We start from the raw sequence: 57,671 nt of genomic DNA, 5'->3' as shown, positions 1-57,671 counted from the left end.
CCCCGAAGGCACTACGCAAGCGTTCCCGAGCATGTTCGAAGGAAAGACGCTCGCCTCGGTCCGTTGGTTGCCGGGCCCGGACGTGACCGATCTCAAGTGATCGACGGTGCACTACTGGTCAGGCACTTTTAGGGGCAGAGGTGACCAATCAAGATCACTTGGTCCCGGGACACGGGCGCGTTGTCAGTGGCAGGTGCGAGGATGCCTGCAGTACTGGCCGACGTGCTCGTGTGGGGTGGGGTAAGTCCGCGCCCGCGCAGAAGGGACCGCTGACGGCGATGCAGATCCGGCTGACCGTCGTAGACCCGCTGGGCCCGCCCCCGCAGCGAGGCCGCGCCGCGAGCCGCGACGTGCTGGTCACGGCCCCCGCGGGCACTGCCCTGGCCGCGGTGACGTCGGCACTCGCCTCGGCGGTCCTGGGCGACGGGGGCCGGGAGGCCGGGAACAGCCCGGTCGTGCTGTACGCGGGCGTGGAGCGGCTGGACGCCGGCCGCGCCACCCTGGGCGAGCCCCCGCTGGTCGACGGCGCCGTGCTGTCCCTGGGTGCCCCCGCCGAGGCCGAACCGCACCCGGAGCTCGACGACGCCCCGACCCAGCTGCACGTGGTCGCGGGCCCGGACGCGGGCGGCGTCCACCTGCTGCACGGCGGCCAGGTGACCATAGGCCGCTCCGCCGACGCCGACGTGCCGCTCGACGACCCGGACGTCTCCCGGCTGCACTGCGCGGTGACGGTCGCCGCCGACGGCCGCGTCTCGGTCGCCGACCTGGGCTCCACCAACGGCACGGCGCTGGACGGCGCGCGCGTGGGCGACCGGCCGGTGCGGTTCTCCGCGGGGGCGCTGCTGCGGATCGGCGAATCGGCCCTGCGGCTTACTCCGTCCGGGGGGCCCGGGGCGCGGGTGGAGACGATGCCCGACGGGGAGGGGTGCGTACGGGTCGCCCCCGGCGGCGCGGCGGACCCCGTGCCCGCCGGCCACACCGGCACCCCCTCGGGGGCCACGCACCACGCCTATGGCGCGGCGGAGCGGGGCGCCCCGGAACAGGGGCCGGAGCCGGTGGTGCCCGGGCAGGGCGGAGCGCCCCGGATCGAGAGCCGTGACGCCGAGGCCACGCACGCCGGTCCCTTCGGCGTCGGCGGAGTGGGCGGAGCCTTCGCGGCGCAGGGCACGGCACCGGACGGCGGCGCCGAGGGCCGACGCGCGCGTGAGGACGCGGGCGCCGGGCCCGGGGCCCGTAAGCACACCCCTCTGCGTGGCACCGACGTCCCGCAGGGCGTGCGCAGGCGCGGCGGGATCGGCGCCTGGGCGCGGCGGCTGGCCGGCGGACGCGGCGAACCGCCGGAGGCCGGAGCACCGGTGTACGACGAGGAGGAGGCCGGGGTGACCGCCCCGCCCCCGGCCGGTGTCCCGCAGCAGCCGGAGACCTGGCCGGACCCGGCGGCGCTGCTGCTCACCGCGCTGGGCCCCGGTCCTCGGCTGTGGGAGCGCGGACCGGGCCACCCGGAGACGCTCACGGTCCGGCTCGGCACGGCCGACCGGGCGGCGCCGGACGGCTCGGGCCTGCTGCCCGTCGTACCGGTGACCGCCGATCTGCGGGAGGCCGGGGCGCTGGGCCTGGCCGGTCCGCGCGCGCGGCTGTCCGGGCTGGCGCGCGCGGTGCTGGCCCAGCTGGCCGCGCTGCACTCCCCCGACGTGCTGGAGATCGTCCTGATCAGCCCGGACCGCGCCCGCTCCCTGGAGGAGCGCACGGCCGAGTGGTCCTGGCTCGGCTGGCTGCCGCACGTACGTCCCGATCACGGCCAGGACTGCCGTCTGCTGCTGGCCTACGACCGCGAGCAGGCGGCGGCCCGCACCGAGGAACTGCTGCGCCGCCTGGACGACCCGGCGGCCCGGCAGGGGTACGGACGCCCGCGGCCCGCGCGGGCGACGGCGCCGGAGGGCCATCCGGACCGGCGGCCCTCCTGGGCCCGGGACGACGCCGGGGATGACGAGGAGGGCGGCGGCCCGCCGGGGCCGTACACCGTGGTCGTGGTGGACGGCGATCCCGGGGGTGCCGCGCTGCGCGAGGCGGTGGCCCGGCTGGCCCTGGAGGGCCCGCGCGCCGGGATCCATGTGGTGTGCCTCGCCGAGACGGCACCGGCCTCGCCCGCCTCGCCGGTGACGGAGACGTACGAGACCGCGTGCGCGGCGGCGCCGACGTTCCGCGCGTGCGGGGCCGTCGCGCTGCTCAGCGGTGATGTCGCCACCGCCCTGCGGCTGATGCGCGTCGCGCGCACCGACACCCCCACCGCCCCCGCGGGGCCGGTGGGCCCCGGTACGGTCGCCGCCGTCGACGCCGTCTCCCTCGCCTGGGCCGAGCGGTTCGCACGGGCGCTGGCGCCGCTGCGGACGGACGGCACCGTCGCTGAGGGGCACGCGCGCGTGGCGGCACCGCTGCCCCAGTCGGCGCGGCTCCTGGACGAGTTGGGGCTGGCCCGGGCGACCCCGGCCTCCCTGATGGCGCGTTGGGCGGACGCGGCCGACGACACCGAGTCGCTCGGCGGACGGGCCTGGGCCGTGCTCGGCGCCGGACCGCGCGGCCCGCTCTGCGCCGACCTCGTCGCCGACGGACCGCATCTGCTGATCGAGGGACCCTCCGGCAGCGGCCGTACGGAACTGCTGCGGGCCGCCGTCGCCTCGCTCGCCGCGGCCGAGCGCCCCGACCGGCTGGGCATCGTCCTGATCGACGGCCGGGACGGCGTCGGCACCGGCGGCGCGCACGGCGAGGGCCTGCGGGTCTGCACGGACATACCGCATGTCACCACCCATCTCACCGTCAACGACCCCGTCCGTATGCGGGAGTTCGCCCAGTCCCTGAGCGCCGAGCTGAAGCGGCGGGCCGAACTGCTCGGCCGCGCCGACTTCGCCGAGTGGCACACCCGCCGCGAGGTGTCGGGCCGCATCGTCGCGCAGCGCACGCCCACCGGACGGCCCGCCGCGTCCGGTGCCGGGGACCTGGAGACTGCGCCCAGTTCGACGCTGCGGCTGCGACCGGGGGCGGCCTCCCGTCAGCGGACCGAGGCGGCACCGCCGCTGCCCCGGCTGGTGGTGGTCGTGGACGACCTCGACGCGCTGGTCTCCCCCGCGCTCGGCTCACCGGGGCGGCCCGCCGCCGGGTCGGTGATACGCGCGCTGGAGGCGGTGGCGAAGGACGGTGAGCGGCTCGGCGTCCACCTGGCGGCGGCGACCGGACCGGGCGGGCGTACGGCGGAGACGGAACCGGCCCGCCGGGCCACCCTCCGCGTCACCCTGGACGCGCCGGCCTCCGGCCCGGACGAACCGGCGCCGGGGCGCGGGCGCCTGGCGTGGGCCGACGGGCGGATATCCCCGTTCCAGGGCGGACGGGTCACCGGCCGCATACCCCGGACCGCCACGCAGCGGCCCACGGTCGTCCCCCTGGAGTGGCACCGCATGGGCGACCCGCCGACCCGGCGTCCCGTGCGCGAACTGGGCAACGGGCCGACGGATCTGGCGCTGCTGGCCAGTGCGGTGGAGCGGGCGGCACGGGAAGTGTCCGCCGCCGAGGTCCCGTCGCTGCTCTAGCTCCAGAGCCGTACGCATACGGGCCTAATCACGAGCCGGTCACGATCCCCCGGTTGACAGCGGTGGCGCTCTTGCCGCCGTCAAGTCACCCGGCGTAGACCGGACCGCACGGGACAGTGCTCATACGTTCAACGGAGAACGAAGAACGGGGCAGTGATGCGTAGCAACAGCAACACCATCCGGACAAACAGGGCCGTCACCCCACTGGCCGCCCTTCTCGCGGGAGCCCTGGCGCTCACCGCCTGCAGTGGCAGCGACGACAAGAAGAGCGACGGCGGCAGCAGCGGCGGGGCCACCGAGAGCGGCTCCACCGTCTCCCTCCCGAAGCTGAACGGCGCGAGCCTGGAGGTCGCCGCCGTCTGGACCGGCACCGAGCAGGCCAACTTCAAGAAGGTGCTCGCGGAGTTCGAGAAGCGCACGGGCGCCAAGGTCACGTTCGTACCCGCCCAGGACCCGATCATCAACTTCCTCGGTTCGAAGATCGCCGGAGGCCAGCCGCCGGACATCGCCCTGCTGCCGCAGCCCGGCGCCATCAAGCAGGCCGTGGACAAGAAGTGGGCCAAGCCGCTCGGCGCCGACGCACTCAAGGAGCTGCAGAAGAACTACTCCCAGGGCTGGCAGGACATCGGCAAGGTCGACGGCAAGCAGTACGGCGTCTACTACAAGGCCGCCAACAAGTCGCTGATCTGGTACAACGCCAAGGCGTTCGAGAACGCGGGCGCCAAGGAGCCCAAGACCTGGCAGGAGCTGCTGACCGCCGCGCAGGCGGTGTACGACTCCGGTGTCACCCCGTTCTCGGTCGGCGGCGCCGACGGCTGGACCCTCACCGACTGGTTCGAGAACGTCTATCTCTCCCAGGCGGGCCCGGAGAAGTACGACCAGCTCGCCCAGCACAAGATCAAGTGGACCGATGCCTCGGTGAAGCAGGCGCTCACCACGCTCGCCCAGATCTGGGGCAAGAAGGACTACGTCGCGGGCGGCGCGGACGGCGCCCTGCAGACCGAGTTCCCGGCCTCCGTCACCCAGACCTTCACCGGCGGCGACCAGCCGAAGGCGGCCATGGTCTACGAGGGCGACTTCGCGCAGGTCAACATCGGTGACACCAAGGCGAAGGTGGGCACGGACGCCAAGGTGTTCCCGTTCCCGGCGGTGGGCTCGGCCGCGCCGGTGGTCTCCGGCGGTGACGCGGCCGTCATCCTGAAGGACTCCAAGGCGGCCCAGGCCCTGGCCACCTTCCTGGCCTCACCGGACGCGGCGACGATCCAGGCGAAGCTCGGCGGCTATCTGTCCCCGAACAAGAACGTGCCGGACTCGGCGTACCCGAACGCGGTGCAGCAGAAGATCGCCAAGGCGCTGATCGCGTCCGGCGACGACTTCCGCTTCGACATGTCCGACCAGGCCCCGCAGGCCTTCGGCGGCACCCCCGGCAAGGGCGAGTGGAAGGACCTTCAGGACTTCCTGAAGAACCCGAAGGACGTGGCGGGAGCCCAGGCGAAGCTGGAGAAGGACGCGGCGGCCGCGTACGGGAACGGGAGCTGATCCGGCCATGGCGTCGGCAGCGGCGGCGGGGGCCCCACGGGGCCCCGCCGCACCGAAGAGTCGCAAGAGCGTGACCGGCACCCGCAAAACCGTGGCAGCGCTCTTCCTGCTGCCCGCCCTGGTGCTGCTCGGCGCGCTCGTGGTCTACCCGATCGGGTACTCGCTCGTCCGCAGCTTCTACAACGCCGACGGCGACGGCTTCGCCGGAGTCGACAACTACAAGGCCCTGTTCACCGACGACGGCATCCGCACCGCCCTGAAGAACAACATCATCTGGGTGGTGTTCGCGCCCACGGTCTCCACCGCGCTCGGTCTGATCTTCGCGGTGCTGACCGAACGGGTGCGCTGGGGCACGGCGTTCAAGCTGGTCGTCTTCATGCCGATGGCGATCTCGATGCTGGCGGCCGGCATCATCTTCCGGCTGGTGTACGACCAGGACCCGGACAAGGGCGTCGCCAACGCGGTCTGGGTCGGCGTCCACGACACCTTCGCCCAGTCCTCGGCGTTCCCCAAGGCGCACCCGGGCCGCGAGTCGCCGCTCGAGCCCGACGCGGGCGGCTTCATCACGTCGGCGCCCGTGCGCACCGGCCAGGTCGTCACCCTGCCGCTGGTCGGCGTCGCCCCCGACCAGATGCCGGACAGCGCGAAGAAGGCGGCGGCGGCGAAGCCGGAGCCGGGGAAGATCACCGGCACGACCTGGCAGGACTTCACCCGCGGCAAGGGCGTCGGCAAGCTGGGCGCCCCCGACCCGTCCGAGCTGGGCTACCCGGGCATGCGGATCGAGGCGGTCAAGGACGGCAAGGTGGTGGCCTCCACCAAGGCCGCCGGCGACGGCACCTTCACCCTTCCCGCCAAGGCGGACGGGGCCCGGCTGCGGCTGCCCGCGAGCAACTTCAAGGAGCCGTACAACGGCGTCGACTGGCTCGGCCCGTCGCTGGTCACCCCGGCCATCATCGGGTCGTACGTCTGGATGTGGGCGGGCTTCGCGATGGTGCTGATCGCGGCCGGGCTCGCGGGCGTGCCCCGGGAGCTGCTGGAGGCGGCGCGCGTCGACGGGGCCAGCGAGTGGCAGGTGTTCCGCAAGGTCACGGTGCCGCTGCTCGCACCGGTCCTCGCGGTCGTCACCGTCACCTTGATGATCAATGTGCTGAAGGTCTTCGACCTGGTCTTCATCATCGCGCCGGGCTCCTCCCAGGACGACGCGAACGTGCTGGCGCTGGAGCTGTACCGCAAGGGCTTCGCGGAGAGCCAGCCGGGCATCGCGAGCGCGATCGCGGTGTTTCTGCTGCTGCTGGTGATCCCGGTGATGCTGTTCAACATCCGCAGGCTCAGGCGGGAGGTGCGGCGATGACGACCCACGCCGGAAGCATCGGCAAGGTGGCGCCGGTGGAGACCGTGCAGGCCAGGCAGTCGCTGGGCTCCAGGCTCGTGGAGAAGCTCGGCGGCGGACTGGTCCGCGTCTTCCTCCTCGTCGTCGGCCTGTTCTGGCTGGTGCCGACCATCGGCCTGCTCATCTCCTCCCTGCGCACACCGGAGGACATGAGCGCGACCGGCTGGTGGAAGGTGTTCACCAAGCCCTCCCAACTGACCTTCGACAGCTACCAGAAGCTGCTGGAGAACAGCGACATCACCAACTCGCTGTGGAACACCGTCCTGATCACGGTCCCGGCGACCGTCCTGGTCGTGGTCATCGGCTCCCTGGCGGGCTATGCCTTCGCGTGGATGGAGTTCCCGGGCCGCGACTGGTGGTTTTTGGGCGTGGTCGGCCTGCTGGTCGTGCCGGTGCAGGTGGCGCTGATCCCGATCGCCGAACTGTTCGGCAAGATCGGCCTGTTCGGGACGATCCTCGGGGTGATCCTGTTCCATGTGGGCTTCGGCCTGCCCTTCGCGGTGTTCCTGCTGCGGAACTTCTTCGCGGAGATCCCCCGGGAGCTGCTGGAGGCGGCCCGGCTGGACGGCGCCGGTGAACTGCGCCTGTTCGCCCGGGTGGTGATGCCGCTGGGCGGACCGGCCATCGCGAGCCTGGGCATCTTCCAGTTCCTGTGGGTGTGGAACGACATGCTGGTCGCGCTGGTGTTCACCAAGTCCGGCAGCCAGCCGATCACGGTCGCCCTGCAGACGCAGGTACGCCAGTTCGGCAACAACATCGACGTCCTGGCACCCGGCGCGTTCATCTCCATGGTGATCCCGCTGGCCGTGTTCTTCGCGTTCCAGCGGCAGTTCGTGTCGGGCGTGATGGCGGGCGCGGTCAAGTAGTCGCTTTCACTGCCCTGTTGAAGGGGCGGGCCGGACACCGGCCCGCCCCTTCGCGTTCACCGCGTGTCCCCCACATGCCGTACGAACCGTAACCAATTCACTCCATCGGCCGTTCCCGGGCAGAACGCCCGCGCCGACCGACCCATGGATGTCCCTTGCCCAGGTTCAGTGTCATTGTCCCCGCGTACAAGGTCCAGGCGTACCTGCCCGAGTGCCTGGACTCGGTGCTCTCGCAGTCGTACCCCGATCTCGAACTGATCGCCGTGGACGACCGCTCCCCGGACGCCTGCGGGGCGATCATCGACGAGTACGCGGCCCGCGACCCGCGCGTGCGGGCGGTGCACCTGCCGGAGAACCAGGGCCTGGGCCCCGCCCGCAACGCGGGTCTGGAGCAGGCCACGGGCGACTACCTGGTCTTCCTGGACAGTGACGACACCCTCACCCCGGACGCGCTGCGCGCCATCGCCGACCGGATCAAGGAGACCGGCGAACCGGACGTCCTGGTCTACGACTACGCGCGCACCCACTGGACCGGCGAGGCCGTCCGCAACAAGGTCGCGTCCCAGCTGGCCGAGCGGGGTCCGGCCCCCTTCCGGCTGGAGGACCGCCCGGGCCTGCTGAAGGTGCTGATGGTGGCCTGGAACAAGGCCTACCGGCGGGAGTTCGTCGAAGGCGAGGGCTTCCGGTTCCCGCCGGGCTACTACGAGGACACCCCGTGGACCTTCCCGGTCCTGATGACGGCGCAGTCCATCGCGACGCTCGACCGGGTGTGCGTGCACTACCGGCAGCGCCGGCAGGGCAACATCCTGCGCACCACCAGCCGCCGGCACTTCGACGTGTTCGAGCAGTACGACCGGGTGTTCGCGTTCGTCGCGCGGCGGCCCGAACTCGCCCGGTGGCGGCCGGTGCTGTACCGCCGCATGATCGACCACCTCGCGACGGTGTTCACCCGGCGCGACCGGCTGCCACGCGGCTCCCGCGCCGAGTTCCTGCGCATGGCCCGCGCCCACTGCCGCCGCCACCACGCCCCCGGCGCCCCCGCCCCCCTGCGCGTCCGCCTCCGCCACTGCCTGGTCCGCCTGGGCCTGCACCGCACCTACCGCGTCCTGCAGCTGACCTCGGCCACGGCCCGCCGCACGCTGAAACTGGCCGCCAAGCTCGCCCGGGCCGTCCGGTCCGCCGCGCTCCAGCTGCACTACCGCGTCCAGCTGCGCCTTCCGCTGCGCGCCGACCGCGCGGTGTTCGCCGCCTACTGGGGCCGCGGTCACGGCTGCAGTCCGGGCGCGCTGGAGGCCGCGTTCCGCACCCACGCCCCGCACGTCCGCACCGCCTGGATCGCCCGCCCCGAGCACCAGCACACCGTGCCGCCGGGCCCGCGCCGCCTGCGCCCCGGCACCGCCGCCTACTGGACGGCGCTGGCCCGCTCCAAGTACCTCGTCAACAACGTCAACTTCGACCGCCGCCTGGTCAAGCGCCCCGGCCAGGTGTTCGTGCAGACCCAGCACGGCACCCCGCTCAAGCACATGGGCCTCGACCTCCAGGAGCGTCCGGCGGCAGCCCGCGGTATGGACTTCGAGGAGCTGCTGGGGGGCGTCGACAAGTGGGACTACGTCCTGTCCGCCAACCGCCACACCACCCTGACCTGGGAACGCGTCTACCCCGGCCGCTACACGACGCTGGAGTACGGCCTCCCGCGCAACGACGTCTTCCAGCGGGCCACCGCCGCCGACGTGACCCGGCTGCGCGAGTCGCTCGGCATCCCCCGGGGCACGGTCGCGATCCTGTACGCCCCCACCCCCCGCGACTACCGCCGCACCCAGCGCCCCGTCCTCGACCTGGACCGGATCCTGCGCCGCCTGGGCCCGCGCTACATGATCCTGGCCCGCGCCCACCACGGACAGCAGGGCCTGTTCACCGAGGGCACCCGGATCGTCGACGTCAGCGACCACCCCAGCGTCGAACAGCTCTGCCTCGCCTCGGACGCGCTGCTCACCGACTACTCCTCGATCATGTTCGACTACGCCAACCTCGACCGGCCGATCGTCGTCCACACCGCTGACTGGGAGGCGTACGAGGCGGCCCGCGGCACCTACTTCGACCTGCGCTCCTGCCCGCCGGGCGCGGTGGCGCGCAGCGAGGACGAGCTGATCGACATCTTCGCCACCGGCCACTGGCGCGGCTCCCGCTCCACCCAGCTGCGCACCGCGTTCCGGGAGCGCTTCTGCCCGTACGACGACGGCCGCGCCGCCGAGCGGGTGGTACGGCACGTGGTGCTCGGCGAGACGGCGGGGCTGCCGAAGGTGGTGCCGCTGGAGAAGCGCAACCCGGTGCCGTCGGCGGCGGCGGCGCTCGCGCGCTCCCCGCTCGCCACCGTGCCGCAACCTTCCGGCCCCCGGCCCGTCACCGAGAGCCGCTGAACGCCGTTTGGCCTTACGGGAGTTCCCATGCCCCTGAGCACCTCGCGGCCCACCCCGTCCCGGCCGTCCACCTGGCGGCCGGCCGGGCGGCCCGGCCGCGCCCGTACGGCCTGAGCCCAGGACGACAAGGACTGGCGCCAGGACAGACAACAGGAAGAACAGAATGCCCCGCTTCAGCATCATCGTCCCGTCCCACGGGGTCGCTGGCAGGCTGTCCCAGGCGCTGGACTCGGTCCTCGCCCAGTCCTTCGGCGACCTGGAGCTGATCCCGGTCTGCGACGGTCCCGACGCCCCGGCCGCCGACGTCGCCGCCGGATACGCCGAGCGGGACCCCCGGGTGACCCCGGTCCACTCGCCGCCCTCGGCCGGTCCGGGCGGGGCGCGCAACACCGGGATGCGGGCGGCGACCGGCGCGTATCTGCTGTTCCTCGACGGCGACGACGTCCTCGTACCCGGCGCGCTGGCGACGCTGGACGCGCGGCTCGCCGAGACGGGGGACGTCGACGTGCTGTACTTCGAGCACCAGCGGACCCCGTGGTGGGAGGGCGAGCCCACCAACCCGGCGGCGCCGCTGCTGGCGCGGGCCCCGCAGGAGGCGTTCGCCCCGGGCCGGGCGCCGCGGATCACCGGCGTGCAGCTGCCCGCGTGGAGCGCCGCCTACCGCCGATCCTTCGTCGCCGAGCGCGAACTGGCCTTTCCCGACAGCTATTTCACGGATCTCGGCTGGGGCGGCCTCACCACCATCGCCGCCGAGCGGATCGCCGTACTGCGCTCGGTCCTGCTGCGGCACCGGCTGCGGCGGCAGGGCAGCCGGCTCAACCTGCCGGGGCCGCACCAGCACGAGCTGCTCGACCAGGTCGAGCTGGTGCTCGTCCGGGCCGCCGAGCGTGAGCTGCCGGCCGAGCGGGTGCGCCCGCTGTTCGAGCAGCTCTTCGCGGCCGTGCTGAAGACGGCCTCCCGGCCGGAGCGGCTGCCCTCGGGGCACCGGGCCTTCTTCCGCCGGGCGGGCCGCCTGCACCGGCGCCACCGCCCGGCCGGGTTCCGGGTGCCGGGCGGCAGCCTGGGCGTCCAGCACCGGCTGCTGGCGGCGGGGGCGTACACGGCGTTCCGCGCGCTGCGGGGCGCCAACCAGGCGACGGCGAGGGCCGTCGAGGGCGTCCCGCGTCCCCCGATGCTGCGCACCCGCCTCCGGTACGCCCGCGATCTGCGCCGCCCCCTCGACCCCCGGCTCGCCGTGTACTGCGCCTACTGGGGCCGCGGGTACGCCTGCAACCCGGCCGCGATCCACGCCAAGGCCCTCGAACTCGCCCCGCACATCCGCTCGGTGTTCCTGGTCGAGGCCGACCAGGCGCACGCCATGCCGCAGGGCGTCGACTACGCGGTGATCGGCAGCCGCCGCTACTGGGAGGTGCTGGCCCGCGCCAAGTACCTGGTCAACAACGCCAACTTCGCCGAGGGGGTCGTCAAACGGCCGGGCAGCGTGCATGTGCAGACCCAGCACGGCACCCCGCTGAAGACAATGGGCGTGGACCAGTCCACGTACCCCGTGGTGGCCGCCCAGACCGGCAGCTTCGCCAAGCTGCTCGGCCGGGTGGACCGCTGGGACTTCAACCTCTGCGCCAACCGCCACTCCACCCAGATGTGGGAGCGCGCCTTCCCCGGCTCGTACGAGGCGCTGGAGTACGGCTATCCGCGCAACGACGTCTACTACACGGCGACCGGCGAGGACGTGGCCCGCGTCCGGCGCGAGCTGGGCGTCCCCGAGGGCAAGACCGCCGTCCTGTACGCGCCGACCCACCGCGACCACCACACCGGCTTCGAGACCGGCCTCGACCTGGAGGCCTTCTGCGAGGCGGCCGGCGAGGACGTGGTGGTGCTGCTGCGCGCCCACTACTTCTACGACCGGGGGCTCGGCGGGAGCAGCGGCCGGATCATCGACGTCACCGCGCACCGCTCCTCGGAGGACGTGTGCCTGGCCGCCGACGCGCTGGTCACCGACTACTCCTCGATCATGTTCGACTACGCCAACCTGGACCGGCCGATCGTGGTGTACGCCGACGACTGGGACGTCTACCGGGAGACCCGGGGCGTCTACTTCGACCTGATGGCCGCGCCGCCCGGCCCGGTCGCCCGCACGCCGCAGGAGCTGGCCCGCGTCTTCCGCGACGGCTCGTACGCGGGGCCGGAGTCCAGGGAGCTGCGGGCCGCGTTCCGGGAGCGGTTCTGCGAGTTCGACGACGGCCGGGCCGCCGAGCGCGTCGTACGGCGGGTGCTGCTCGGCGAGCCGCCGGAGGCGATCCCGCCCGTGATCCCGCTCGCGGAGCGCATCCCCGCCCCCGCCGCCGCGACCCTCGTGAGGAGCTGACCCGCCGTGCCCCGCTTCAGTGTCATCGTCCCCTGTTTCAAGGTGCAGGGCTTCCTGCGCGAGTGCCTCGACTCGGTTCTGGACCAGTCCTTCCAGGACCTCGAACTGATCGCCGTCGACGACTGCTCACCGGACGGCTCGGGCGCCATCCTCGACGAGTACGCGGCCCGCGACCCGCGCGTGAAGGTGCTGCACCTGCCGGAGAACGTCGGTCTCGGCCGCGCCCGCAACGCCGGACTGCCCCAGGCGAGCGGCGACTTCCTCTTCTTCCTCGACAGCGACGACACCCTCACCCCCGGCGCCCTGAGCGCCATCGCCGACCGTCTGGAGGAGGCCGGCGACCCGGACGTGCTGGTCTTCGACTACGCGCGCACCTACTGGTGGGGCACGATGCGCCGCAACGTCCTCGCCCACCTGCTCGCCGAGGCCGGCGCGGGCACCTTCACGGCGGCCGAGTACCCGCAGATCCTCGACCTGCTGATGGTGGTGTGGAACAAGGTCTACCGGCGCGACTTCGTGGAGGAGAACGGCTTCGAGTTCCCGCCGGGCTACTACGAGGACACGCCCTGGACCTTCCCGGTCATGCTCAGCGCGGGGCGGATCGCCACGCTCGACCGGATCTGCCTGAACTACCGCCAGCGCCGCCAGGGCAACATCCTGTCCACCACCAGCCGCAAGCACTTCGACATCCACGACCAGTACGAGCGGGTCTTCGCGTTCGTCGACTCCCGACCCGGCCTCGGGACCTGGCGGCCCTATCTGCACCGCAAGATGGGCGAGCACTGCCTCGACATCCTGGCCAAACCGGACCGGTTGCCGCCCGCCGACAAGGCGGAGTTCTTCCGGCGCACGGCCCGGATGTTCCGCGCGCACCGGCCGGAGGGCGCCCGGGTCGACGGTGAGGTGCGGGTGCTGGCGGGCACCTACGCGATGTACCAGGTCAAGCGGCAGGCAGGGCGGGCCGGCCGAGAGCTCGGGCGGCGCGGGCTGCAGGTCCGCAAGGCGGCGGCCGGGCGGGCGAAGCGGGGTCTGGCCGGGCTGCACGCCCGCCGCCCGCTGGACGCCGGCCTCGCCGTGTACTCGGCGTTCTCGCACAAGGGGGTGCTCGGCGACCCGGCGGCCGTGTACCGCAAGGCACGCGAGATCGCCCCGCACATCCGGGGGGTGTGGGTGGTGCGGGACGCCGAGGAGGCGCGGCACCTGCCGCCGGATGTCGAGCACGTACTCCTCGACTCCCCGCGCTACCTGGACGTGACCGCGCGGGCGAAGTTCTTCGTCAACAACGTCAACTGGCCCGGCACCCTGGTCAAGCGGCCCGGCAGCGTGCACATCCACACGCATCAGGGCACGCCCCTCAAATACATGGGCGCCGACCTGCTGGGCAAGCCCGGCGCACGGCACGGCTTCGACGTGCCGCAGATGCTGCGCAGGGCCGACCGCTGGGACCACAGCCTGGTCGCCAACCGCCACTCCGAGCTGGTGTGGGAGCGCGCCTACCCCTGCCACTTCACCTCGGCGCGCACCGGCAGCCCGCGCAACGACGCCCTCGTCGAGGCGGCGCCCGACGGCGGGGCCGGGTTCCGGGCCCGGCACGGCATCCCCCAGGAGCACACGGTCGTGCTGTACGCGCCGACCCGCCGCGACTACCGCCGGGGCGGTCACGTCGACCGCGTGGACCTGGCCCGGTTCGCCGCCGGCCTGGGCGAGGACCACACCCTGGTCGTCCGGCTGCATCCGACCCTCGCGACCGGCCCCGCGCGCGGGCTGGGCCTCGCCGAACTGCACCGGCGGGGGGTGCTGGTGGACGCCACGGACGAACCGCACGTGGAGGAGGTCATGCTCGCCTCCGACGCGCTGGTCACCGACTACTCGTCCCTGATGTTCGACTACGCCTGCCTCGACCGGCCGATCGTCGTGCACGCCGACGACTGGGCGGCGTACGTGGCGAGCCGGGGCGCCTATCTGGACATCACGGCCGAGGCGCCGGGCCATGTGTCGCGCTCCCACCGGGAGCTGGCGTGGCTGTTCTCCTCCGGGGCGTGGCGGGACGAGGAGTCGGCCCGGCTGCGGGCGGGGTTCCGGGCCCGGTTCTGCGAGTTCGACGACGGGCGGGCCGCCGAACGGGTCGTACGGACGCTGATGCTGGGCGAGCCGATGCCGGAGCGGGAAGCCGCCCGGGTGCCCGGCCCGGCCGCCGGTCACGACCTCCTCGCCTCGACATGAGGCCGCGCACCTGGGTCCTGGTCCTGGGCGCGGTGTTCGCGCTGCTGCAGCTCGCCAACGTCACGGGCCGGGACACCCCCGACTCGAAGAACTACGTCTCGTACGCGCTGAGCCTGCGCGGTGAGAGCAAGCGGGCTGCGGCCACCGCCACCATCGACTGGACGTGTGCGGGCCGGGCGTCGCTCGCCCGTCGTGGCCAGAGCGTGGACGTGGTCGGCTTCCATTCGCCGAGCCCCACCCGGCGGGTGCTGGCCGAGTGCCGGGCCGAGGAGTGGCGGCGGGTGGACCGGCGGCTGCGGGCCGGGCGGACGGACGGCCGCATCGTGCCGTTCACGGGCTCGCGCCTCAGGCGGATCTTCGAGGTGCGGCCCGGCTACCCGGTGTTCCTGGTGCCGTTCGTGACGGTGTTCGGGGTGACCTGGGGGGTGTGGGCGGCGAGCGTCCTGGTCACGGTCGCGGGCGGGGTGCTGGTCTTCCTGGTCCTGCGCACCCTGTCCGTGCCGGTGCCGCTCGCGCTGACCGGGCAGGCGCTGTACTACGCCCTGCCGTGCGGCACGACCGCGATGCGCCCGATGGCCGAGGGCCTGATGCTGGCGCTGACCCTGACGGCGCTGTGGGGCTGCGCGCTGGCCCTGACCCGCCGGGCCCCGGCCGGGGTGGCGCTGGCCGCCGGTGCGCTGCTCGCCCTGTTCGCGGTGAAGCACTCGCAGTCGCTGTTCCTCGGGCTGTGCCTGGCCGTGGCGGGCACAGCCGTCGCGGTGCGGCGCCGGCGGCGCGGCGGAGCCCCGGGGCGCGGGGTGACGGCGGTCTCGGCGGCGGGCTGCTGCGCGGCCCTGGGCACGGTGCTGCTGGCCCGGCTGCTGCACTACCCGTCGGAGTCGGAGAGCCTCCAGGACCTGCTCACCGGCCACTTCTCCCACCCGGACCGCGGCCACCCGTGGCGGGAGCTGCTGCACCTGGAGGTGAACTTCTGGGTGGAGTGGGGCCGGCGCCAGTTGTGGGAGCCGCTGTTCGTCGCGGCGCTGGCGGCCGGGGCGTGGGGCGCGGTGCGGCGGCCCGCGTTCGGCTGCTTCCTGCTGGCGGCGGCGTTCACCGGGATCCTCACGCAGGCCGCGCACCCCGACATCAACATCTGGGGCGGCCGGCTGATCGTGCTGGCCTGGCTGCTGCCGGTGGTCGGGGTGCCGCTGCTGCTGGAGCCTCTGCCTGCCCGGCGTCCGCTGCCGGTGCCCGCGCAGGGGCACGCCGAGCCAGAGGTTCCCTCGATGAGGTGACGGGATCCGGGGTTACTCGATGACGAGGTCGACGTCGATGTTGCCCCGGGTGGCGTTGGAGTAGGGGCAGACCTGGTGGGCGGTCTCGACCAGCTTGCGGCCGGTCGCCTCGTCCAGGGTCTCGGGCAGCTCCACGCGCAGCGTGACCTTCAGGCCGAAGCCCTCGCCCTGCTTGCCGATGCCGACCTCGGCGGTCACCGCGGCGTCGCTGACGTCCACCTTCGCCTGGCGGCCGACCAGGCCGAGGGCGCTGCCGAAACAGGCGGCGTAACCGGCGGCGAAGAGCTGCTCCGGGTTGGTGCCCTCGCCGTTGCCGCCCAGTTCCGCCGGCGGGGCCAGCTTGAGGTCGATCCTGCCGTCGGAGGAGACGGCGCGACCGTCACGGCCGTGGGTGGCGGTGGCGACAGCGGTGTAGAGCGCGTCCATGGATGACCATCCCTCTCGAAGTCATGGTTGCGGCGGCCACTTCCGGCGGCCGCCTCACGACCACAAGTAGAGCACACAATTAAGTTGCACACAACTAAATGGCTCGCAAGAGCTATCCTGGAGCAATGACCGCCAACCCGTCCCCCGCCACCGAGCCCGACTGGCTCCGCCTGGACCGCCAGATCTGCTTCTCCCTGCACGCCGCGTCCCGCGCCTTCAACGGCGTCTACCGAGTGATCCTCAAGGACCTCGGCCTCACTTACCCGCAGTACCTGGTGATGCTGGTGCTGTGGGAGCAGGGCGACCTGCCGGTCAAGAAGCTGGGCGAACATCTGCGCCTGGACTCCGGCACGCTCTCCCCGCTGCTCAAGCGGCTGGAGGGGGCCGGCCTGGTCCGCCGGGAGCGCAGCGCGCGCGACGAACGCTCGGTGGAGGTGCGGCTGACCGAGGAGGGCGCCGCACTGCGCGAGCGGGCCCTTCAGGTGCCGCGCCGCATCCTGGAGGCGACCGGCTTCGACATCGGCGAGATCGGCGAACTGCGCACCCACCTCGACCGGCTCACCACCGCCCTGGACGCAGCCGCGCTGGAGGAGCCAGGCTGCCGGTAGCCAGCGTCCTGCGGACGTAGAGCCGCAGGATCACCCCGTCCCGCACGGATTCCTCGCGCAGGGCGAACCGGTCCCGTACGGCGGCCAGCTTGGCCCGGTCGGTGGGGTTGCGGGGGAACCAGGGCGCCTGGACGGTGTGCCGTTCGGCGATGACCCAGACCCGGTCGAGGCCGGCCAGTCTGCGGCGCAGCAGGCGCGGGTCCACCTCACGCCCGTACAGGGTGCCGGACGCGGGCGCGCCCGCCGCCAGCGCCACGTCCCGGGTGCCGCGGAACCCCGCCGGGTAGGCCAGCGCCGTGCTGCGCGCGTGGGACGGGAGGAACAGCACCGGGTCGCCGGGGCGCAGTTCGCGGGCGGCGTCCGTGGAGATGGCGGCGAGGTTGTCGGGGCGGTGGTCCGGCGAGCGGTCCTGGCGCAGTACGGGGAACTGGTGGACGAAGGCGAGGGTGACGGCCAGGACGCCGGTGAGGGTGAGGAGGGGGGAGCGGGTCCACGGGCGCTCCGCGGCCACCAGGCGGCCCAGCGCCTCGATCAGCCGGTCGGCCCCGGTCGCCACCAGCAGGGGCGCCCCCGCGAGCGCGTACAGCACATAGCGGTCGACGTACAGCGGCGTGATGTGCGAGGCCAGCATGAGGACCGCGGGCGGCACCACCGCCAACGGCAGGGCCACCGCCGGGCACGTCACCTCACCGCGCCGGCCCGGGAGCCGGGTCAGCCCCAGCACGGCGAGTGCGAGGCACACCCAGTACACGGTGGAGTCCGGTCCCACGAACTCCCGCAGCAGCGCCCACGCGGTGTCCGCGGTCGGTTCCCGCAGCCAGGCGACCTGCGCCGACTGCGCGTGCGAGACCACCACCATCGGCAGCAGCACGAGCAGTACGGCCCCGGCCGCGCGCCCCCACGCCCGCCACACCCCGGCCCGCACCCGGGCCAGCGCGAGCGTCGCGGCGTGGGCGAGCAGCAGCAGGACCGCGAATTCGTGCAGCCAGCAGGTGACGCCGAGGACCGCGCCGTACGCCCACCAGGACCGCCCGCCGGCCGGCACCGCCCGTACCAGCAGCAGGGTCGCCCCGGCCGCGCCGGCCGCGACCAGGGCGTAGGAGCGGCCCTCCTGCGCGTAGTGCCCGACCATCGGGGTGACCGCGTAGAGCAGCCCGGCCCACAGTCCGACCCGGGGCCGGACCAGCCGGGTGCCGAGCGCGGCGACCAGGCCGGCGGCCACCGCCGCCGCACCCACCGACGGGAGCCGCAGGAGCACCTCGCCGGGATGCGCGGCCAGGACGGCGTGCATGAGCAGGTAGTACAGGCCGTGCACCGCGTCGACATCGTGCAGCAGCCGCCAGATCTGCGGCACCGTGCGCCGCGCGACCTGGAAGGTGACCGCCTCGTCGCGCCACATGCCGCCGCGGTCCAGGCCCCACAGTCCGAGCACGAGCATCACGGCCATGGGGACGACCGTCGCCGCCGTACGGCGGACGGAGCTCGACTTCGGGTTGACCAGGGGACGGATGTTCACCACGGCCCGATCTTTTGCGATTAGCCAACGTTTGATGAGTATTGACGGCGTATCAGCATGGATATACCATCCACGCGGCTTACGCTCCCCTGTGATGAATAGCCGACTGCTCCCCCTCGCCGCCGTCTGGCTGACCACCCGCGCCGCGATGCTGTGGCTGCTCGCCCACTGCTCCGCGCCCCTGCTGGGCCGGGGCGCGGTGGCGCGTGAGGTGTGGCGGCTGTATTTCCACTGGTACGGAGTGCTGTCCGGGGGCGCGTTCCCGGCGCACGACACGCTGTGGCAGTACCCGCCGGGCGCGGGCGCGGTGCTGCTGGCGCCGGGGCTGCTGCCGGGGCTGACGTACTTCCGGGCGTTCGTGGCCCTCACGCTCGCCGCCGACGCGCTGATCGCGCTGGCGCTGGTCCGCGCGGGCACGCGGCCCGGCCGCAGTCTGCTCGGGGCCGCCCTGTGGGTCGGGTCCCTGCCGCTGCTGCTGCACCTTCCGCTGGCCCGGTACGACGTGCAGGTCACCGCGTTCGCCGTCATCTCCCTGTTGACGTTGTCGCGCTCCCCGCGCGCGTGCGGGGTGTTCGCGGCGCTGGGCGGGCTGGTGAAGGTGTGGCCGGCGCTGGTGCTGCTGGGGGTGGCGCGGGGGCGGGCGACGCGGGCGGCTTGGGTGTGGGCGGTGGGCGCGGAGGTCGTCACGCTCGGGGTATTCGCCGGGTTGTTCAACAATCCTCTCGCCTTCCTGCGCCAGCAGGGCAACCGGGGCGTGCAGATCGAGTCCCTCGGCGGAACGGCGCTGAGCCTCGCCAGGCACGCGGGGTGGACCGGCAGGGCCCGCTACCAGTACGGCGCGATCGAGCTCGTCGGCCCGTACGTCTCCGCCGTCGCCCACGCCTGCCTCGCGCTCACGGCGCTCGCCTTCGCGTTCCTGCTGCTGTGGCGTGTGCGGGCCCGGCACTGGAGCGAGGCGACGCCCTATGACGCCGCGCTGTGCGCCGTACTGCTGTTCACCGTCACCAGCCGGGTCATCAGCCCTCAGTACATGATCTGGCTGCTGGGCCTGGCCGCCGTCTGCCTGACCTCCCGGCACACCGTGCAGCGGCCGGTGGCGGCGCTGGTGGTGGCGGCGAGCGCGGTCAGCGCCGTCGCCTATCCCGCGCTGTACGGCGAGGTCGTGGGGTGCACCTGGACGGGCTGTCTGCTGATGCTCGTCCGCAACGGACTCCTCGCGACGGCCGCCGTCCTGGCCCTCGTCCGGCTGTGGCGCTCCAGCACGCCACCCCCGGCCGCGGAGACCGCCTCCGTGAAGGAACCCCGCTCCGGCTCCGGCCGTCTTCCGCATCGAGCGCTGAGCGCCCATTAGCGGGTGATTACGCACCATTCCTACGATTCCGTTACGTGGACGCCATGCAACCGGACCTCCCGCAGCCTCCGCCCGTCGGCGTCGTCGTCATCGGGTACAACGACGCGGCCCATGTGACGGACGCGGTGCGTTCGGCGCTCGCCCAGGGGGCGGCCGTCCGCGAGGTGGTGGCCGTCGACGACTGCTCGACGGACGGCAGCGCCGAGGCGCTCACCCGGCTGGCCGCCGCGGAGCCGCGGCTCAGGGTGCTGCGCCGCCGGGTCAACAGCGGCGGGTGCGGCAGCCCGCGCAACACCGGGCTGGACGCGGTGACGGCGCCGTACGTGATGTTCCTCGACAGCGACGACGTACTGCCGCCCGGCGCGGTGGACGCGCTGCTCACGGCGGCGACCGAGGCGCGCGCGGAGGTCGCGGGCGGGCTGTGCGTGCGCCGGGAGCTGCCCTCGGGGCGCGAACAGCCCTGGCAGGCGCCCCTGTACACGGCGCACACCGTTCTCGCGCGCCCTTCCCAGCGGCCCCGCCTGGTCCACGACACGCTCTGCGTCAACAAGCTCTACCGCACCGGCTTCCTGCGCGAGCACGGCATCCGCTTCCCCGAGGGCCGGTTCCTCTACGAGGACTTCGTCTTCACCGCGCGCGTGCTGGCCGCCGGGCCGCGCGTCGCCCTGGTGCCGGACCCGGTGTACGTGTGGCACGTGCGCCGCTCGGCCGACCGGCTGTCGCTCTCGCTGGACCGGGCCGACATCGACAACTGGCGGGCGCGGACGCAGGCGTGCGCACTGGCGTACGAGATCCTGCTGGGCGCCGGGCAGAAGGAGCTGGCCCGGGCGGCCCGCGCCAAGTTCCTCGACCACGAGCTGCGGATATACGTCCGCGAGCTGGAGATGCGGGACGCGCACTACCGGCGCGCGTGGTGGGAGCACACGCGGGCGCACCTCGCGGCGTACGACGCGGCCGACTGGGAGCTCAACCCGACCGCGCCGGGCCGTCTGATCGCACGGGTCGTCCTGGAGTCCCCCGAGCCCCGCGACCTGCCCCGCCTCAAGGAGCTCGCCGCCCGGCCCGCCCGTCTGCTCCCCCCTTACGCACAGGCTCCCGACGGCACTCCGATCTGGTCCGCCGACCTGCCCCGGCCGACCCTGGCCCCCTTCCTGACCCGCCCCGTCCGCCTCCTCCCGCTCGCCGTCGACGCGGAACTGCGGCCCCGCGCGCGGGAGACGCGTCTGCGTCTGCGCCTGCACGACCTGTACGGCCGGGTGGCGCAGGCCGGGCCCGAGGCGGTGGAGGCGGAGTGGCGGCGCCGCGACGACGGACGCCCGGCCCAGCGCCGTACGACCGCGCTCATCCCGGCCGCCGACGGCTCCTCCTGGACGGCGGTGACATCCGTCGACCCCGGCGCCCTCGGCACCGGCACCTGGGACCTGCGGCTGCGGCTGCGCTTCACCGACGGCACGCACCGCGACGTGACGGCGCACGCCGTACCGGGCGCCGGTCTGCTGCGCCCGCGCGCCCTGCCGAGCGTCCGGCACGGCGTACTGCTGGTCCGGCCGTACGCCACGCACTCCGGCGCCCTGGCCCTGCGCGTGGCGACAGGAATGAGGGGAATTGTCGCGGTTGTCCGCACACGGCTGCGCCGCCTGCTTGACTGAGAGGCGTCACCAAGAGGCGACCCGCACACCACCACGGGCCACGGAACGAGGGGACGGCCACATGACCTGGTTGATCACCGGCGGCGCCGGCTACATCGGGGCGCACGTCGTCCGGGCGATGACCGAGGCCGGGGAGCGGGCCGTGGTGTACGACGACCTGTCCACCGGCATCGCCGAGCGCGTGCCGGCGGGGGTCCCGCTGGTGGTGGGCTCCACGCTGGACGGTGGCCGGCTGGCGCGCACGCTGGCCGAGCACTCGGTCACCGGCGTCGTCCATCTGGCGGCCAGGAAGCAGGTGGCCGAGTCGGTGGACCGCCCGCTGCTCTACTACCGGGAGAACGTGGAGGGGCTGCGCGTCCTGCTGGAGGCGGTCACGGCGGCCGAGGTGCCGTCCTTCGTGTTCTCGTCCTCGGCGGCCGTGTACGGCATGCCGGACACCGCCCGCCACGGTGACCCGGTGACGGAGGAGACACCGTGCGCGCCCATGTCGCCGTACGGCGAGACCAAGCTGGCCGGTGAGTGGCTGGTGCGCGCGACGGGCCGGGCCACGGGGCTGTCCACGGCGTCGCTGCGCTATTTCAACGTGGCGGGCGCGGCCACCCCGGAGCTCGCGGACACCGGCGTCTCCAACCTCGTCCCCATGGTCTTCGAGAAGCTCACGGAGGACGCCCCGCCGCGCATCTTCGGCGACGACTACCCGACCCCGGACGGCACCTGCGTCCGCGACTACATCCACGTGGTGGACCTGGCCGAGGCGCACGTGGCCACCGCCCGCCACCTCCAGTCCTCCCCCGGCGCCCATCCGACCTTCAACATCGGCCGCGGGGAGGGCGTGTCGGTCCGCGAGATGATCGACCGCATCAACGCGATCACCGGCTACAACCGCCCCCCGACGGTCACCCCCCGCCGGCCCGGTGACCCGGCCCGTGTCGTGGCCTCCGCCGAGCGCGTCGCCGTCGAGCTCGGCTGGAAGGCCAAGCACGACGTCCAGGACATGATCACGTCCGCGTGGGAGGGCTGGGTGCGGCTGCACCCGGAGGCGGCCCGCTCCTGACCGGCGGACCCGTCGCCGGCGTCAGAGTGCCTTGAGGGCGGCCGTGGTCGCCTTCGCGAGGGCGGCCAGGTAGCCCTTGGGGAGCTTGGGGTTGCGGATCACGACCGAGCGCCAGTACAGGGGTCCGGAGATCAGGTCGAGGGCCAGTTCGTCGTCGACGCCCGTGCGGAGCTCGCCGCGCTGCTCGGCCGCCGCGATGATCTTGCTGGCGACGCCCTCCTGCCCGTCGCGCAGGGCCTTCTGCATGGCCTCGGCGATCTCGGGATTGCGGGCCGCCTCGGCCTGGAGGTCGGGGATGATCTGCGAGGCGACGGGGTGGCGCAGCGCGCGGGAGGTCACCTCGTACAGCAGCCGCAGGTCGCCCTCCAGGGAGCCGGTGTCCGGCACGGGCAGGCCCATCACCGCGAGCGCGGAGACGACGTCCAGGACGAGGTGCAGCTTGGAGCGCCAGCGGCGGTAGACGGCGGTCTTGCCGACGCCCGCGCGGCGCGCGATGCCCTCGATGGACATGCGCGCGTAGCCGCTGACCGCGAGTTCCTCGAAGACGGCCGCCCGGATGGCCTCGGTCACGTCCTCCCGGAGCACGGCCGCCCCGGCGGGGGTCCGCCGGCGCGGACGCGTCCTGGGCTCGTCGGCGTTCGTCGTCATGCGGTCCAGCATAGGGCGTTACGACGAAACGGTTGCGTTCCGACGTCCACTCGGCCTACGCTCACGTTGCGACGATACGGTCCCGTCCCGACGTAAGAAAACGTGAAGAGAAGCGTAAGGAAACGCCGGGCGACGCGGACCCGGCGCCGGCCGGACGCGCGCACCCCCACCCCCCGAGCGAAAGCAGCGGATGTGAGCCAGGTTCTCCACACACCGCCCCGGACCCCGGTCCCGGCGGACGACGACCTCTCGGCCCTGGCCGCCCGGCACGGCCTCTCGGTCAGCGGGGCCCGCCCCTCCCTGCCCGAGTACGTCCGCCGGCTGTGGGCGCGGCGCCACTTCATCAGCGCCTTCGCCACCGCCAAGCTCACCGCCCAGTACAGCCAGGCGAAGCTGGGCCAGGTCTGGCAGATCATGAACCCGCTGCTCAACGCGGCGGTCTACTACTTCATCTTCGGCGTGCTGCTGGGCACCAAGCACGGCGTCCCGGACTACATCCCGTTCCTGGTCACGGGCGTGTTCATCTGGACGTTCACACAGAGCTCGATCATGTCGGGCACCCGCGCGATCTCCGGCAACCTCGGCCTCGTCCGGGCGCTGCACTTCCCGCGGGCCGCGCTGCCGATCTCCTTCTGCCTGCAGCAGCTCCAGCAGCTGCTGTTCTCGATGGCCGCGCTGATCGTGATCCTGCTGTGCTTCGGGGTCCCGGTCGCCGCCTCCTGGCTGCTGGCGCTCCCGGCGCTGTGCCTGCAGTTCACGTTCAACGCGGGCATGTCGATGATCATGGCCCGGATGGGGGCGAAGACCCCGGACATCGCGCAGCTGATGCCGTTCGTGCTGCGCACCTGGATGTACGTCTCCGGCGTGATGTGGAGCATCGACAAGCTCACCGCGAAGGACCACCTGCCGCGCCTGGTGACGATCGCGCTGGAGACCAACCCGGCCGCGGTCTACATCGACCTGATGCGCTACGCGCTGATCGACAGCTTCCACGCCCACCAGCTGCCCCCGCACGTGTGGGCGGCGGCCACGGGCTGGGCGCTGGTCGCCGGCGTCGGCGGCTTCATCTACTTCTGGAAGGCTGAGGAGACGTACGGCCGTGGCTGACATCCTGAACGAGAGCACCGTCCCCACCGTCATCGCCGACGCCGTCGACATCGTCTACCGGGTCAACGGCACCGGCGCCGGGCGCGGCACCGCCACCGCCGCCCTCAACCGCATCCTGCGCCGCAAGCAGGCCGAGCAGGCGGCGGGCGTGCGCAAGGTGCACGCGGTCAAGAAGGTCTCGTTCGTCGCCTACAAGGGCGAGGCGATCGGACTGATCGGCACCAACGGCTCCGGCAAGTCCACGCTGCTGAAGGCGGTGGCCGGCCTGCTCCCGGTGGAGAGCGGCCACATCTACACCGACGGCCAGCCCTCCCTGCTCGGCGTCAACGCGGCTTTGATGAACGACCTCACCGGCGAGCGCAACGTCTACCTCGGCGGCCTCGCCATGGGCATGTCCCGCGAGCAGATCAAGGAGCGCTACGAGGAGATCGTCGAGTTCTCCGGCATCAACGAGAAGGGCGACTTCATCACCCTGCCGATGCGCACCTACTCCTCCGGCATGGCAGCCCGTCTGCGCTTCTCCATCGCCGCCGCCAAGGACCACGACGTCCTGCTGATCGACGAGGCGCTGGCCACCGGCGACCGCTCCTTCCAGAAGCGCTCCGAGCAGCGGATCCGCGAGCTGCGCAAGCACGCGGGCACGGTGTTCCTGGTCAGCCACAACAACAAGTCGATCCGGGACACCTGCGACCGGGTGCTGTGGCTGGAGCGCGGCGAACTGCGCATGGACGGGCCGACGGAGGACGTCCTGAAGGAGTACGAGGCGTTCACCGGCGACAAGGAGCCCAAGAAGGCCCCCCGGAAGGCGGCGAAGCCGGCGCCGAAACCGGCGGCGGCGAAAGCCCCTCTCCCCTCCTGAGCTCACCCGGCCGGCCCAAGCCCATTTATCCCTTTCATCGGATAAGTGACAGCATGTCGGGAAAGACGCGCCCGGTGACGACGAGGCGAAGGAGTCCCCACGATGCCCGAACTCAGCATCATCGTGTACGGGCCGAACACCCAGGGACACCTGACGGGACTCCTCGACTCCCTGGACGCCCACCCCCTCGCGGACGCCGAGGTGATCGTGGCCGCGGTCGGCGACTGGGCCCGGGAGGCCGCCGAGGCGCACGCCCCGGAGACGGTGGTACTGCCCCTGCCGGCCGGGACGGCCGACGCGGCGGCCCGGGCGGCGGGGGCCGCGCGGGCGTCCGGCCGCTGGCTGCACTTCGTCCACACCAAGGACGGCCTGCCCGCCGGCGCCCCCCGGATGGTCGCCGAGCGCGCCGCCGAACTGCCCGACGACGTCGACGTCCTCCTCTTCGACCACGTCACCGCCACCTGGCGGACCTCCGGCGCCCGCTCCGGCGACGGCCGCCTCCTGGCCCGCGCCGGCCGCGCCGACCTCACCCTGGACGACGCCCCCCACCTGCTGCGCCTGGCCTCGCTGCTGGGCAACCGCGCCCTGCGCGCCGACTTCTGGCGGGCACACGAGGAGCGGCTCACCACCGACGACGAGCCGTGCGCGGCGTACGCGACGCTGCTGCGCGCCGACCGGATCGCCTGCCTCAACCAGGTCGCCTACGAGGACCGCCGGCTGCGCCCCCAGAGCCTCCCGCCCCTCGCCCCCGAAGAGCGCTACGCCCTCGTCGACCGCTACGAGACGCTCCTCCCCCTGGTCAAGGAGCGCCCCGCCGCGCGCGCCGTCCTCTACGACATCATGGTCCGCGACCTGCTGCGCACCTTCGCCCGCGAGGACCTGCCCGAGCCGGTGGCCCGGGAGTTCTTCCGCCGGGCCTCCCTGGCGGCGGTCCGCTGGCGCCCGCCGGACCACCGCCGCCCGGCCGGCCTGGAGGGCGTCCGCCGCGGCCTCCTCGAAGAGGGCGCCTACACCCGCTACCGCGCCTTCCAGGCCGCCAACCGCACCCGCCGCACCGTCAGGTCGGACCTGCGTAAACGCAAGCGGAAGCTGAGCGCGAAGGTCCTCGGCCACCAGTACCGCCGCGCCCTGACCCGCCCGGTCGACCCCGGTCTGGCCGTCTTCTCGGCCTACTGGGACCGCGGGGTCTCCTGCAACCCGGCCGCGATCGCCGCCAAGCTCGCCGAACTCGCCCCGCACATCCACCCGGTGTGGGTGGTGACCAGGGAGAACGCGCCGCTCCTCCCGCCCGGCACCGACCACGTCGTCCCCGGCACCCGCCGCTACTGGGAGGTGCTGGCCACGGCCAAGTACCTCACCAGCAACGTCAACTTCCCCAACGCCGTGGTCAAACGCCCCGACGCGATCCACCTCCAGACCCATCACGGCACCCCGCTCAAGCGCATGGGCCTGGACCAGATGAACTACCCGGCCGCCGCCAAGGGCACGGACTTCGCCGCCCTGCTGGGCCGCGTCGACAAGTGGGACTACAGCGTCTCCGCCAACAGCCACTCCACCCGTATGTGGGAGCGCGCCTACCCCTCCCGCTATGTCTCCCTCGACTACGGCTATCCGCGCAACGACGTCTTCCACACCTGCGACGCCGAGGGGGTGCGGGCCATCCGCGACCGCCTGGGCATCGCCCCCGGCCGCAGGGCCCTCCTGTACGCCCCCACCCACCGCGACTACGAGGCCGGCTGGACCCCCCGCCTCGACCTCGCCACCCTGGCCGACCGCCTCGGCGAGGACACCGTCCTGCTGGTGCGCGGCCACTACTTCTACGGCGGCGCCGCCTCCCCGCTGGCCGGTCTGCGCCGCACGGGCAGGGTCGTCGACGTCTCGTCGTACGCGCCGGTCGAGGACCTGTGCCTCGCCGCGGACGCCCTGGTCACGGACTACTCGTCCATCATGTTCGACTACGCCGGCCTCGACCGCCCGATCGTGATCTTCGCCGACGACTGGGAGACGTACGCGACGACCCGCGGCGTCTACTTCGACCTGATGGCCGAACCACCGGGCCAGGTGGCCCGCACCCAGGAGGAACTGGCGGAGATCCTCACCTCGGGCGCGTGGCGGGACGAGGGCGCGGCGAAGGCGCGGGCCGCCTTCCGGCGCCGCTTCTGCGAGTACGACGACGGGCGCGCCGCCGAACGGGTCGTACGGCGGGTCTTCCTCGGCGAGTGCGAGGAGTCGCTGCCGCCCGTGATCCCCGTCGAGGAGCGCACACCGGCACCGACCCCGGAGGAGGCTGCCTCATGACCCCGGACGCCCTTGCCGTCCCCGACGCCCCTGACGTCACGGTGACGGTGATCGTCTACAACGACGCGGCACGCCTGCCCCGGGCGGTCGCCTCGCTCGGACGGCAGACCCACGCCAACATCGAGATCATCATCAGCGACGACCACTCCACGGACGACACCCCGGCCGTCGCCCGGCGGCTGGCGGCCCAGGACCCCCGCATCCGCTACCTCCGCCTGCCGGAGAACAGCGGCGGGTGCAGCGCCCCGCGCAACCGCGCCCTGGAGATCGCCCGGGCGCCGTACCTGATGTTCCTGGACAGCGACGACGAGCTGCCCCCGGGAGCGGTCGAGTCGCTGCTGTCCGCCCACCGCGAGCGCGAGATCGACTTCGCGATGGGCGTGGTCAGGCGGATACGGGTGGACAACGGCCGCCGCTCGACCTGGATGCCGCACCTGGTGGCCGAGCGCCGCACGGTCGACGGCATAGCCTCCGAGCCGCGCCTGCTGTTCGAACACCTGTCGACCAGCAAGATGTACTCCCGCGCCTTCCTGGACCGCCACGACCTGCGCTTCCCCGAGGGCATCCACTACGAGGACCAGCTGTTCTCGGCGAAGGCGTACTGCCTGGCGAAGTCGTTCACGGTCATCCCGGAGCCGGTCTACCACTGGTACATAGAGCCCTTCGCGGCCGCCGACTCCGCCTCCATCTCGAACCAGCGCCACCGGCTCGACAACGTCCGCGACCGCGTCCATGTGCAGCGTCTGATCGACGAGTTCCTGACCGAGAGCGGGCACGAGTCGCTGCGGGAGGAGAAGGACTACAAGTTCCTCAAGCACGACTTCCGCATGTACGCCGGTGACCTGCCCTACCGCGACGACGCGTGGCTGGCGTCCTTCGCGGAGATCGTCACCCCCTACCTCGGCACGCTGGCGCCCGGCGCGTACGCCCGCCTGCCCCGCCCGGAGCGTGTCGTCCTCCAACTCGTCCGCGACGGCCGCCTCGCCGAGGCCCGGCTGGCGGCACGCGGTCTGGGCCACGCGGTCGCACCGAGGCAGGTGACACCGGGCCCCGAGGGCGAGGGCACGTACTGGGGCGACCGCGTCCCGGAGACGCTCTGGGCCCGCCGCGAACTGGACGTGACCGACCTCGAACTGGACGCACGGCCCGTCCCCAGCGCCCTGTTCCGCCACGAGATCACGGACCTCACCCCCGGCCCAGGCGCCTCCCTCGACCTGACGATCCGCACCTACGACCCCGGCCTGCGCCTCCCCATCGGCCCGCAGCGCGCCGCCCTCCTGCTCAGCCCCGGCAAACGCCGTCTCACCCTCCCCTTCCGCCTGGCCCCCGTCCGCCCCGGCGTGTTCGAGGGCCACGTCCACCTCGACCTCGGCGCCGCACCGCTCCCCCTGCACGGCTTCGACGGCATCCGCCACCCGGTGCTCCGCATCGAACAGCAGGGCCTCGCCCACACGGGCATCCTCCTGGCCCCCCTAGCCTTCCCCGTCCTCAGCACCCGCCTCGCCCACCACCGGCTCATCGTGGAACCGGAGGGCCGCAACCCGGGCCGCCTGCAAATACGCTGGCGCCCCACCGGAGTGACAGCCCACCTGATCCGCCCGGCGGCCCGCCGGGTCGCCCGTTCGAGGGTGCGCCGGGCGGTGCGGCTGGTGGCGAGCGTGTTGCGCTAGCCAGGGGTGCGTGAACCGTCGCCCTGGCCGCGGGCAGCCGCCACTCCGGTCGCACTCAGCGCACCACCCGGTACAGCACCTGCCCACCCGGCCCCCGGGCCACCACCCGCAGCCCGGAATCCCGCAGCCCGCTCCCCCGGTCCACCACCCACCGCACCCCGTACGACCTCACGATCCCCGACCGCACACCCCCGGCCGTCCCCACAGCGAAGTACCGCCGGACGGCCGCGTCCCTGCGCCCCGCATCCGCGAGGAACACGTCGGGATACCCGGGCGCCACGGTGTACGCCCCGTACGCCGGGATCTGCCGCGCCGCCCCCGTCGGCGCCATGACCACATCCCCGTACTTCACCCAGGGAGTGATCCACCGATACCCCACCCAGGGCTCCCGGTACTTCGCCGCGACCGCCTCCGGCAACGCACCCCGCCCGACCACATAGCCCACCGTCCCCACCTGCGTCCACGCCCCCAGGGCCAGCGCGGCGCCCAGCACACACGCCCACCCCGCCCGCCGCCCGCCCGACACCACCTCCAGCCCGGCCGCGAGCTGCGCCGGGATCAACGCGGCCGGCAGCACCCGCCCCCACGCGTAGTGCCCGCTCACCCCGCCCGCGGCGAACACGACCGCCCCCAGCACGAAGAAGATCACCAGCGGGTCCCACCGGTCACGCCGGAACCGCAAGGCCAGAGCGGCCACCCCGAGCAGCACCAGCCCGAACCGCCCGAGCAGATGCCCGTACAACGGCCGGTGGATCGCCTCGAGATCCGCCCCGGCAGAGAACAGCGAGAAGAAGTCGTAGTACGGCCACCCCCACAGCACCGCCAGCCCCACCAGCACCCCCGCCCCCAGCCGTACGAGCACCGCCCGCCCCGGCCGCGCCGCGACCACCGTGGCCAGCGCGCCCAGCGAGGCCACGACCCCGGTGAACTGGTGGCACAGCAGGATCACCGCCCACAGCACCCCGAGCCCCGGCCACACGCCCCACGCCGTCCCGGCACCGCCGCGCAGCGCCCCCGTCAGCCAGGCCCAGAGGTGAAAGGCGAGACCGAGCGCGAAGACACTCGGATACGACACCGTCAGCGCCAGGGAGTTGAGCCCGAGGAACCCGCTCCACTCGAACAGGCTCGGCCCCCACAGCAACAGCAGGCACAGCAGTGCCACCGCGGGCGCGGCCCGGTGCGCGCTGAGCGTCCGGACGTACCGCCACACACCGCTGACGAGGAGCCCGAGCCCGACGAGCGCGGCGACCCGCAGCACGACGAACACCGACAGCCCGCTCACCCGGGCGAGGCAGCCGAGCAGCAGCATCCACGGCGAGTAGTACGGGCTCGGGGTGTCCGCGTCGACCAGCGGATTGCCGGGGTGCAGCAGGTTGTGCCGCAGCCGTTCGATCGTCGCCGCGTGCATACCGAGATCGCCCACCCACGGAAGGCGGACGATCACCAGGAGCATCAGGGCCAGGACGAGCGCGACGGCGGCCTGCGGAAGGGCTCCACCAGGCGATGCGGTACTCGTCCGACGGAAACTCACATGCCGGACTTTATCCGAAAAGCACCGAACTTCGAGGTTGCACAGGGGGCGAAAGAGCGGCGCCCCGAGCCGTCCTGCCCGGGGCGCCCTCAGTTGCCGTACGGCCTACGAATGCGTACGCAGCAGCGTGCGCATCGTCCGCATGGCCACCGAGAGGTTGGCGAGATCGAAGGTCTCCGAGCCCCGGATCTCCTCCAGCGTGGTGCGCGCCCGGCTCAGGATCGCCGAGTTCTTCTCCTCCCAGGCCTTGAAGCGCTGCTCGGGAGTCGAGGTGCCGTTGCCGACGGCGAGGACGTCCGCGGTGAGGGCCGCGTGCGCCGCGTACAGGTCCTCGCGGATGGAGGCGCGGGCCATGGACTGCCAGCGGTCGGCGCGGGGCAGCTCGATGATGCGGTCCATGAGCTGGGTGATGTGCAGCCGGTCGGCGAGGTCGTAGTAGACCTCGGCGACGTCCAGCGGCTCCTTGCCCGTGCGGTCGGCCACCGAGACGATGTCGAGCGTGGGGAAGGCGGAGGAGAATCCGGCCACCCGCGTCGCCAGCTCGTCCGGGACACCGGCCCCGACCAGCTCGTCGTACACGTGCTGGTACCACTCCAGGTCCTCGCCGCGCAGCAGCTTGGGCAGCTGCTGCCAGACCTGCTCGACCCGCTCGGCGAAGAAGTCGACGGTCTCGGCGAGCTGCAGCGGCTGCGGCCGGTTGTTGAGCAGCCAGCGCGTGCCGCGCTCCACCAGGCGGCGGGAGTGCAGGCGGATGCGGGTCTGGACGGCGGCGTCGACCCTGTTGTCGAGCGCCTCGACCGCGTCCCACACCGGCGCCGAGCAGAAGATCCTGCGGGCCGCGGTCTGCGCCCGGACGATCTCCTCCAGGGAGGCCCCGGTCTCCTCGCGCAGACGGTGCAGATACGTCGTACCGCCCGTGTTGACCGTGTCGTTGACCAACACCGTCGTGGTGATCTCGCGGCGCAGCGGGTGGCCCTCGATCTGGTCGGCGAACCGCTCGCGCAGCGGGGCCGGGAAGTACGCGTGCAGCAGGCTGCGCAGATACGGGTCGTCCGGCAGCGAGGTGTGCAGCAGCTCCTCGGCGACCGTGATCTTCGTGTACGCCAACAGGACGGCCGTCTCCGGGCCGGTCAGGCCCTGCCCCTGGGCGAGGCGCTCGCGGATCTGGCGGTCGGCGGGCAGGAACTCCAGCGCCCGGTCGAGGTGGCCTTCCCGGACCAGGTGGCGGATGAAGCGCTGCTGGGCGTGGAGCATGTCCTTGGACTGGGCCAGCGCGTTGGCGATCGCCGTATTCTGCGCGTAGTTGTTACGCAGGACGAGACGGCCGACCTCGTCGGTCATCTCGGCGAGCAGCTTGTTGCGCTGCTTGACGGTCATGTCGCCGTCCGCGACCAGTCCGTTGAGCAGGATCTTGATGTTCACCTCGTGGTCGGAGGTGTCCACGCCCGCGCTGTTGTCGATCGCGTCGGTGTTGATCCGGCCGCCGTGCAGCGCGAACTCGATGCGGCCCAGCTGCGTCAGACCCAGGTTGCCCCCCTCGCCGACGACCTTGACGCGCAGGTCGGCGCCGTCGACGCGGATGGCGTCGTTGGCCTTGTCGCCGACGTCCGTGTTGGACTCGGTGGACGCCTTGACGTACGTACCGATGCCGCCGTTCCACAGCAGGTCCACCGGGGCCTGGAGGATCGCCTTCATCAGGTCGGCCGGGGTCATCTTGGTGACCCGCTCCTCGATGCCGAGGGCCTCGCGGATGTGGGCGTTGACCGGGACGGCCTTCGCGGAACGGGGGAAGATGCCGCCGCCCGCCGACAGCAGGGCGGTGTCGTAGTCGGCCCAGGAGCTGCGCGGCAGCTCGAACAGGCGCCGGCGCTCGGCGTACGAGGTCGCCGCGTCCGGGTCGGGGTCGATGAAGATGTGCCGGTGGTCGAAGGCGGCGACCAGGCGGATGTGCTCGGACAGCAGCATGCCGTTGCCGAACACGTCACCGGACATGTCGCCGATGCCGACGACCGTGAAGTCCTGGCTCTGGGTGTCCACGCCCAGCTCCCGGAAGTGCCGCTTGACGGACTCCCAGGCGCCGCGGGCGGTGATGCCCATGCCCTTGTGGTCGTAGCCCGCGGAGCCGCCGGAGGCGAAGGCGTCGCCGAGCCAGAAGTTGTACTGCTCGGCGACCCCGTTGGCGATGTCCGAGAAGGTCGCGGTGCCCTTGTCGGCGGCGACCACCAGGTACGTGTCGTCCCCGTCGTGCCGGACGACGTCCTGCGGCGGCACGACCTCGCCGGCCACCATGTTGTCGGTGATGTCCAGCAGCGCCGAGATGAAGGTCTTGTAGCTGGCGATGCCCTCCGCCAGCCACGCGTCCCGGTCCACGCTCGGGTCCGGCAGCTGCTTGGCGACGAAGCCGCCCTTGGCGCCGACCGGCACGATGACGGTGTTCTTCACCATCTGCGCCTTGACCAGGCCGAGGATCTCGGTACGGAAGTCCTCGCGGCGGTCCGACCAGCGCAGGCCGCCTCGGGCGACCTTGCCGAACCTGAGGTGCACGCCCTCGACGCGCGGCGAGTACACCCAGATCTCGTACGCCGGACGGGGCGCCGGCAGGTCGGGGATGGCCTGCGGGTCGAACTTCATGGAGACGTACTCGTGCGGCTTGCCGCCCAGGGCCTCCTGGAAGAAGTTGGTGCGCAGCGTCGCCTTGATGACGGTGAGGAAGGAGCGCAGGATGCGGTCCTCGTCGAGGCTCGCCACCTGGTCGAGGGCGGCGTCGAGCTCCTCCAGCAGCGCGTCGACGATCTCCAGCCCGGCGCGCTGCCGCTCCGGCGACATCCGCGCCTCGAAGAGGGAGACGAGCAGCCGGGTGGTGTGGACGTTGTTGCGGAGGGTGTCCTCCATGTAGTCCTGGCTGAAGGTGGAGCCCGCCTGCCGCAGGTACTTGGCGTACGCGCGCAGCACCATCGCCTGCCGCCAGGTCAGCCCGGCGCTCAGCACGAGGGCGTTGAAGCCGTCGTTCTCGGCCTTGCCGGTCCAGGTGGCGGCGAAGGCGTCCTGGAAGCGCTCGCGGGCGTCGTCGGCGAGGTAGTCCCCGCTGCCGCTCACCTTGGGCATGCGCAGGCCGAAGTCGTAGATCCACGCGGTCGACCGGTCGGTGCAGCGCAGTTCGTACGGCCGCTCGTCCACCACCTCGACGCCGAGCCGGTTGAGGACCGGCAGGACGGCGGAGAGGGAGACGGAGGCGCCCTTGCGGTAGATCTTGAAGCGGCGCTCGTCGGGTGCGGCGCCCACCGGCTCGTAGAGGCTCAGCGAGAAGTCGTTGCCCGCCTCCGGGCTGAGGCGTTCGAGGTGGACCAGGTCGGCGACGGCCGCGCGCGGGCTGTGGTCCGCCTTGTAGCCCTCGGGGAAGGCGTTGTTGTAGCGGCGCAGCAGCTCGGCGGCGCGCTCCTCGCCGAGTTCGGCGTTGAGGGCCTCGGCGAAGGCGTCGGCCCAGGAACGGGCGGCCTCCACGAGGCGGGCCTCGATGCGCTCCTTGTCGGCGTCGGACAGCTGGGGCAGCTCGGTGCCCTGCGGGACGCGGACGACGAAGTGCAGCCGGGAGAGGATCGACTCGGTGTTCCAGGCCGTGAAGTCGACGCTGGTGCCGCCCAGCTCCTCCTTCAGGATGTCGATGATCCGCAGCCGGACGCCGGTGGTGTAGCGGTCTCGGGGGAGGTATACCAGGGCGGAGTAGTAGCGCCCGTACTCGTCCTGGCGCAGGTAGAGCCGCAGCCGCCGGCGCTCCTGCAGGTACAGCACGGACGTGACGATGGACTGGAGCTCGGCGACCGGGGTCTGGAAGAGCTCGTCGCGCGGGTAGGTCTCCAGGATCTGCAGCAGGTCGCGCCCGTCGTGGCTGTTGGGCGAGAACCCGGCGCGCTCCAGCACCTCGTCGACCTTGCGCCGGATCACCGGGACCCGGCGGACGGACTCGGTGTACGCGGCGGAGGAGAACAGGCCCAGGAAGCGTCGTTCGCCGACGACGTTGCCCTTCTCGTCGAACTTCTTGACGCCGATGTAGTCCAGGTACGACGGCCGGTGCACGGTGGCCCGGCTGTTGGCCTTGGTCAGGACCAGGAGCTTGTGCTCGCGGGCCTTGGCGCGGGCGTCGGCCGGGAGCCGCTCGAAGGAGGGGCTGACGGGGTGCTGCTCGGATCCGGAGTGGTGCGGGTCCGAGCGCAGTATCCCCAGGCCGGTGCCGGGGACGGCGGCCAGGGAGTCGTCGCCGCGCAGCTCGTACTCGCGGAAGCCGAGGAAGGTGAAGTGGTCGGCGGACAGCCAGCGCAGCAGCTCGCGGGCCTCCTCGACCTCGGGCAGGGCGAGGTCGCCGGGTACGGGCTCGCCCGGAAGGTCCTCGGCGATGCGCAGCGCCGCCTCGCGCATCTTGTCCCAGTCCTCGACGGCCTCGCGGACGTCGGACAGCACGCGCAGCAGGTCGGAGGTGATCTGCTTCAGGTCGGCGCGGTCGGTCTCGCGGTCGATCTCGACGTGGATCCAGGACTCGATGTGCGCGTCGTGCGGGAGGCCCTCGTCGGCGAGCGGGATGGGCAGTACCTCGATGAGCTTGCCGGTGAGGTCGCGCCGGACGACGAACTGCGGGTGGATGACGACGTGGATGCCGCGCCCCTGCCGGGTCAGCTCATTGGTGACCGAGTCGACGAGGAAGGGCATGTCGTCGGTGACCACCTCGACGACGGTGTGGCTGCAGGTCCACCCGTTCTCCTCCACGGTCGGGGTGTGGACCCGTACGTTGGCCGTGCCCTGGGGGCGGGTCTCGGCCAGGCGGTAGTGCGAGACCGCGGCTCCGAAGACGTCGACCGGGTCGCGGTCGGTGAGGTCCTCGGGGGCGGTGTGCAGGTAGTAGCGCTGGAGGAACGCGAGCACGGATTCGCGGTCCGGGGTCCCCGGAGTGCCCTCGCCCGTCGTCCCAGTCGGTAGGTGCCCCCCGACCGGGCTGTTCTCAGCTACCCGGGCGGCCCTGTCGAGCAGCTCGGCCTTGGCTTCGTCCAGCTTGGTCTGCATTGTCCTCTGGCTCCTGTCGCGCGCCGTTGCGTGACGTAGAAGGAAGTACGGCCTCTTTCCTTCCGGCTCGACGCCACGGCCCGGGGTGTCCGGTCCGGTCCGACGCTATGCCGCAAGGGGAGATGAGCGGGGGGAAATCAGCCATTTTCGGCGCGCCCGACGGGTGTGACGCTGCTCTCCGCAACGCCGTGACCCGGGGAGTGCGCGACGCCTCGGGGACTCTTGCGCCCCCGTCCCGCCCGCGAAGACCAGCGACCGCCACCCGGTCACGGATGTGGTCCGTGCTCTCCGGGCGCAGGGCGAGGGCACCGATGCCCCCGCGAACTATCGCGCTGATCACGCCACAAGGCTATCGCTCCTCACGGGGGGCCCGTCATGAGCCGTATGTGTACAAAACCCGGGGTGGAACTTTGACGTTCTGCACAGGGGCGAGCGCGGCCCGGGTGCCGTATCGGCCACGCCGCCCGGCGACCGCGCGGCGTCACGCCGCCAACCGCTCGGCCTCCGCCACGGCCTCCGCCAAGGTGTCCACCACCGGCACCCCCACCGTCTCCAGACTGACCCGGCTGTGCGACCCCCCGGTGTACAACACGGCCCGCGCCCCCACATACCGCGCCGCCACCGCGTCGTCCGCCGCGTCCCCGATCACCACCGTTCGCGCGGGCTCGACGCCCGCCCCGACCAGCGCCTCCAGGTGCCGCACCATGTGCTCGGCCTTGCTGCCACCGGACGGTCCGGTCCGTCCCTCCACCCGTATGAAATGGGTCTCGATCCCGAACCCCCGCACCAGCGGCACCAGTTCGTCGTGCACGTACATGCTGAGCAGCGACTGGCTGCGCCCGGCCGACCGCCACCCCGCCAGCAGCTCCACCGCTCCCTCGGTCAGCCCGCACCGCACCCGGTGCTCGGCGTAGTACCGATGGAAGACCTCGTCCATGACCTCCCACTCGGCCTCGGTCGGCAGTCTCCCCAGCAGCCGCTCGTAGAACTTCGGCACCGGCACGCAGTACAGCGCCCGGTACTGCTCCAGCGTGATCGGCTCCAGCCCCAGCTCGTCGAACGCCGCGTTCGTCGCCCCGATGATCGCGTCATTGTCGTGGAACAGGGTGCCGTTCCAGTCCCAGACGATGTGCGCGCTTGAGTGCATCCCCATGCCCAAAAACGTACCCGCCGCCACTGACAATCATGAACCGGCGAGGAAACCCGCAGGTCACAGAGGGATGCCCCTGTTTCCCCGGTTACCCGAGCCCCACGAGATTCGGGATCTCCTGCGTGGCGAACCACAGCAGCTCGTGGTCCTCGGCGCCGTCCACGACGAACTGGGCGTCGTCGTCCCCGCCGTCCGCCGCCTCGAGCGCCCCGGCCGCGGCGGCCACGTCCGTCTCCGCGTCGTCCGCGTCCACGTGCACCGCGGCGGCTTTGGCCAGGCGCACCGCTCCGGCCACCCGTACCTCGCCGAGCGCCGCCGGGTCCAGGCCGCGGTCCGGGTCGGCCGTGGCCGCGCCGTCGGAGACGTCGACGGCGACCACGACCCGCCGCCGCGCCGCGCCGGGGTCCGCCGCCAGCAGCCGCAGCGAGGCCAGGGCGGCCCGGCTCAGCGCCGCGTATTCGAGTTCCTCGATGTCGTCGGAGAGGTACCACTCGCGCAGCCCGGGCGTGACGGCGTACGCGACGAACGGTCCCGCCCCCAGCTCCCCTGTCTTGTACGCCTCGGCGAGACCGGAGAGGGTCAGGGGGACGTAGACGCGCATGCTGGCCGCTCTTTCCTGGTCGACAGGCTCCGCTGAGGCTCCGGGGAGGGCGGGTCCCGCGTCTCCCGGAGGGCCTTCAGGATACGTGTGGGAGTCCCCTTTCGGGTCCCCGCCCATGACGCCCCGGACGTCTACCCGGTACCCCCCGATTCACCCGCCCACGGCCCCGTAGTACGGGGTTCACGACCACCCCGACCACTCGGATAGGTGAACTTTCCGGCACCCCGACACCGGCCGGTCCTTCCTTGCCGACGCCGCACACGGGCCCGTACAAGATCCCCACCAGCAAGTTACCGCCCGGTATCCACCGGGCCCGCCGAACGGGGACTTCCATGAACAAGGTCATGTCCAGGGCAGCGGCACAGCAGCGCCCTGGCACCCGCCCGCCGAGCCGCCGCGACTCCCGCCGCCCCGGCGGCACCCCGCCCCGCACCCCGGCCCCGCGCCCCCGTCCCACCGACCTCTTCGCCGACCGCCTCCTCGCCGTGCTGAGCGGCCAGCGCCCCGTCCACTGGATGCTCCGGCACACCGTCGGCCGCGCCTACGACGACCTGGCCCGGCTCGCGGAAAGCGGCCCCCTGCGCACCCACGGCACCCGCCCCGTCGTCCGCGACATCGGCTACTTCGTCCCCCGTGCGGGCGCCGTCGAGGCCTTCGCCCGCATCGGCGCCGGCGACCAGCTCCGCGCCCTGGCCTTCCGCCTGGAACAGGGAGCCGACCTGCGCTGGCGCTGCACAGCGGTGGAACTGGGCGGCCCCCGCGACCACCGCACGGACGACTAGGGCACACATGCCGAAGGGCCGGGCACCCTCGGGTGACCCGGCCCTTCCAAGCCGCTACGGCGCCTTGAGAGCCGTCACTTCTTGCGGCGGCGCCCGGCCTTGGCCTGCTTGCGCCGCTCGGCGCGGGTGAGACCGTCGGCCTCGGAGCGCACGGGCTCGTCCTCGTCGGCGAACTCGCCCTCGACGATGCCGCCCTCGCCGTCCACGGTCGGCGCGGAGAAGTGCAGGTCCCGCCGCTGCGGAGCGTCCAGCCCCTTGGCGCGGATCTCGGGGCGGGCGCCCGCCTGCGCCGGAACCGTGTCCTGCACGCCCTCGGCCACCGGCTGGGCGTCCTCGACCGGAACCTCCTCGACCTGCTGCTCGACCTGGACCTCCAGGTTGAACAGGTAGCCGACGGACTCCTCCTTGATGCCCTCCATCATGGCCTGGAACATGTCGAAGCCCTCGCGCTGGTACTCCACCAGCGGGTCCTTCTGCGCCATCGCGCGCAGGCCGATGCCCTCCTGGAGGTAGTCCATCTCGTAGAGGTGCTCGCGCCACTTGCGGTCCAGGACCGACAGCACGACCCGGCGCTCCAGCTCACGCATGATCTCGGAGCCGAGCTGCGTCTCGCGCGCCTCGTACTGCTCGCGGATGTCGTCCTTGATGGACTCGGAGATGAACTCGGCGGTCAGCCCGGCCCGGTCACCGGCCGCCTCCTCCAGCTCCTCGATGGTGATCCTCACCGGGTAGAGCTGCTTGAAGGCACCCCACAGCCGGTCCAGGTCCCAGTCCTCGGGGAAGCCCTCGGCGGTCTCCGCACCGACGTACGCGTCGATCGTGTCGTCCATGAAGTGCTGCACCTGCTCCTGGAGGTCCTCGCCCTCCAGGACACGGCGCCGCTCGCCGTAGATGACCTCGCGCTGACGGTTGAGCACCTCGTCGTACTTCAGGACGTTCTTACGGGTCTCGAAGTTCTGCTGCTCGACCTGCGACTGCGCGGACGCGATCGCGCGCGTGACCATCTTGTTCTCGATCGGCACGTCGTCCGGCACGTTCGCCATGGACATCACACGCTCGACCATCTGGGCCTTGAACAGCCGCATCAGGTCGTCGCCGAGGGAGAGGTAGAAACGGGACTCGCCGGGGTCGCCCTGACGGCCGGAACGACCGCGCAGCTGGTTGTCGATCCGGCGCGACTCGTGCCGCTCGGTGCCCAGCACGTACAGGCCGCCGAGCTCCTCGACCTCTTCCTTCTCGGCCTTGACCGCCTGCTCGGCCTTCTCCAGGGCGGCGGGCAGGGCGTGCGCCCACTCCTCGATGTGCTCCTCGGGGTCGAGGCCGCGCTGGCGCAGCTCCGCCTCGGCGAGGTCCTCGGGGTTGCCGCCGAGCTTGATGTCCGTACCACGGCCGGCCATGTTCGTGGCGACCGTGACCGCGCCCTTGCGGCCGGCCTGGGCGACGATCGTCGCCTCGCGGTCGTGCTGCTTGGCGTTGAGCACCTCGTGCTGGATGCCGCGCTTGCTGAGCTGCTGCGAGAGGTACTCGGACTTCTCGACCGAGGTGGTGCCGACCAGGATCGGCTGGCCCTTCTCGTGCTTCTCGGCGATGTCGTCGACGACCGCCTCGAACTTGGCGACCTCGGTGCGGTAGATCAGGTCCGACTGGTCCTTGCGGACCATCGGCTTGTTGGTCGGGATCGGGACGACGCCGAGCTTGTAGATCTGGTGGAACTCGGCGGCCTCGGTCATGGCCGTACCGGTCATGCCGGAGAGCTTCTTGTAGAGGCGGAAGAAGTTCTGCAGGGTGATCGTGGCGAGCGTCTGGTTCTCGTCCTTGATGTCCACCCCTTCCTTCGCCTCGATCGCCTGGTGCATGCCCTCGTTGTAGCGGCGGCCGGCGAGGATACGGCCGGTGTGCTCGTCGACGATCATGACCTCGCCGTCGATGACGACGTAGTCCTTGTCCTTCTTGAAGAGCTCCTTCGCCTTGATGGCGTTGTTCAGGTAGCCCACCAGCGGCGTGTTGACCGACTCGTAGAGGTTGTCGATGCCCAGCCAGTCCTCGACCTTGCCGACGCCGGACTCGTGGATGGCGACCGTGCGCTTCTTCTCGTCGACTTCGTAGTCGCCGGTCTCCTCGATGCCCTTGAGCGGGTTGCCGGCCTCGCCCTTCTTCAGGCGCGTGACCAGCTTGGCGAAGTCGCCGTACCACTTGGTGGCCTGGTCGGCCGGGCCGGAGATGATCAGCGGCGTACGGGCCTCGTCGACGAGGATGGAGTCGACCTCGTCGACGATGGCGAAGTTGTGGCCGCGCTGGACCAGCTCGTCCTTGGACCACGCCATGTTGTCGCGCAGGTAGTCGAAGCCGAACTCGTTGTTCGTGCCGTACGTGATGTCGCACAGGTACTGCTCGCGGCGCTGGGCCGGCGTCATGTTGGCCAGGATGCAGCCGACGGACAGGCCCAGGAACTTGTGGACGCGGCCCATCATCTCGGAGTCGCGCTCGGCCAGGTAGTCGTTGACCGTGATGAGGTGGACGCCGTCTCCGGAGAGGGCGTTCAGATAGGCGGGCAACGTGCCGACGAGGGTCTTGCCCTCACCGGTCTTCATCTCGGCGACATAGCCGAGGTGGAGGGCGGCGCCGCCCATCAACTGCACGTCGTAGTGCCGCTGGCCGAGGGCGCGCTTGGCGGCCTCGCGTACCGTGGCGAACGCCTCGGGGAGCAGGTCGTCCAGGCTCTCACCATCGGCGTACCGCTGCTTGTACTCCTCGGTGAGGGCCCGCAGCTCGGCGTCGGAGAGGTCGACGAAGTCCTCTTCGATGGAGTTGACCTGGTCCGCGATGCGGTGCAGCTTGCGCAGGATTTTGCCTTCGCCTGCACGCATGATCTTCGAGAGGACGGACACGGGGGCTGGTCTCCTTGCCGGTCGGGCCTGGGACGGTCGGTTTCCATTACTGAGCAACGGCCATCGTATGCGAGGACCCGGGCACGCCGGGAGGCCTGGCGGCGCGACGGCTGCTTCACAGGGGACAACGGCCGGGCCACGCGGATAGTGCCGCATCGACACGGGGAATTGCGCGAAACGTGTCCACGCGCTCACGCACGGCGAAATGATGGCGTCCCGCATGCCGTCCGAGCACAATCGGCCGATGGAACCCGTGACGCTCGCCACCGACCGTCTGCTGCTGCGCACCGTCGGCCCGCAGGACACCGACGCGGTGTACGCCGCCGCCCAGGATACCGACCTGCAGCGCTGGATCTCCCAGTTCCCGTCGCCCTACCTGCGCGAACACGCCGAGAGCTTCACCGGGCAGATGGCACCGGACGGGTGGGTGCACGACTCGATGTACACCTTCGGCCTCTTCCTGCCCCGGGGAGAGCTGGCGGGCATGCTGGGCATCACCATGCGTGCCCTGGGTGTCGGCGAGATCGGCTTCTGGGCCGCGAAGGAGCACCGCGGCAACGGCTACGTCACCGAGGCCGCGCTCGCCGCCGCCCGCTGGGCCTTCACCACGCTGGCCGTCGACCGGATGGAGTGGCGCGCGGAAGTCGGCAACAGGCCCTCCCGCGCGGTGGCGGAACGCGTCGGCTTCACCGTCGAGGGCATCCTGCGCTCCGCGATCAACAACAAGGGAGTACGAAGGGACTGCTGGGTGGGCTCCCTGCTTCCGTCGGACCTGGGGCTGCCGTCCACGGCGCCTTATCTGCCGGCGCCGGAGCACTCGCGCTGACCCTCAGCGCCCGCCGAATCCCCAGTTCACCCCGCACTGTCAGACCCACCTTCTATCGTCCGGACTCATGACGACTCCGCGCCCCACCACCGAGCTCACCGCGGACGAGGCCCGCCGCATCGTCCTGCGGGCCCAAGGCTTCCTCGGCACCCCCGACCGCCGAGCAGGCGTCCGCGGCATCCTCCGCCATCTCGGCGCGGTCCAGCTCGACACCATCTCCGTCCTCGCCCGCTCCCACGAACTCGTCCCCTACGCCCGCCTCGGCGCGGTCGGCCGCAGGACGGTCGAGGACGCGTACTGGACGGACACGCACGCCTTCGAGTACTGGTCGCACGCCGCCTGCATCCTCCCCGTCGAGGAGTGGCCCCACTTCGCCTTCCGCCGCCGCGCCTACCGCAACCGCCCGCACTGGGGCCACGAACTCCCCGACGGCGCCTACGACCAGGTCATCAAGCAGCTCCGCGCCGAAGGCCCCCTCACGGCCACCGAGTTGGGCGGCGCGAAGCGGACCAGCGAGTGGTGGGACTGGTCCGGTGCGAAGGTCGCCGTCGAGCGTGGGCTGATGTACGGCGAGGTGGTCTGCGTCGAGCGCCGCGGCTGGAAGCGGGTGTACGACCTCGCCGAACGCGCCGTCCCGGCGGCGCTGCTGCACGACGAACTGGACGACACCGAATGCCTGCGCCGCCTGGTCCGCCTGGCGGGCCAGTCCCTGGGCGTGGGCACCCGCGCGGACATCGCCGACTACCACCGCCTCAAGGGCGAGCAGGTCGAGGCGGTGATCGCGGACTCGGGCCTGGTACCGGTCACGGTCGAGGGCTGGGGCAAGCCCGCCTGGGCCGACCCGGCGGCCCTGGAAACCCCCCCGCGCGGACGCCACCGCACCACGCTGCTGTCCCCGTTCGACTCACTGGTCTGGGAGCGGGCCCGCACGGAGCGGATCTTCGGTTTCACCCACCGCCTGGAGGCCTACGTCCCCAAGCCGAAGCGGGTGTACGGCTACTTCGCCATGCCGGTCCTGGCCGGCGGCCACCTGGTCGGCCGCGTGGACCCGGCCCGCGAGGGCCGCACCCTGGTGGCCAGGCAGACCACCCTGGACGGCCCGAAGGCGGTCCCGGCCGTGGCCCAGGCCCTGGTCGAGGCGGCGAGCTGGGTGGACTGCACGGACGTACGGGTGGAACGCGTCGACGCCCCCGAACTGCGCGAGCCCCTCACCGCCGAACTCGCCCGCATACTCGGCTGAGTCAGCGGATCTCGAGGATCTTCTCCCGCATCGCGTAGACCACCGCCTCCATCCTGGAGTGCAGCTGCAGCTTCTCCAGGATGTTGCGCACGTGGTTCTTCACGGTGTTCTCGGAGATGAACAACTCCTTGGCGATATCCCGGTTGTTCATGCCGGTGGCGACCAGCTTGAGCACCTCGAGCTCCCGGTCGGTGAGCCGCGGCGCCGGCACCAGCCGGCGCTCGTCGGTGCGCTGGATCATCGACTTGAACTCGGTGAGGAGTTTCGACGCCATGGAGGGGCTGATCTGCGACTGGCCGTCGGCCACCGCGCGAATGGCGGTGGCCACCTCGTCCGTGGAAATCTCCTTGAGGAGATATCCGGTCGCGCCCGCCTTGATCGCGTCGTAGAGATCGGCCTCTTCATCACTGATCGTCAGCATGATGATCTTCGCGCTGGGGGCCACCTCCTTGATGGAGGTGCACGCCTCGATCCCGCCGCGCTTGGGCATCCGCACGTCCATCAGAACGATGTCGGGCAGCAGGTCGGCGGCCTTGTCCACGGCCTCGGCGCCGTCGCCCGCCTCTCCGACGACCTGGATGTCCTCCTCGGCGGCGAGCACGATCTCCAGACCACGGCGGAAGAGGGCGTGGTCGTCCACGACCAGGACTCTGATCGGCTCGCCGCGTGGATTACCCGCGTCCGGGCCCATACCGACGACGCCGTCGGCGGTCTCGTCCTGCATCGGTCCGAAGCTGTCCGCCATCGTTCCTCCCCCTGAAGGCTGTGGCCTGTGGTCCTGTGCCATCGCCAACCCAAGGCATCGACCCACCGGTTGGGCCGGTGCGGCCATGATTTCATGCCCGGACGACACCGCGGTGACAGAGCGGGGCGCGAACTGGTCGCACACCGATGCCCCTGGGGGCGCACACGCCCGCCAGGGGCACCGGCTCAGCTGTCAGCCGGGACGGTCAGCCGCCCAGCATGCCGCCTGCCGCCGGGGGCTGCGCCTGAGCGACCATCGGGTCCGTGCTGAGGTGAATGACGCCGTAGTCGTAGGCGTGCCGCCGGTAGACGACACTCGGTTCCTTCGTCTCTGAGTCGACGAACAGGTAGAAGTCGTGCCCGACCAGCTCCATCTCGTATAGAGCCTGGTCGAGGGTCATCGGGGAGGCGACGTGGGTCTTCTCGCGGACGATGAGGGGGCCTTCGCCCTGCACTTCCAGCGAGCCGATCTTCCTGGTCGGCACTTCGCCCGTCTCTTCCTCATGGACGGGGTGGCCGTTCCCGTTGAGGGTCGCCGCCCCCGGGACGTGGTCGGGAACCTCGGCGGCCGAGATCCGGCGCGAGCCGCGGCGCGAGAAACGCTTGTCGTGCTGCTTGCGCAGCCGGGCATCCAGCTTCTCCGCCGCCAGGTCGAGTGCCGCGTACGGATCGCTGGCCGCTGCCTCCGCCCGGATCACCGGACCGCGGGAGCGGAGCGTGATCTCCACTCGGTCACAGCGGTCGGCCTGTCGGGGGTTGGGCTCCTTGGACACCTCGACGTCGAGGCTGATCACCTTGCCATCGAGCTTCTGGATCTTCTCCAGCTTCAGCTTCTCGGCCACGTGCTTGCGGAACCGCTCGGGCACCTCGGTCTTGCGGCCCTTGACGACGATGTCCACGCAGAACTCCGTTCCCGGATCGCTCCGCTTCTTCGGCGGAGCATCTCCCTTTTGCACCCGGTTCCGGGGAGCCCCGGAACCTCGGACTCGGTGACGTCCACCTCCTCCTCCCCCGTGGGCAAGATCTCCACCCTGCCGGTGCGGGTGATTCAGGAAACCCGCAGCACGGCATTCGAATATGAGGGGTATGGCCTGCGCCTTTCCCTCACAACCGAACATATCTCGCCCGGACGGATGTCGTCACCCTCTACTGCGGCGTACCTCCGTTCAGGTGAAATAGGCCTCTCACTACCTGCAACGACGTGAGTTCGCAGTCAGTTCCGGTTTATTTCGAAGGAATCCGGCGGGGCCGCGATCACGGCCGCGCGGATCACCGTTCCTCCCGTTGATCCAGCCATCCGTTCCCCCATCCCTTCCCGGGTTGCGTGCGCGTACACGGCCGTTCTCCCGCCGTCGTACGCGACCGCCTCCCGGACGGCACGCGCCGCCTCCGTCAGGGAGGCGCCCGTCGTGATCAGGTCGTCGACGAGCACCGGCCGACCGGCCCGGAGCAGCCGGGCACCGCCCGCCGTCACCTCCAGGGCGCCCGCGAGGTTGTCCAGCCGCCGACGCGAGTCGAGCCCCGACTGGTCGGCCACGGGGCGCAGCTGTCGCAGCACCGCGGTCACCCGCGCCTGCGTCCCACCGCGCCGCAGCTCACCGGCGGCGGCCAGCGCGATCCGCCGCACCGGGTCGTGCCCCCGCGCCCGCACGGCCCACCGCGCGGAAGGCACCGGCACGAGCAGTACCGGCCCGCCGGCCCGCCCAGCGGCCGACAGTCCCGCGCGCACCGCTCCCGCCAGGGCCGCCCCGAGGGCGCCGGCGAGGGTCAGCGCGCCCCGCTCCTTGTGGGCGAGGAGAACGGCCCGCACCTCGTCGGAGTACGGAGCCGCCGCGTACACCTCCGGCAGCCCGAGCGGCTCCGGCACCGGTCGCACCCGGCGCGGTGCTGCCCCGCTCAGGGCGGCACGGCACTCAGGGCAGAGCACCGTGCGAGGCCTCCCACAGCCTCCGCACTCGGCCGGCAGCACCAGGTCGGTGAAGTCCTGCCACCACCCCCGCATGCCCACCACTGTGCCAACGCCCGGTCCGGTCGGCCACCCCTGTGGACAACTCCCTGTGGACAACCGGCCCGGCGCCGCACCTGGGCGGCGTCACCCCGGATAGACCGGCGCGGACCCCTCCTTGACCACCTTCTGCCACTGCCCCCCGGACGGCAGCCGGACGATCCCGTCCTCCGAGTACGCCACCAGCGGCAGCCGCTCGTCCTCGGACGCGGTGATCGCCCTCACCCCCGAGAGGGCGGCGGGCGCCGGCCCCTCCGGCGTGGAGCCGTCCACCTGGACGTACCGCATCTGCTGCAGGCCGCCGTGCTCCGCTCCGACCACCACGAGCCGGCTGTCCCCGGCCCAGGAGATGGCGGTGACCTCCTCCAGCTGCGGTGTCACCGAGCGCAGTTCGAGCACCGAGACGGGGTGCCCCGCGGACTTCTCGTCCCGCTCGACCCGGCCGACGAGCAGCGACTGCTTGCCGCCCTTCTCGACCACGAGCGCTATCCGCACCCCGTCGGCGGCCACCCGCACGTCCTTGATGCGTCCGGGCAGTTCGGGGGTCTGCACCATGATCGGCTCACCCCTGCCCTGCTCCAGCAGGAGCAGCCGGGGAGCGCGGGGATCGCGGTCGGCCACCCACAGATCGCCCCGGGCGTCCCAGCTGGGCCTGGTCAGCCGGTCGTCCTTGGTCGCGCCCTTGCTGGTGACCACGGGCTCTCCGAGCGAACCACCCGAGGTCAGCGCCGTGACGTACAGCGACCTGCCGTCGCTGTCGACCCCGGCGGCCGTGCGCTCGTCGCGGGAGACGGCGACCGAGCGCAGCTCCTTGCCGCTCTCGCCCAGCGCGCCCGGCACCGGGGCGGAACCGGTCCCGGTGCCGCCGCCCGCCATTCGCACCAGCCGGTGCTTGCCGTCGAGGAAGTACACGTACTCGGGGCTCTTCGCCGCCGCGTCCCAGGCGCCGTACTCGGCCCGTTCCTGGGTGAGCTCGCACAGCCTCTTGCCGCCGCCCCGCAACTCGACCGCCTCCAGCGTGGGCGTCAGGTTCCGCAGCGTGAACAGCAACTGGGTCGCCATCTCCCTGCACCGGCCCGGCCCCACCCGGGAGGCCTTGCCGTTCAGCGGCACCGTCAATATGTTCTGGTCGTTGGGCGTCAGCGACGCGGCGCCCTTCCGCAGCGCCGTACCGGTCGGGAAGCTCGACCTGACCACGGGTGACAGCCGTCTGGTGGGCCCGTTGAGCACGGAACGCACCATCTGGGCCATCGCGTCCACGCGCTTGCGCACGAAAACCGGGTCGGCGACGGCCACCGGCTGCCCGCTCGTCCCCACCGAGGTGTTCGAGGCGAAGTAGTACTTGTTGACGGACGTGTAGTTGCGCTGGAAGTCGGACTTGCCCATGACGAGGCCCGGCGGCAGCGCACTGATGCGCCACTGCCTGGTCTTGGCATCGCGCGTCAGGTGCACCTTCCTGCTGTACGGCCCGGCAGCGGGGGTGTACGCCTGCTGGGCGTCGACCGTCGCGACCCTGCTCCCGGCCAGTGTGTAGGAGAGGTTGTCCGATTCCTCACGGCCGGCCACGCGCTGGTCGGGCCCGATGTTCGGAGTGTCCGCGAGCACCGTGGTCGACCGCTCGGGCCGCCACTGCCGCGCGGCGTCGGCGGTCAGATACTTGCGCGCCGTGTCGTACTGAGGATCGTCGCTGGTCAGCGCCTCCAGGAAGCCCTGCACGATCTCCCCGGGCAGGGCGTCGTCCCCGGGCGGCATCGCGAAGACCCGCACCTGGGTGTCCTGCCGGGGGGTGGACTCCACATCGCGCAGATCCCCGCTGTCGGGCATCGAGGCACACCCAGCCAGCAGTACGACACCACACGCGGCGTACGCCACCACGCGCACCGGCCGCCGACGCACGCCCCCCTCGTGGTCAGCGCCCACGAAATGCCTCCCCTGGCTTGTTCGAGTCCTCATCGGCGTCCGAGCGGCCCGCGGTCTCCTCAGGCGCCGCGCCGACGGCGGGCCCGTCGTCCTGCCGCCGCCCGCCCCCGGCGGGCCGCGGCACCACGCGCGCGCCGTTACCGGGCAGCGCGGTCGGATCGGCGGCGGGACTCACGGTGGCCAGCCGGTGCGCGATCGGCGCACGCGGCGGCAGCGGCGACACCTGCCCGCCCGTCGGCTGCACCGGGACCGTGGCCCGCTTGCCGTCGCCGCCACGCGGCAGACCGGCGTCGTCGAGTCCCCGGTTGCGCCGCGAGTCCTTGGGCTCCAGGGGTATCGGGGAGCCGCGCAGCGGCTCGTCCGCGGTCCGCGGCAGCGTCAGACGGAACTGCGACCCGCCGCCCGGCTCACCCCAGGCCTGCAGCCAGCCGCCGTGCAGCCGCGCGTCCTCCAGGGCGATGGACAGCCCGAGCCCCGTACCGCCGGTGGTACGCGCGCGTGCCGGGTCGGCGCGCCAGAAGCGGCTGAAGACACGGGTCGCCTCGCCGGGCTTGAGCCCGACGCCGTAGTCGCGCACGGCGACCGCGACCGCGCCGCCCGCCGCGGCCAGCTTGACGATGACGTCCCTGCCCTCGCCGTGCTCCACGGCGTTGACCACGAGGTTGCGCAGCACCCGCTCCACCCGCCGGGCGTCCGCCTCGGCCACGACGGGCTGCTGGTCGCCGACGACGCGTATCCGCGTGCCCTTGCGCTCCGCGAGCGGTTCGGCGCCGCTGACCACCCGCCGTACGACCTCCCGCAGATCTATCGGCTCGGCCTCCAGCGCCGCCGCTCCCGCGTCGAACCGGCTGATCTCCAGCAGGTCCGCGAGCAGCGACTCGAACCGGTCCAGCTGGTCGGCGAGCAGCTCCGCCGACCGCGCGGTCACCGGGTCGAAGTCCACACGGGCCTCGTGGATGACGTCGGCGGCCATGCGCACGGTCGTCAGCGGAGTGCGCAGCTCGTGCGACACGTCCGACACGAACCGCCGCTGCATCCGCGACAGCTCCTCCAGCTGCTGGATCTTCAGCTGCAGGTTCTGCGCCATCTTGTTGAAGGCCTCGCCGAGCCGGGCGATGTCGTCCTCGCCGGTGACCTTCATCCGCTCCTGCAGCCTCCCGGCGGACAGCCGCTCCGCGATCCCGGCCGCCATCCGCACGGGCGTGACGACCTGGCGCACCACGAGCCACGCGATGGCCCCGAGGAGTACGACCACGAACAGCCCGGCGGTCGCCAGCGTGCCCTTGACCAGGCTCAGGGACTTCTCCTCCTGCGTGAGCGGGAAGAGGTAGTACAGCTCGTACGGGTCGCCGTGCAGGTCGTTGACCTGCTTGCCGATCACCAGCGCAGGCTGGGACTCCTTGCCGTTGCTGTAGACGATGCGGGTGTAGCTCTGGGCCGCCGTCTGGTTGCTGCTGACCCGCGCACGCAGGTCCTCCGGCACGCTGGCGGAGGCCTCGACGTACCCGGAGCCGCGCGGACTGCGTCCGCCGCCGCTCCCCTCGCCGGCCGGGAGCGTCACCACGTCGAAGGCACCTTGGCCACCGCTGGAGAGCGACTCCACGAGGTCGCTCATCCACCCGATGACGTTCTGGGACGGCCTTCCGTCCGAGGCCGAGGTCGCGTCACCGGTGTCGCTCGCGGCCTCGTCGGCCTTCTGCTTGGCCACCGCGAACCCGCCGGTGGCCTGGCTCTGCGACGCCTTCACCTTGGCGTCCAGCAGACCGTTGCGCACCTGGCCGATGACGACGAAGCCCAGCAGCAGGACGACGCCCAGCGACATCAGCAGCGTCGTGACGACGACCTTGAGCTGGATGTTGCGCCGCCACAGCCGCATCACCGGCAGCAGCGGCCTGCGCACCCAGCGCATGAACAGCCTGAGGACCGGGCTGCCCTGGACCCCGCCCTGCAGCAGACCGCCCTCGAAGAGGCGTCCCCAGCGCGAACCCGCCGCCTTCCGGCCGACAGACCGCCCCGGACGGTCCCCGGACCGGCCGGGAGCCGAAGCGGAACTGTCCCCGGACATGTCAGCTCGGTCCAGCCTTGTAACCGACACCGCGCACGGTCACCACGATCTCCGGCCGCTCCGGGTCCTTCTCGACCTTGGAGCGCAGCCGCTGCACATGCACGTTGACCAGCCGCGTGTCCGCCGCGTGCCGGTAACCCCACACCTGCTCCAGCAGCACCTCACGGGTGAACACCTGCCAGGGCTTGCGCGCGAGGGCCACCAGCAGATCGAACTCCAGCGGCGTCAGCGCGATCGACTGCCCGTCCCGCTTCACGGAATGACCGGCCACGTCGATGACGAGGTCACCGATGGCGAGCTGCTCCGGCGCGGGCTCCTCCGACCTCCGCAGCCGCGCCCGGATACGGGCGACCAGCTCCTTCGGCTTGAAGGGCTTCACGATGTAGTCGTCGGCGCCCGATTCCAGGCCCACGACGACGTCGACGGTGTCGCTCTTCGCCGTGAGCATCACGATCGGCACCCCGGACTCCGCCCTGATCAGGCGGCACACCTCGATGCCGTCCCGTCCGGGCAGCATCAGATCGAGCAGCACCAGATCGGGCTTGGACTCCCGAAACGCGGCCAGCGCCTTGTCGCCGTCGGCTACGAAAGACGGCTCAAAACCTTCACCACGCAGCACGATGCCGAGCATCTCGGCCAGTGCGGTGTCGTCGTCGACGACGAGGACTCGTCCCTTCATAAACGACATCATCCCATTCTCGTAACAGTGACCGGGCCGCTGGTGAGAAGGGTCACTGGCCTGTGACGATAGTCGTACGGGGCCGTCACTGTCTGCCCGCGTCCCCAGGGGCCCGGCGATCGCGCACCGGGGCGCACGTCACCGGGCCGGGGACTGGCCTCGTCGTCACCTCAGCCGATGGCCACTCCGGGGGATCCGGCGCACAGCTCCGCGAGGGCCTCGGCCGTCACCGGCGAGACGGCGCCCGCCTCGGTGACGATCGCCGTCACCAGCTCGGGCGGCGTCACGTCGAACGCCGGGTTGTACGCCTGGGTACCCAACGGAGCCACCGGGATGCCGCCACCGGCGCCCGTCACCGGCATCTGCGGTGCGGCGACCTCGGTCACCTCGAAGCCGGGGCGCTGCTCGACCTCTATGGAGGCCCCGTCCGGCGTCTGCGGATCGACCGTCGTCCCCGGCGCCACCACTATGAACGGCACATGGTGGTAGCGGGCCAGCACCGCGAGCGGATAGCTCCCGACCTTGTTCGCCACCGAACCGTCGGCCGCGATGCGGTCCGCCCCGATCAGCACCGCGTCCACCTCCCCGGCCGCGAACAGCGAACCCGCCGCGTTGTCGGTCAACAGGGTGTACGCCATGCCGCTGCGGGCCGCCTCGTACGCCGTCAGCCGCGCCCCCTGCAGCAGCGGCCGCGTCTCGTCCACCCACAGGCGCCGCAGCCGCCCGGCCCGGTGCGCGGCGAGCGCCACCGCGAACGCCGTGCCCTCACCGCCCGACACCAGCGACCCGGTGTTGCAGTGGGTGAGGATCCGGTGCCCGCCGCCGGGCAGCAGCTCGTCCAGCAGCGCCAGCCCGTGCTCGGCCATGCGGGTGCTGGCCTCGGCGTCTTCCCGGTGCAGCGCCCGCGCCGCGGCCAGCGCCGCCGCGGCCCCCTGCTGGGCGTCTCCTCCCTTGGCGAGCGCGGCGCGGTAGGCGGACCTCGCCCTGCGCACGCCGACGGACAGGTTCACCGCGGTGGGCCGGGCGCCCTCCAGCGCCCCGGCGGCCTCGTCCACGTCGAAGCCCCGCGCGGCGGCGAGCGCGACACCGTACGCCCCCGCGATACCGAGCAGCGGTGCCCCGCGCACGGCGAGCGAACGGATCGCCTCGACCAGGGCCGGCGCGTCCGTGCACACCAGCTCGACCTCCTCGGTCGGCAGCCTCGTCTGGTCGAGAAGGACCAGTACGGGGCCTTCGGGTGGCTCCTCCCATCGGATCGCCGGTTTCTCGGTCGGCCGTTTGTCCTCACGGGTTTGCGCGTACTGATCAGCCATGGGCTCAGTCTTCCCCGTATCCGGCGGACAATTGAAGGTACGCAGCCCATACCGCGGCCGATCCCCCGAAGACCGCCCCATGGCACGATGGCTGCCAACCTGCCGCCGCGACCGCGGACGGGCACCGTGAAGGAGTTTCGATGAAAGACACTCCGGGCTGGGCCTCGCCCGGATCCGTCCCGTCCGACGGGCAGGAACCCGGCGAGTCCGGACCTGCCGAGCCCGCCGACCGGCCAGGCCCCGAACAGCCCGCCAGCCAGCCGGGCGCGGGCCCGCAGGACCCCGGCTCGCAGTGGTCCAAGGAGCAGCCGCCACCCGGCCAGTGGTCCGCGCCCACCGGCACTCCCCGCCCGGGCCCGCCGCCCCCGCCCCCCGGCCCGGGCTGGGGCGGACAGCACCCCGGCGGCGGGTACGGAGGTCCGGGCGGCCACGGAGGCCCCGGCGGATACGGCCCTCCCCCCGGCGGCTACGGCGCCTGGGGCGGCGGCTGGGGCGGCCCCCCGCCCGCGGCCAAGCCCGGCGTGATCCCGCTGCGCCCGCTCGGCGTGGGCGAGATCCTCGACGGCGCCGTCTCCACGATGCGCACCTACTGGCGCACCGTCCTCGGCATCTCGCTGACCGTCGCGGTGCTCACCGAGATCGTCGTCGTCCTCCTCCAGGGCCTCGTACTCAACGACAGCACCAACACCGCGGCCCTCGACGACCCGAGCGCCAGCCTCGACGAAGTGACCCGCGCCATGGGCGACGTCATGCTCAGCTCCGGCGCCGTCGTCCTGATCTCCCTGCTCGGCACGATCGTCGCGACCGCTCTGCTCACCGCCGTGACCAGCCGCGCCGTACTCGGCAAATCGGTGACCACCGGTGAGGCCTGGGCTGACGCCCGTCCGCGGATCCCGAAGCTGTTCGGACTCATCTTCCTGCTGCTGCTCATCGCCTTCGGCACCGCGCTCGTCGGCGCACTGCCCGGAATCATCGTCGCGATCACAGGCGGGACCGACGTCGGTGCCGCGCTCGCCGCCCTCGGCCTCCTCGGGGCCGGCGTCGTCGCGCTGTGGCTCATGGTCCGCTTCTCCCTCGCCTCGCCGGCGCTGATGCTGGAGAAACAGGGCATCGTGAAGTCGATGAGCCGCTCCGCGAAGCTGGTGCGCGGCTCCTGGTGGCGGGTCTTCGGCATCCAGCTGCTCGCCGCGATCATCGCGAACATCGTCGCCTCGATCGTCGCCATCCCCTTCGCCGTGATCGCCGCCGCGGTCAGCGGCAACAGCCTCTCCGACTTCCTCAACGGCACCGGTAGCGACCTCGGCTGGTCGTTCCTCATCATCAGCGGCATCGGCTCGGTGATCGGTTCCATGATCACGTTCCCGATCACCGCGGGCGTCACCGTGCTCCTGTACATCGACCAGCGCATCCGCCGCGAGGCACTCGACCTCGAACTGGCCCGCGCCGCCGGCGTCCAGGGCTACGGCACCGGTCAGACCCCGGGGAGCTGATGCGGTGAGCCTGACGGGGGTGGTCCTCGCCTCACTGGCGCGCTCCGGCGACGAGCCGCCGGTGACGATCTCACGTGACCCCGCGCGAGAGGCGGCACGGCGCGAGCTGTCCAAGCGGATGTACCACGAGAACGACCCCGGCCTGCTCGAACGCGCCCTCAACGCCTTCTGGGACTGGGTCGACCGGGTACTCAGCGCCGCGTCGACGGTGGCACCCGGAGGGACGCTCGGCCTGGCCGTCGTGGTCCTGGCCGTCGTCGCCGTCCTGGCCGCGCTGTGGTGGCGCCTGGGCACGCCCCGCCGCCGGCCCACCTCCACGGCCGCCCTGTTCGACGACCGCCCCCGCAGCGCCGCCGAGCACCGCGCGGCCGCCGAGGCACACGCCGCCCAGGGCCACTGGAACCAGGCCGTCCAGGAACGGATGCGCGCCATCGTCCGCGCACTCGAGGAACGAGCCCTGCTCGACGTCCGCCCCGGCCGCACCGCCGACGAGGCCGCCGCCGAAGCCGGCCGCGCACTGCCCTCGCACACCGACGGACTGCGCACCGCGGCCCGCGAGTTCGACGACGTGACATACGGCGGACGCAGGGCGAGCGAGCAGTCGTACCACCGCATCGCAGAACTCGACCGCGACCTGGACCGCACCAGCCCGGTCCTGGCGAGCAGCACCGACAACACCGGCCAGGGGGCGGCCGGATGACCGCAGGGGCCACGCTCCCGTCCACCTCGGCCTCGCTCACCGCCCGCCAGATGTGGACTCGCGCGCGAGGCATCGTCGTCGCCCTCGTGCTGCTCCTCGCGGGCGCCGTCGCGATCGCCGTCGTCCGCTCCGACGCCAGACACGGCGAGCTCGACCCGCGCTCCGCCGACCCCTATGGCAGCCGCGCGGTCGCCGCGCTCCTCTCCGAACGGGGCGTCTCCACGCGCGTCGTCACCACCCTGGACGAGGCCCGTGCCGCCGCTAACCCGGACACCACGCTCCTGGTCGCCGTCCCCGACCTGCTGACCCACCGACAGCAGACGGAACTGCACTCCACCACCGCCCACTCCGGCGGCCGGACCGTCCTCGTCGCCGCAGGCAGTTGGTCCGTCGAACGACTCGCACCCGGCGTCACCGCGGACCCCGCGACCAGCTTCGGTTCGACCCTCGCCCCCGACTGCGACCTGCCCGCCGCCCGGCGCGCGGGCACCGCCGACACGGGCGGCATCCGCTACACCACCACCCACCTCGACGCGGACTCCTGCTACCCCAGCGAGCGCCTGGCGACTCTCGTCCGCGTGCCCGCGGCATCCGGTGGCGGCGACACCGTCGTCCTGGGCGCGCCCGACATCCTCTACAACGACCGTCTCGACGAACAGGGCAACGCCTCGCTCGCCCTTCAACTCCTCGGCTCGCGCCCCCATTTGGTCTGGTACCTCCCCTCGCTCTCCGACACCTCGGCCACCGACACGGGCGACCAGAAGGGCTTCTTCGACCTGCTCCCCTCGGGCTGGCTGTGGGGCACGCTGCAGCTCTTCATCGCCGCGGCGCTCGCCGCCCTCTGGCGGGCACGCCGGCTCGGCCCCCTCGTGCCCGAACGACTCCCCGTCGCGATCCGCGCCTCCGAAACCGTCGAAGGCCGCGCCCGCCTCTACCGCAAGGCCAATGCCCGCGACCGCGCGGCCGCCGCCCTGCGCTCCACCACCCGCACTCGCCTGGCCCCCCTCGTCGGCGTTCCCGTCGCCCAGGCGCACACGCCCGAGGCCCTGTTGCCCGCGCTCTCCGCCCACCTCCACGGCGACGGACAGTCCCTGCACTCCCTCCTGTTCGGCCCGCCGCCCCGCGACGACGCAGCCCTCATCGCACTCTCCGACCAACTCGACGCCCTCGAAAGAGAGGTACGCCGTTCATGACGGACCCGACCACTGACAACGCCGGGTACTCCGGGGATCCGGGCACCGCCCGGGCTTCCCTGGAAGCCCTGCGCGCCGAGATCGCCAAAGCCGTGGTCGGCCAGGACCCCGCCGTGACCGGTCTCGTCGTCGCCCTCCTCTGCCGCGGACACGTACTACTAGAAGGAGTCCCCGGAGTCGCCAAAACGTTGCTCGTCCGCACCCTCGCCTCCGCACTCGAACTGGACACGAAGCGCGTCCAGTTCACCCCGGACCTCATGCCGAGCGACGTCACCGGCTCCCTCGTCTACGACACCCGCACCGCCGAGTTCTCCTTCCAGCCCGGGCCGGTCTTCACCAACCTGCTGCTCGCCGACGAGATCAACCGCACGCCCCCGAAGACCCAGTCGTCCCTCCTCGAGGCCATGGAGGAACGCCAGGTCACCGTCGACGGCACGCCCCGCCCGCTCCCGGAGCCGTTCCTGGTCGCCGCGACCCAGAACCCGGTGGAGTACGAAGGCACGTACCCTCTCCCCGAGGCCCAACTCGACCGGTTTCTCCTCAAACTGACGATCCCTCTGCCCTCCCGTGAGGACGAGATCAACGTCCTCACTCGTCATGCCGAGGGCTTCAACCCGCGCGACCTGCGCGCCGCCGGAGTACGCCCCGTCGCGGGCCGTGCGGACCTGGAAGCCGCTCGCGCCGACGTCGCCAAGACCACGGTCTCCGCGGAGATCACCGCCTACGTCGTCGACATCTGCCGCGCCACGCGCGACTCCCCGTCCCTGACCCTCGGTGTCTCCCCCCGCGGTGCCACCGCGCTGCTGGCCACCGCCCGCGCGTGGGCATGGCTGACCGGCCGCGACTACGTCATCCCCGACGACGTGAAGGCCCTGGCCCTGCCCACCCTCCGGCACCGCGTGCAGCTGCGCCCGGAGGCCGAGATGGAGGGCGTGACGGCCGACTCCGTCATCAACGCGATCCTCGCTCACGTCCCGGTTCCCCGCTGATGGCCCTCACCGGACGCGCCGCCCTCCTCGCGGCCCTCGGTTCGATCCCCGTCGGCATCTGGGAACCCGGCTGGACGGGCATCCTCGCGGTCAACGCACCGCTCGCCCTGGCATGCGCATGCGACTACGCCCTCGCGGCACCCGTACGACGCCTCGTCCTGACCCGCTCCGGTGACACCTCCGTGCGCCTGGGCGAGGCCGCCGAGGTCACGCTGACCGTCACCAATCCGTCCCGGCGCCCGCTACGGGCCCGGCTGAGGGACGCCTGGCCGCCCAGCAGCTGGGAGCCCGGCACAGAGTTCGAGGCCTCCAGGCACCGTCTCGTGGTGCCGGCGGGCGAGCGCCGACGCGTGACGACCGGGCTGAAGCCCACCCGCCGCGGCGACCGTCAGGCCGACCGCGTGACCATCCGCTCGTACGGCCCCCTGGGCCTGTTCGCCCGCCAGGGCACACACCGGGTTCCTTGGACAGTACGGGTTCTGCCCCCGTTCACCAGCCGCAAGCACCTTCCGTCGAAACTCGCTCGCCTGCGTGAGCTCGACGGCCGCACCAGCGTGCTGACCCGCGGCGAAGGCACCGAATTCGACAGCCTGCGCGAGTACGTTCCCGGCGACGACACCCGTTCCATCGACTGGCGCGCAACGGCCCGCCAGTCCACGGTCGCCGTACGCACCTGGCGCCCGGAACGCGACCGCCACATCCTCCTGGTCCTCGACACCGGCCGCACTTCGGCGGGACGCGTCGGCGACGCACCTCGCCTGGACGCCTCCATGGACGCCGCACTGCTCCTCGCGGCCCTCGCATCCCGCGCCGGCGACCGCGTGGACCTGCTCGCATACGACCGCCGCATCCGCGCCCTGGTCCAGGGCCGCGCGGCAGGCGACGTGCTCCCATCCGTGGTCGGCGCGCTGGCGACACTCGAACCGGAGCTCGTCGAGACCGATGCCCGTGGACTCACTGCCACGGCCTTGCGGACGGCCCCGCGCCGATCTCTGATCGTCCTGCTCACCACGCTCGACGCGGCACCGGTCGAGCAGGGCCTGCTCCCCGTCCTCGCGCAGCTCACCCAGCGCCACACCGTCCTGCTGGCATCAGTGGCCGACCCGCACGTTGCACGGATGGCGGCGGCACGGGGAAGCACCGAGGCGGTGTACGACGCTGCGGCAGCGGCCCAGGCTCAGGCCGAACGTCACCGCACCGCCGAGCAACTCCGCCGCCACGGTGTGACGGTGGTCGATGCCACGCCGGATGAACTGGCTCCGACATTGGCGGATGCGTATTTGGCTCTCAAGGCGGCAGGGCGGCTCTGACAGCCGGGCCCTGCCGGGCCTGAAACGCAGAAAACCCCCGTATCTTTCGATACGGGGGTTCTCTCAAAAATTGTTCGGCGGCGTCCTACTCTCCCACAGGGTCCCCCCTGCAGTACCATCGGCGCTGTGAGGCTTAGCTTCCGGGTTCGGAATGTAACCGGGCGTTTCCCTCACGCAATGACCACCGAAACACTATGAAACAAACAACCGGCAACGGTCGTTGTCTCAGAACTAACACAGTGGACGCGAGCAACTGAGGACAAGCCCTCGGCCTATTAGTACCGGTCACCTCCACCAGTTACCTGGCTTCCAGATCCGGCCTATCAACCCAGTCGTCTACTGGGAGCCTTAC

The 57,671-nt window shown here is 72.1% G+C and carries 39 protein-coding genes and 2 rRNA genes; 24 read left to right on the top strand and 17 right to left on the bottom strand.

Annotation, left to right across the window (positions count from 1 at the left end):
- Window positions 1–278 precede the first annotated feature (278 nt).
- The 8 genes from ACZ7L0_RS11550 to ACZ7L0_RS11515 all read left to right on the top strand — a co-directional run bounded on the left by ACZ7L0_RS11550 (window position 279) and on the right by ACZ7L0_RS11515 (window position 15,655).
- Window positions 279–3,581 carry an FHA domain-containing protein gene (locus ACZ7L0_RS11550; protein ID WP_471242734.1) on the top strand — a complete coding sequence of 1,101 codons (3,303 nt, stop codon included), beginning with the start codon at window positions 279–281 and terminating at the stop codon, window positions 3,579–3,581.
- A gap of 156 nt (window positions 3,582–3,737) precedes the next feature.
- Complete coding sequence (locus ACZ7L0_RS11545; RefSeq protein ID WP_471242246.1) at window positions 3,738–5,120, top strand: ABC transporter substrate-binding protein; 1,383 nt, start codon at window positions 3,738–3,740, stop codon at window positions 5,118–5,120.
- Window positions 5,121–5,127: 7 nt separating this feature from the next.
- Complete coding sequence (locus ACZ7L0_RS11540) at window positions 5,128–6,471, top strand: carbohydrate ABC transporter permease (RefSeq protein WP_471242245.1); 1,344 nt, start codon at window positions 5,128–5,130, stop codon at window positions 6,469–6,471.
- Window positions 6,468–7,376: a carbohydrate ABC transporter permease gene (locus tag ACZ7L0_RS11535; RefSeq protein ID WP_471242244.1), complete on the top strand. Its 909-nt coding sequence runs from the start codon at window positions 6,468–6,470 to the stop codon at window positions 7,374–7,376. The genes ACZ7L0_RS11540 and ACZ7L0_RS11535 overlap by 4 nt, the downstream gene beginning before the upstream one ends.
- Before the next feature lie 155 nt (window positions 7,377–7,531).
- Window positions 7,532–9,793: a bifunctional glycosyltransferase/CDP-glycerol:glycerophosphate glycerophosphotransferase gene (locus ACZ7L0_RS11530; RefSeq protein WP_471242243.1), complete on the top strand. Its 2,262-nt coding sequence runs from the start codon at window positions 7,532–7,534 to the stop codon at window positions 9,791–9,793.
- A gap of 163 nt (window positions 9,794–9,956) precedes the next feature.
- Window positions 9,957–12,158, top strand: coding sequence for a bifunctional glycosyltransferase/CDP-glycerol:glycerophosphate glycerophosphotransferase (locus ACZ7L0_RS11525; protein ID WP_471242242.1), 2,202 nt, complete (start codon window positions 9,957–9,959; stop codon window positions 12,156–12,158).
- A 6-nt stretch (window positions 12,159–12,164) separates the two neighbouring features.
- The gene (locus tag ACZ7L0_RS11520; RefSeq protein ID WP_471242241.1) at window positions 12,165–14,381 is read left to right on the top strand and encodes a bifunctional glycosyltransferase/CDP-glycerol:glycerophosphate glycerophosphotransferase; all 2,217 of its coding nucleotides are present in this window, start codon (window positions 12,165–12,167) and stop codon (window positions 14,379–14,381) included.
- The gene (locus ACZ7L0_RS11515; RefSeq protein ID WP_471242240.1) at window positions 14,378–15,655 is read left to right on the top strand and encodes a hypothetical protein; all 1,278 of its coding nucleotides are present in this window, start codon (window positions 14,378–14,380) and stop codon (window positions 15,653–15,655) included. Before ACZ7L0_RS11520 ends, ACZ7L0_RS11515 begins: the two co-directional genes overlap by 4 nt.
- Window positions 15,656–15,667: 12 nt before the next feature.
- Here ACZ7L0_RS11515 and ACZ7L0_RS11510 read toward each other — a convergent pair whose 3' ends face one another.
- Window positions 15,668–16,081, bottom strand: a complete 414-nt coding sequence (locus ACZ7L0_RS11510; RefSeq protein ID WP_471242239.1) for an organic hydroperoxide resistance protein — start codon at window positions 16,079–16,081, stop codon at window positions 15,668–15,670.
- A gap of 98 nt (window positions 16,082–16,179) precedes the next feature.
- On the opposite strand from ACZ7L0_RS11510, the gene ACZ7L0_RS11505 reads away from it, so the two are divergent.
- On the top strand, window positions 16,180–16,689 hold the full coding sequence (locus ACZ7L0_RS11505) for a MarR family winged helix-turn-helix transcriptional regulator (protein ID WP_471242238.1): 510 nt from the start codon (window positions 16,180–16,182) through the stop codon (window positions 16,687–16,689).
- On the opposite strand, the gene ACZ7L0_RS11500 is transcribed toward ACZ7L0_RS11505, so the two are convergent.
- Window positions 16,640–18,208, bottom strand: coding sequence for a glycosyltransferase family 39 protein (locus tag ACZ7L0_RS11500; RefSeq protein ID WP_471242237.1), 1,569 nt, complete (start codon window positions 18,206–18,208; stop codon window positions 16,640–16,642). The genes ACZ7L0_RS11505 and ACZ7L0_RS11500 overlap by 50 nt on opposite strands.
- A gap of 91 nt (window positions 18,209–18,299) precedes the next feature.
- Here ACZ7L0_RS11500 and ACZ7L0_RS11495 point away from each other — a divergent pair, with 91 nt between their 5' ends.
- The 3 genes from ACZ7L0_RS11495 to galE all read left to right on the top strand — a co-directional run bounded on the left by ACZ7L0_RS11495 (window position 18,300) and on the right by galE (window position 22,259).
- Window positions 18,300–19,556, top strand: coding sequence for a glycosyltransferase 87 family protein (locus tag ACZ7L0_RS11495; RefSeq protein WP_471242236.1), 1,257 nt, complete (start codon window positions 18,300–18,302; stop codon window positions 19,554–19,556).
- 44 nt (window positions 19,557–19,600) lie between these two features.
- Complete coding sequence (locus ACZ7L0_RS11490) at window positions 19,601–21,205, top strand: glycosyltransferase family 2 protein (protein WP_471242733.1); 1,605 nt, start codon at window positions 19,601–19,603, stop codon at window positions 21,203–21,205.
- A 61-nt stretch (window positions 21,206–21,266) separates the two neighbouring features.
- Window positions 21,267–22,259, top strand: coding sequence for a UDP-glucose 4-epimerase GalE (gene galE, locus ACZ7L0_RS11485; protein ID WP_471242235.1), 993 nt, complete (start codon window positions 21,267–21,269; stop codon window positions 22,257–22,259).
- A 21-nt stretch (window positions 22,260–22,280) separates the two neighbouring features.
- On the opposite strand, the gene ACZ7L0_RS11480 is transcribed toward galE, so the two are convergent.
- Window positions 22,281–22,907, bottom strand: coding sequence for a TetR/AcrR family transcriptional regulator (locus ACZ7L0_RS11480; RefSeq protein ID WP_471242234.1), 627 nt, complete (start codon window positions 22,905–22,907; stop codon window positions 22,281–22,283).
- Between the two features lie 192 nt (window positions 22,908–23,099).
- Between ACZ7L0_RS11480 and ACZ7L0_RS11475 the strand changes: the two genes are divergently transcribed.
- The 4 genes from ACZ7L0_RS11475 to ACZ7L0_RS11460 all read left to right on the top strand — a co-directional run bounded on the left by ACZ7L0_RS11475 (window position 23,100) and on the right by ACZ7L0_RS11460 (window position 28,841).
- A complete protein-coding gene (locus ACZ7L0_RS11475; protein WP_471242233.1) occupies window positions 23,100–24,014 on the top strand; it encodes an ABC transporter permease in 915 nt (304 codons plus the stop codon).
- Window positions 24,007–24,873 carry an ABC transporter ATP-binding protein gene (locus ACZ7L0_RS11470; protein WP_471242232.1) on the top strand — a complete coding sequence of 289 codons (867 nt, stop codon included), beginning with the start codon at window positions 24,007–24,009 and terminating at the stop codon, window positions 24,871–24,873. Before ACZ7L0_RS11475 ends, ACZ7L0_RS11470 begins: the two co-directional genes overlap by 8 nt.
- 102 nt (window positions 24,874–24,975) lie before the next feature.
- Entirely contained in the window at window positions 24,976–27,171 is a 2,196-nt protein-coding gene (locus ACZ7L0_RS11465) for a CDP-glycerol glycerophosphotransferase family protein (protein WP_471242231.1), read from the top strand.
- On the top strand, window positions 27,168–28,841 hold the full coding sequence (locus ACZ7L0_RS11460; RefSeq protein WP_471242230.1) for a glycosyltransferase family 2 protein: 1,674 nt from the start codon (window positions 27,168–27,170) through the stop codon (window positions 28,839–28,841). The genes ACZ7L0_RS11465 and ACZ7L0_RS11460 overlap by 4 nt, the downstream gene beginning before the upstream one ends.
- Before the next feature lie 55 nt (window positions 28,842–28,896).
- Here ACZ7L0_RS11460 and ACZ7L0_RS11455 read toward each other — a convergent pair whose 3' ends face one another.
- From ACZ7L0_RS11455 to ACZ7L0_RS11440, 4 genes are all read right to left on the bottom strand, one after another.
- A complete protein-coding gene (locus tag ACZ7L0_RS11455; RefSeq protein WP_471242732.1) occupies window positions 28,897–30,294 on the bottom strand; it encodes a hypothetical protein in 1,398 nt (465 codons plus the stop codon).
- A gap of 183 nt (window positions 30,295–30,477) precedes the next feature.
- Complete coding sequence (locus ACZ7L0_RS11450) at window positions 30,478–35,424, bottom strand: NAD-glutamate dehydrogenase (RefSeq protein WP_471242229.1); 4,947 nt, start codon at window positions 35,422–35,424, stop codon at window positions 30,478–30,480.
- A 481-nt stretch (window positions 35,425–35,905) separates the two neighbouring features.
- Complete coding sequence (locus ACZ7L0_RS11445; RefSeq protein ID WP_471242228.1) at window positions 35,906–36,577, bottom strand: HAD family hydrolase; 672 nt, start codon at window positions 36,575–36,577, stop codon at window positions 35,906–35,908.
- 85 nt (window positions 36,578–36,662) lie between these two features.
- Window positions 36,663–37,175, bottom strand: a complete 513-nt coding sequence (locus tag ACZ7L0_RS11440; RefSeq protein ID WP_471242227.1) for a DUF6912 family protein — start codon at window positions 37,173–37,175, stop codon at window positions 36,663–36,665.
- Between the two features lie 332 nt (window positions 37,176–37,507).
- Here ACZ7L0_RS11440 and ACZ7L0_RS11435 point away from each other — a divergent pair, with 332 nt between their 5' ends.
- Complete coding sequence (locus tag ACZ7L0_RS11435) at window positions 37,508–37,957, top strand: Rv3235 family protein (RefSeq protein WP_471242226.1); 450 nt, start codon at window positions 37,508–37,510, stop codon at window positions 37,955–37,957.
- Window positions 37,958–38,031: 74 nt separating this feature from the next.
- Here ACZ7L0_RS11435 and secA read toward each other — a convergent pair whose 3' ends face one another.
- The gene (gene secA, locus ACZ7L0_RS11430) at window positions 38,032–40,845 is read right to left on the bottom strand and encodes a preprotein translocase subunit SecA (protein ID WP_471242225.1); all 2,814 of its coding nucleotides are present in this window, start codon (window positions 40,843–40,845) and stop codon (window positions 38,032–38,034) included.
- 244 nt (window positions 40,846–41,089) lie between these two features.
- Here secA and ACZ7L0_RS11425 point away from each other — a divergent pair, with 244 nt between their 5' ends.
- Together ACZ7L0_RS11425 and ACZ7L0_RS11420 are read left to right on the top strand one after the other, a co-directional pair.
- Window positions 41,090–41,671, top strand: a complete 582-nt coding sequence (locus ACZ7L0_RS11425) for a GNAT family N-acetyltransferase (RefSeq protein WP_471242224.1) — start codon at window positions 41,090–41,092, stop codon at window positions 41,669–41,671.
- A gap of 67 nt (window positions 41,672–41,738) precedes the next feature.
- On the top strand, window positions 41,739–42,911 hold the full coding sequence (locus ACZ7L0_RS11420) for a winged helix-turn-helix domain-containing protein (RefSeq protein WP_471242223.1): 1,173 nt from the start codon (window positions 41,739–41,741) through the stop codon (window positions 42,909–42,911).
- A gap of 1 nt (window position 42,912) precedes the next feature.
- On the opposite strand, the gene ACZ7L0_RS11415 is transcribed toward ACZ7L0_RS11420, so the two are convergent.
- The 7 genes from ACZ7L0_RS11415 to mtnA all read right to left on the bottom strand — a co-directional run bounded on the left by ACZ7L0_RS11415 (window position 42,913) and on the right by mtnA (window position 51,637).
- A complete protein-coding gene (locus tag ACZ7L0_RS11415; protein ID WP_471242222.1) occupies window positions 42,913–43,656 on the bottom strand; it encodes a response regulator in 744 nt (247 codons plus the stop codon).
- Window positions 43,657–43,861: 205 nt separating this feature from the next.
- The gene (hpf, locus tag ACZ7L0_RS11410; protein WP_471242221.1) at window positions 43,862–44,554 is read right to left on the bottom strand and encodes a ribosome hibernation-promoting factor, HPF/YfiA family; all 693 of its coding nucleotides are present in this window, start codon (window positions 44,552–44,554) and stop codon (window positions 43,862–43,864) included.
- A gap of 314 nt (window positions 44,555–44,868) precedes the next feature.
- Window positions 44,869–45,657 (bottom strand): ComF family protein, encoded by a 789-nt coding sequence (locus ACZ7L0_RS11405; RefSeq protein WP_471242220.1) that lies wholly within the window; start codon window positions 45,655–45,657, stop codon window positions 44,869–44,871.
- Between the two features lie 90 nt (window positions 45,658–45,747).
- The gene (locus tag ACZ7L0_RS11400; protein WP_471242219.1) at window positions 45,748–47,580 is read right to left on the bottom strand and encodes an LpqB family beta-propeller domain-containing protein; all 1,833 of its coding nucleotides are present in this window, start codon (window positions 47,578–47,580) and stop codon (window positions 45,748–45,750) included.
- Window positions 47,570–49,645 carry an MtrAB system histidine kinase MtrB gene (gene mtrB / locus ACZ7L0_RS11395; protein WP_471242218.1) on the bottom strand — a complete coding sequence of 692 codons (2,076 nt, stop codon included), beginning with the start codon at window positions 49,643–49,645 and terminating at the stop codon, window positions 47,570–47,572. Before mtrB ends, ACZ7L0_RS11400 begins: the two co-directional genes overlap by 11 nt.
- Window position 49,646: 1 nt before the next feature.
- Window positions 49,647–50,336 (bottom strand): two-component system response regulator MtrA, encoded by a 690-nt coding sequence (gene mtrA / locus ACZ7L0_RS11390; protein WP_187284748.1) that lies wholly within the window; start codon window positions 50,334–50,336, stop codon window positions 49,647–49,649.
- A gap of 158 nt (window positions 50,337–50,494) precedes the next feature.
- The gene (gene mtnA / locus ACZ7L0_RS11385; RefSeq protein ID WP_471242217.1) at window positions 50,495–51,637 is read right to left on the bottom strand and encodes an S-methyl-5-thioribose-1-phosphate isomerase; all 1,143 of its coding nucleotides are present in this window, start codon (window positions 51,635–51,637) and stop codon (window positions 50,495–50,497) included.
- A 140-nt stretch (window positions 51,638–51,777) separates the two neighbouring features.
- Here mtnA and ACZ7L0_RS11380 point away from each other — a divergent pair, with 140 nt between their 5' ends.
- Genes ACZ7L0_RS11380 through ACZ7L0_RS11360 form a run of 5 tightly spaced genes read left to right on the top strand, consistent with a single transcriptional unit; the run spans window position 51,778 to window position 57,319 of the window.
- Window positions 51,778–53,127 carry a DUF7847 domain-containing protein gene (locus tag ACZ7L0_RS11380; RefSeq protein ID WP_471242216.1) on the top strand — a complete coding sequence of 450 codons (1,350 nt, stop codon included), beginning with the start codon at window positions 51,778–51,780 and terminating at the stop codon, window positions 53,125–53,127.
- 4 nt (window positions 53,128–53,131) lie between these two features.
- The gene (locus ACZ7L0_RS11375; RefSeq protein ID WP_471242215.1) at window positions 53,132–53,827 is read left to right on the top strand and encodes a DUF4129 domain-containing protein; all 696 of its coding nucleotides are present in this window, start codon (window positions 53,132–53,134) and stop codon (window positions 53,825–53,827) included.
- Window positions 53,824–55,020 carry a DUF4350 domain-containing protein gene (locus ACZ7L0_RS11370; RefSeq protein ID WP_471242214.1) on the top strand — a complete coding sequence of 399 codons (1,197 nt, stop codon included), beginning with the start codon at window positions 53,824–53,826 and terminating at the stop codon, window positions 55,018–55,020. The genes ACZ7L0_RS11375 and ACZ7L0_RS11370 overlap by 4 nt, the downstream gene beginning before the upstream one ends.
- On the top strand, window positions 55,017–56,009 hold the full coding sequence (locus tag ACZ7L0_RS11365; RefSeq protein ID WP_471242213.1) for an AAA family ATPase: 993 nt from the start codon (window positions 55,017–55,019) through the stop codon (window positions 56,007–56,009). Before ACZ7L0_RS11370 ends, ACZ7L0_RS11365 begins: the two co-directional genes overlap by 4 nt.
- Complete coding sequence (locus ACZ7L0_RS11360) at window positions 56,009–57,319, top strand: DUF58 domain-containing protein (protein WP_471242212.1); 1,311 nt, start codon at window positions 56,009–56,011, stop codon at window positions 57,317–57,319. The genes ACZ7L0_RS11365 and ACZ7L0_RS11360 overlap by 1 nt, the downstream gene beginning before the upstream one ends.
- A 72-nt stretch (window positions 57,320–57,391) precedes the next feature.
- Here the strand turns inward: ACZ7L0_RS11360 and rrf are convergent.
- Both rrf and ACZ7L0_RS11350 read right to left on the bottom strand, forming a co-directional pair.
- Window positions 57,392–57,508: ribosomal RNA gene (gene rrf / locus ACZ7L0_RS11355) — 5S ribosomal RNA — on the bottom strand.
- Between the two features lie 66 nt (window positions 57,509–57,574).
- Window positions 57,575–57,671, bottom strand: a 23S ribosomal RNA gene (locus ACZ7L0_RS11350); the annotation flags it as partial.

This window comes from Streptomyces sp. NPDC039424, from assembly GCF_055639495.1.
Note: the sequence above shows the minus strand (reverse complement) of the source record. Positions and strands in the feature narration are given on the sequence as shown.

Coding starts and splice junctions, on each gene's coding strand:
- ACZ7L0_RS11480 (WP_471242234.1), bottom strand. CDS start 22,907: ATGACGACGAACGCCGACGAGCCCAGGACGCGTCCGCGCCGGCGGACC.
- ACZ7L0_RS11550 (WP_471242734.1), top strand. CDS start 279: ATGCAGATCCGGCTGACCGTCGTAGACCCGCTGGGCCCGCCCCCGCAG.
- ACZ7L0_RS11535 (WP_471242244.1), top strand. CDS start 6,468: ATGACGACCCACGCCGGAAGCATCGGCAAGGTGGCGCCGGTGGAGACC.
- ACZ7L0_RS11360 (WP_471242212.1), top strand. CDS start 56,009: ATGGCCCTCACCGGACGCGCCGCCCTCCTCGCGGCCCTCGGTTCGATC.
- ACZ7L0_RS11365 (WP_471242213.1), top strand. CDS start 55,017: ATGACGGACCCGACCACTGACAACGCCGGGTACTCCGGGGATCCGGGC.
- ACZ7L0_RS11505 (WP_471242238.1), top strand. CDS start 16,180: ATGGCTCGCAAGAGCTATCCTGGAGCAATGACCGCCAACCCGTCCCCC.
- ACZ7L0_RS11515 (WP_471242240.1), top strand. CDS start 14,378: ATGAGGCCGCGCACCTGGGTCCTGGTCCTGGGCGCGGTGTTCGCGCTG.
- mtrA (WP_187284748.1), bottom strand. CDS start 50,336: ATGATGTCGTTTATGAAGGGACGAGTCCTCGTCGTCGACGACGACACC.
- ACZ7L0_RS11455 (WP_471242732.1), bottom strand. CDS start 30,294: ATGCTCCTGGTGATCGTCCGCCTTCCGTGGGTGGGCGATCTCGGTATG.
- ACZ7L0_RS11370 (WP_471242214.1), top strand. CDS start 53,824: ATGACCGCAGGGGCCACGCTCCCGTCCACCTCGGCCTCGCTCACCGCC.
- ACZ7L0_RS11415 (WP_471242222.1), bottom strand. CDS start 43,656: ATGGCGGACAGCTTCGGACCGATGCAGGACGAGACCGCCGACGGCGTC.
- ACZ7L0_RS11405 (WP_471242220.1), bottom strand. CDS start 45,657: ATGCGGGGGTGGTGGCAGGACTTCACCGACCTGGTGCTGCCGGCCGAG.
- ACZ7L0_RS11490 (WP_471242733.1), top strand. CDS start 19,601: ATGCAACCGGACCTCCCGCAGCCTCCGCCCGTCGGCGTCGTCGTCATC.
- ACZ7L0_RS11460 (WP_471242230.1), top strand. CDS start 27,168: ATGACCCCGGACGCCCTTGCCGTCCCCGACGCCCCTGACGTCACGGTG.
- ACZ7L0_RS11420 (WP_471242223.1), top strand. CDS start 41,739: ATGACGACTCCGCGCCCCACCACCGAGCTCACCGCGGACGAGGCCCGC.
- ACZ7L0_RS11525 (WP_471242242.1), top strand. CDS start 9,957: ATGCCCCGCTTCAGCATCATCGTCCCGTCCCACGGGGTCGCTGGCAGG.
- ACZ7L0_RS11510 (WP_471242239.1), bottom strand. CDS start 16,081: ATGGACGCGCTCTACACCGCTGTCGCCACCGCCACCCACGGCCGTGAC.
- ACZ7L0_RS11545 (WP_471242246.1), top strand. CDS start 3,738: ATGCGTAGCAACAGCAACACCATCCGGACAAACAGGGCCGTCACCCCA.
- ACZ7L0_RS11435 (WP_471242226.1), top strand. CDS start 37,508: ATGAACAAGGTCATGTCCAGGGCAGCGGCACAGCAGCGCCCTGGCACC.
- ACZ7L0_RS11425 (WP_471242224.1), top strand. CDS start 41,090: ATGGAACCCGTGACGCTCGCCACCGACCGTCTGCTGCTGCGCACCGTC.
- ACZ7L0_RS11450 (WP_471242229.1), bottom strand. CDS start 35,424: ATGCAGACCAAGCTGGACGAAGCCAAGGCCGAGCTGCTCGACAGGGCC.
- ACZ7L0_RS11440 (WP_471242227.1), bottom strand. CDS start 37,175: ATGCGCGTCTACGTCCCCCTGACCCTCTCCGGTCTCGCCGAGGCGTAC.
- ACZ7L0_RS11495 (WP_471242236.1), top strand. CDS start 18,300: ATGAATAGCCGACTGCTCCCCCTCGCCGCCGTCTGGCTGACCACCCGC.
- ACZ7L0_RS11540 (WP_471242245.1), top strand. CDS start 5,128: ATGGCGTCGGCAGCGGCGGCGGGGGCCCCACGGGGCCCCGCCGCACCG.
- ACZ7L0_RS11465 (WP_471242231.1), top strand. CDS start 24,976: ATGCCCGAACTCAGCATCATCGTGTACGGGCCGAACACCCAGGGACAC.
- ACZ7L0_RS11445 (WP_471242228.1), bottom strand. CDS start 36,577: ATGGGGATGCACTCAAGCGCGCACATCGTCTGGGACTGGAACGGCACC.
- ACZ7L0_RS11380 (WP_471242216.1), top strand. CDS start 51,778: ATGAAAGACACTCCGGGCTGGGCCTCGCCCGGATCCGTCCCGTCCGAC.
- galE (WP_471242235.1), top strand. CDS start 21,267: ATGACCTGGTTGATCACCGGCGGCGCCGGCTACATCGGGGCGCACGTC.
- mtrB (WP_471242218.1), bottom strand. CDS start 49,645: ATGTCCGGGGACAGTTCCGCTTCGGCTCCCGGCCGGTCCGGGGACCGT.
- mtnA (WP_471242217.1), bottom strand. CDS start 51,637: ATGGCTGATCAGTACGCGCAAACCCGTGAGGACAAACGGCCGACCGAG.